Source organism: Roseivivax halotolerans (assembly GCF_900115815.1).
GTDB classification, from domain to species: domain Bacteria; phylum Pseudomonadota; class Alphaproteobacteria; order Rhodobacterales; family Rhodobacteraceae; genus Roseivivax; species Roseivivax halotolerans.
Genome location: NZ_FOXV01000002.1, coordinates 214,690 through 270,338 on the forward strand (window position 1 = coordinate 214,690; position 55,649 = coordinate 270,338).

Below are 55,649 nucleotides of genomic sequence, written 5' to 3' on the forward strand. Positions count from 1 at the left end.
CGGCTCGATGTCGTCATGGTGCCTGTGGATGGCGGCTATACGATGGCGCGCACCAACATGATCAACGTGCTGGACCGGCTGAAAAGCCGCGTCATCATCCCGATGCACTGGTTCAGCGGTCTGGCGCTCGAGAATTTCATCGAGGAGATCCGCGAGGACGTCATTGTCGAGCGGCTCGGCGTGCCGAGTCTGGAGATCTCGCTTGCCACGCTGCCCGACCGGCCGACGGTGATGGTGCTCGATCCCGAATGGCTGACCGATCCGCGCTGATGACCCCTTTCGCTGGACGGGACAGGCAGGCTAAGCCTGAGGCGTAGCGCTGCAGGACGACCCATGCCCCTGAATTCCATCGACGAGACGTTTCTTGATCGCCTCACGGCTCACTTGCCCGAGGATACGATCCGGCCCGCCGAGGCCCGCTTTGCCGAAGAGCCGCGCGGACGCTGGAAGGGCGCAGCGCGCCATGTCGCCCTGCCCCGGAGCGCCGAGGAGGTCGCGATCATCGTGCGGCACGCCGCAGAGGCGCAGGTGCCGCTTGTTCCCTATGGTGGCGGCACGGGGCTCGTAGGCGGCCAGATCGCCCCCGAGGGCGGCACGGAGCCGTTGCTCATCAGCCTCGAGCGGATGAACCGCATCCGCAGTCTCCACCCGCGCGAGAACGTCGCGATCGTCGAAGCGGGCGCGATCCTTCAGGATGTGCAGGACGCGGCGCGGGCGGCGGATCGCCTGTTTCCGCTCTCGCTTGCTTCGGAGGGATCGGCACGGATCGGTGGGCTGCTGGCGACCAATGCCGGCGGTGTGAACGTCCTGCGCTACGGCAATGCGCGCGATCTCTGCCTCGGGCTCGAAGCGGTGCTGCCGTCGGGTGAGATCTGGCACGGGCTGCGGCGGCTTCGGAAGGACAATACCGGCTACGATCTGCGCAATCTGTTGGTCGGCGCGGAAGGCACGCTTGGTATCATCACCGCGGCGTCGCTCAAACTGTCGCCGATCCCCGCAGGCACGGGCACGGCGCTGCTGGCCGTCGCCTCGCCGGCTGCGGCGCTCGATCTTCTGGCACTGGCGCGGAGCCGCCTTGGCGACGGTGTCTCCGCCTTCGAGCTGATGAGCCGGGCCGGCTACGACTTTCTTTCCGAGGTAATTCCCGAGCTGCGCCAGCCCTTCGAGACGCCGCCGGACTGGAGCGTTCTGATCGAGGTCGGTCTGCCCGAGGGCCTCGATCCTGCGGAGGCGCTCGAAGCTGTCTTTGCCGAGGCGTTCGAGGAGGGCCTCGTCCGTGACGGGCTGATCGCGCAATCGCAGGCGCAGGCCGATGATTTCTGGCAGATCCGCGAACGCATCCCCGAGGCGAACCGGAAGATCGGCGCGGTGTCCTCGCACGACATCTCCGTGCCCATCTCCGCGATCCCGGATTTCATTCCCGAGGGCATCGCGCGGCTCGCGCGGATCGACAGCTTCCGCGTCAATTGCTTCGGCCATCTGGGCGACGGCAACCTGCACTACAACGTCTTTCCCATGCCGGGCCGCAGCCGGGCCGATCACGACCATCAGCGGAGCGAGATCAAGCGCGTGATCCACGATCTGGTGCATGAGATGGAGGGGTCGATCAGCGCCGAGCACGGGATCGGGCGGCTGAAGGTCGATGATCTAGAACGCTACCAGGATCCCGCGAAGATGGCGGCGATGCGCGCGATCAAGGCGGCGCTCGATCCGCTCGGCATCATGAATCCGGGCGCGATCCTCAGGGAGAGACGTTGAACACGCAGCCATCCGACAGAAGCATCGGCGGCGTCTTGCAAAGCGCACGCGCCACCTCGAACGCCGCGAGGACCTTGGGCACGTAATCGCGCGTCTCCGCGAAATCGGGCACGCCACCGGCATCGGCAATGGCGGTCTCGCCGGCATTGTAGCCCGCAAGGACCAGGATCGGATCACCCTGGTAGGCGCGCATCAGCGCGTCGAGGAAGGCGATACCGCCCTTGATGTTCTGATCGGGATCGAAGCTGTCCTCGACATCGAACATCTCGGCGGTCTTGGGCATCAGCTGCATGAGCCCTTCGGCCCCGGTTCGGCTGACGGCGTCGGGCTTGCCGCCCGATTCCACCGACATCACCGCAAGCGCGAGCGCGGGAGAGACGTCGGTGCCGACCGAGTGTCGCAGAAGGTGCGTTCCGTAGCGGGCAGCCAGATCCTGAACATGCTGCATGCGCGGCGCGGGCACGCGTCCGGTCTCTGGCGCGGACTTGAGCACGGCGAGCGAGGGCTCGAGCCGTCCCGGCCCCGTGGCCGACGCACGATCCGGTGCGATCTCGTCCCAGAACCACGCGAAGCGGGCGGAAGGGGCCTTGGGCGCAATCGCTGCCGATGTCTCGATCACCTCGGGGGCGTCCTCGTCGCTCGGCGCTTTCTCCGGCGGTGGCAGAACGGCCGGGTTCGCCCGCGGCGCGATCTGGACGGTCACCCGGCGCGACTCGCCGGGCTTCGGCGGCTTCACGAAGCGGGCGGAAAAATCCGTGGAGGATGTCTGTGCATGAAGCGGCATCGCGATCGCAAAGGCCGCGAGCACGCTCAGGGCGCGAAATGGATACATGCTGCTCTGTCTGCCTCTGGTCTTCTTTTGCGGGAAGTCTCGCATATTCCGCGCCGCGGCCCAATACGGCGGGCCCAAACCGGGCGAAATTGACAGATTGGCGTGGCTTTCAGCCCAGAAAAACACTGGTTCCAAACTTTGTTTGTTTCAAAATCAGATACTTATAAGGAATAGCGAAGTTTTCTAAAGGTTAACGGAAATCGATCCATTGCGGTCAAAATCGTGCCCCAATCAGACAGCTATATGTGTTCATACCGAGACGGACACGGGATGGATGAGAGACCCCCGACACGGACCGGAACGGTGAAAAAGAGCAAACTTGAACCCTACGGAGACGAACATGTTTAACTTCATCAAGAACTTCCGCAACGACGAAGACGGCGCAGTCACGGTTGACTGGGTTGTGCTCACCGCAGCAGTTGTCGGCCTCGCGATCGCAGCTTACGGCACCATCTCGACCAACGCTCAGAACCTGATTGGCGATGCGGCAGCTGCTGTCGAAGACGAACGTGAAGCTTTCGAAGGAGAATAATCGCTATTGCGGTGACATTCGTGGGAGGGCCTCTCGGCCTTCCCACATACTTTCGGCCAGAACAGGCCTCGGCCCGGGTGGGGTCAGTACGGAAAACACATGCCCCATCAAACTGGAACGGCTTCTGCGCATGACGCGCGAGCGCCCAATTGATGCGAGTAGTGTGACATGATCTGTCAATTCAAGAGTTTTGCCCGAGACGAAACCGGCGCCGTTACCGTCGACTGGGTCGTCCTTACGGCAGCCGCTGTCGGGCTTGCCATCGCAGCTTTCACTGTGATCGGGACACAAACCCGAGGCTTGGCCACGACCACAGCAAATGTGATTCAAGATCGCGCGGACGACTGATCCGTAAATCGACACAAGCGCGCCCGGCCTTACCGCCAGACGCGCCTAAACCCTTTCGGAGGCCAAGCAGATGCGACTGATTTTCGGACTGGTGCTGATTGCAGGAATCGGCCTGGCAGGCTTTGCCGTTTACCTCGCGCAAAGTTACATCGGCGCGTATGAGAGCGCGCTCCAGGAGGAACGGGCGAAACAGGCCGAAGTGATCGAAACGCAGCCGATCTTCGTCTCTGCCGCCCAATTGTCTTATGGTGAGCGGATCACCGAAGACGACGTGAAGCTGGTCGACTGGCCGAAAAACGCGCTCCCCGAGAATTATTTCGACGAGGAAACGCCGCTTTTCGGTGAAGACGGTCTGACCCGCGTCGTGCTGCGCCAGATCGAGGCGAACGAGCCCTTCATGGCTGCCAAAGTGTCCGAGCCCGGCGGCGATGCCGGCATAACCTCGCGCCTTGGCCGGGGCATGCGCGCCTTCGCGATCCGTGTCGACGTGGCCTCGGGCGTCTCGGGCTTTCTGCGCCCCGGCGACCGCGTGGATGTCTATTGGACCGGCCGCGTCAGCAGCAACGATCGCTCCATGCCGAGCGGCGATGTGACCAAGCTGATCCAGACGGGCATTGAGCTCATCGCAATCGACCAATCGGCGAATGCGGACAGTGCGGACAATGCCACCATCGCGCGGACTGTCACGGTGCAAGCGACACCACAGCAGGTCGCGGCGCTCGCGCAGGCGCAATCCACCGGCGATCTGTCGCTGTCGCTGATGGCGTCGAACGATGACACGATCGCCGAAGCGATCGAAGTCGATCAGCGCTCGCTCCTCGGCCTCGAGAAGGCAGAAGCGCCGTCGATCAAGAAAGCGCGCGAGGTCTGCACGATCAAGACGCGGAAGGGCTCCGAAGTCGTCGAGATTCCTATCCCGTGCACAAACTGACCTAATTTCAGATGGTTACGAAGGGCGCCCCTGCAGGCGCCCTTTTTCGTTCGAACATCGCTTCGGACATCATGTTGCGGCATATCCACATGAACGCTGACCGCAAAGCCATTGATTCTTGCAAAAAAATGAAAACTCTCGCAGGCTTCCGCCAACACTGGGCAGAAGACCCGGGCAAAGAGGCGTGATCGGAAAGGCAGGTCACATGAAAGTCGAAGGTTTTTTGCGGGCGGCCCTCTTGGGTATCGTCCTTGGCAGCGCACCTGCCCTGACCCCGCAGGCCGATGCGGAAACGTTGCGGGTGGTGCGCGGCAGCACCAGCGCGCCCTTGTCCGTGGCGATGAACCGCGCGGTCGTGGTCGAAAGCGACATTGCTTTCGCGGAACTCTCGATCGCAAACCCGGCCATCGCCGATATCTCCTCGCTTTCGGACCGCACGATCTATGTTCTGGGCAAGGCGCCCGGCACGACGACGCTCTCGATGTTCGATGCCGAAGGACGCCTGATCACCAATGTCGACGTGCGCGTCGCGGCGGACGTGTCGGAATTCAAGGAACGTCTGCGGCAGATCCTGCCCGGCGAGCCCATCGAGGTTCGCACCGCGAATGACGGCGTGGTCATGTCCGGCACGGTCGGGTCGATCCAAGCGCTCGATCGCGCGCTGAGCCTCGCCGAACGCTATGCGCCCGGCCGCGTGTCGAACCTCATGCAGGTTGGCGGCGTCCAACAGGTCATGCTGAAAGTGCGCTTTGCGGAAATGCAGCGCTCGGTCTCGAAGGCCCTGCGCTCCTCGGTCGGGATCGCAGGCGAGCTCTTCGGCGACGAGGTCGGACTTGTGACCGAGACCGGCAGCTTCCTCGACGGCGACAATTCGATCACCGGGGCACAGATCAGCCCGGACACCGAGGGCGGCGCGCTAATCGGCTTCGATGCGGGCGGTCTCGAGGTGGGCATCCTTCTCGAGGCGCTCGAGTCGAAGGGCATGGTCCGGATGCTGGCCGAGCCGAACCTCACCGCGCTGTCGGGCCAGGAGGCATCCTTCCTCGCGGGTGGCGAATATCCCGTTCCGATCGGTGGCGGGGACGGCCAAATCACCATTGAATTCAAACCCTTCGGCATTCAGCTCGACTTCGTCCCGCGTGTTGTCGATGGCGATCTGATCAATCTCGAATTGTCGACCGAGGTCTCCTCCATCGACAGCACCTCGGGGATCGACCTCGAATTCGTGCGTGTCGACGGCTTCTCGACCCGCAGTGCGAAGACGACGGTTGAGCTGCGCGACGGCGAGAGCTTCGCCATCGCGGGCCTTCTGCAAGACGATTTCCGCGACTCGAGCAGCCAGCTTCCCTGGATCGGCGATGTGCCGGTGCTGGGCTCGCTGTTCCGCAGCGTCGACTACACACGCGAGCAATCCGAGCTTGTCATCATTGTCACCCCGCACCTCGTCACGCCGACGCGCGGCGAGGCCCTCGCCTTGCCGACCGACCGGGTGCGTCCGCCCACAGAGCGCGATCTCTTCCTCTTCGGCAAGACCCAGGCCGGGCAGCGCCCTGCACGCGGCGCGGCCGGAGAAGTGGCGACGCAGGATTTCAACGGCTCCTACGGCTACGTGATGGATTGAGGCGATGGTGATGCGAGGCTTTCCGAACCGACATAAACGACGCGCGGCGGCCTGTGCTCTTCTGGCCTCGGCCAGTATCCTGACCGCCTGTGCACGGGAAGCCGGCACCTCCCCCAACGCCACCTATTTCCACCGTGAGGCCGGCTCCGTTCTCGGAACCGGGGATTTCGGCGCCGCGACGAAGAACAATGTCGCCGTCATGTCCGGCGAGAAGCGTTACACCTTCGACCTGGCCAACCGTTTCGCCTCCGAAGTGATGACGACGGTCAACTTCGCCTTCAATTCCTCCGTTCTCGACGAGGGCGCGCGCGACACGCTCCGCGAACAGGCCGCGTGGATTCGTCAGTTCCCCGAACTGAGCTTCCGGGTCTACGGCCATACCGATCTCGTCGGGAACGATGCCTACAACAAGCGCCTTGGCCTCGCGCGGGCGCAGGCGGTCGTGCATTTCCTTGCGAGCCAGGGCGTGAATCTCAACCGGCTCGAAGCGGTGGTGTCCTACGGCGAAACGCAGCCTCTGATCGTCACCCAGGGACGCGAACGCCGCAATCGGCGCACCGTGACCGAGGTGTCAGGTTTCGTTCAGAGCCATCAGAACGTTCTCGATGGCAAATACGCACAGATCGTCTACCGCGAATACGTGAACTCCGCGTCGCCCTCGTCCAGTTTAGGCGGCGGAGGCGGTGATGGCGGCCTCGGAGCGGGCGGCGGCGGAGAGTAAAAACACCGTCAGCGAATACCGTACAATTACGGTTTTTTCGTCCAAATGTTGCCGCCTTTGGTTGCGACTTTCCCAATGTACCGAAGTGAGTATCCGGGGCTGAACGCCCCGCGGTTCTGGTGTCGGCACAGGGGGCGCATCCTTGGTAATTTTGCGTCGCCTGTCCGACCTACGACAGGCAAAGGACGCAACGCAGATGAGCACAGGGACACACGGCGAGGCAGAAGTCGCTCCGATCCGGGCCTGCACCATCAGCAGGGACGTGCAAATCTTCGATCTCCTCATCGAAGACATGGAAACCATGCTTGGTGAAGCATGGGGAGACCTCGGCTTTGCCGAGGCGCTGGCGTTTCTCGGCCAACCCGACGCGCAGAGTCTCGATTTCGTTGCGCTTGCCATCGATGAAACCGACGAGGAAGACATCGATCAGCTCTTGTCGATCATCGCCACGGCCAAGGCCCGGCGGATCAAGGTCGTTCTCATCGCCGAAGACGTCTCGCCCGCGGCATTGCACCGGCTGCTGAAAAGCGGCGCGGACGAGTTCGTCCCCTACCCGCTCCCCGAGGGTGAACTGGCCGCGGCCGTCGAAAGACTGCATCACGCGCCTGCGCCGCCAGTCGCCGAGGCGTCGTCCGAGCGCGTGAAGCTGGAAACCGGGTGCGACGGGGTGCTCATCGCAGTGCAGGGACTTGCCGGCGGGGTCGGATCGACAACGTTCGCGGTAAATCTCGCCTGGGAACTCGCGAGCCTCGGCTCCGAGAAGAAGAAAAAGGACAAAACGCCGGTCGCACCGCGCGTCTGCCTGATCGATCTCGGCCTGCAATTCGGGTCAGTTGCGACCTATCTCGACCTTCCGCGCAAGGAAACGGTGGTGGAATTCCTCGCCGACATGAGCGCCATCGACCAAGACACCTTCGCGCAGGCACTGCAAAGCTATGACGGGCGTCTCGATGTCTTCACCGCGCCGTCCGACCTGTTGCCGCTCGACATGATCTCGCAGGAAGATGTGACCAAGCTCCTCGACCTGGCGCGGGAGCACTACGATTACGTCGTTGTCGATATGCCGAACGCCGTGACGATGTGGACGGAGACGGTCCTCAACGCGGCGCAAGTCTATTTCGCGCTGACCGAGCTCGACATGCGGTCGGCCCAGAACACCCTGCGCCTGAAGCGCGCGCTGCAATCGGAGGAACTGCCCTTCGAGAAGATGCGCTTCGTGCTGAACCGCGCTCCGAAATTCACTGATCTGCAAGGCAAGGCGCGCGCGAAGCGGATGTCCGAAAGCCTCGAGATCTCGCTCGACCTGCATCTGCCCGATGGCGGCAGGCAGGTTCTCAATTGCTGCGATCACGGGGTTCCGCTGGGCTTGCAGGCTGCCAAGAACCCACTCCGCCGCGAAATCGCGAAGGTCGCCCAATCGCTTCACGCGATCGGCCAGACCGACGCAGAAGCTGCCTGAGGTCTGACCCGACATGTTCTCACGCTACAAGAAGCCCGACCCCAAATCCGCACAGGCCGAGGCCGTCGCAGCCCCGAGAGTGGACGCCGGGGCCACGTCGCGGCCAAGCGTCGCCATGCGTAAGCCGTCCAAGCGGCCGGCCGAAGCCGTGGCGTCCGACAAGGACAAGAAGCGCAAGGAACGACTCAGCGACATCAAGCTGGAGCTCCACCGCGCGCTGCTCGACAACCTCAACCTCGCGGCGCTCGACCAGGCCACGGAAGCCGACCTGCGCGCGGAGATCCAGGCGATCACCACCGAAAGCCTGCAGGAACGCTCCATCGTTCTGAACCGCGAGGAACGCCAGCAGCTCAACCAGGAACTCTATGACGAAGTGAAGGGCCTCGGCCCGCTTCAGACGCTCCTGAACGACGACTCGGTGTCGGATATCCTGGTGAACGGCCCGCAGCAGATCTTTATCGAACGCAACGGCAAGCTGCAGCTCTCGGACGTGACCTTCAAAGATGAGCGGCACCTGATGCGGATCATCGACAAGATCGTCTCGGCCGTGGGACGTCGCGTCGATGAATCGAACCCATATGTCGACGCGCGCCTTCAGGACGGCTCGCGTTTCAACGCGATGGTCCCGCCTATCGCCATCGACGGCTCCCTCGTCTCGATCCGTAAGTTCAAGAAGGACAAGCTCGGCATCGACGACCTGGTGCGGTTCGGCGCCTTTTCCGAAGAGATGGCCGTCTACTTGCAGGCCGCTGTCGCAACGCGCCTCAACGTGATCGTCTCGGGCGGCACCGGTTCGGGCAAGACCACGACCCTGAACGCGCTCTCGTCCTTCATCGATGACAGTGAGCGCATCCTGACGATCGAGGATACCGCCGAACTTCAGCTCCAGCAGAGCCATGTCGGCCGGATGGAAAGCCGCCCGCCCAACGTCGAGGGCAAGGGCGCGGTGACGCCGCGCGACTGCCTCAAGAACGCGCTGCGGATGCGCCCCGACCGCATCATCGTCGGCGAGACGCGTGGCGAAGAAGTCATCGACATGCTTCAGGCCATGAATACCGGCCATGACGGCTCGATGACTACGATCCACGCCAACTCTGCGCGCGATGGCGTGGCACGTCTCGAGAACATGATCGCGATGGCCGGGATCGAGATGCCGCTCAAGGCCATGCGCAGCCAGATTTCCTCGGCTGTGAACCTCATTGTGCAGGCCTCGCGCCTTCAGGACGGCTCACGCCGGATGACCTCGATCACCGAGGTGACCGGGATGGAAGGCGAGGTGATCTCCATGCAGGAGATCTTCCGCTTCCAGCGCGTGGGCCTCACGCCCGAGAACAAGATCATCGGCCATTTCACTGCGACCGGTGTCCGCAGCCATTTCTCGGAGCGCTTCAAGATGTGGGGCTACGATCTGCCGCCCTCGATCTACGAGCCCTTCAGACCGGAGTAAGGTCCTATGCTGAACGTCGAATTCATCATCTATGGCGCGATTTTCCTCGGCGTGGTGATCCTCGTCGAGGGCGTCTATCTCGTCGCCTTCGGCAAATCGATCCGCCTGAACAGCCGGGTCAATCGCCGGCTGCAAATGCTCGACAAGGGCCAGCGGCGCGAAGAGGTGCTCGCCAAGCTCCGCAAGGAGATGGACCAGCACATGGAAGGGGCGGGCATCCCGCTCTACTCGATGCTGGCCGACCGCGCACAGAAAGCGGCCATCGCCTTCACGCCCAACCAGCTCATCCTCTTGATGGTCGGCGTGACGATCGCAGCCTTTCTCGGACTTTCCGCGATGACGGAGACCGGCCTGCCGGTGCGGATCGTGCTCGCCGTCGGTTTCGGCGTCGGCGGTGTGTTCTTCTGGATCAACTCCAAGGCCAAGAAGCGCCTCGCCATGATCGAAGAGCAGCTTCCCGACGCGGTCGAACTGATGGTACGCAGCCTGCGCGTGGGGCATCCATTCTCGTCGGCGATCTCCATCGTCTCGAAAGAGATCCAGGATCCGCTGGCGACGGAGTTCGGCATCATCGCGGACGAGTCGGCCTATGGCCGGGAGATCGGCGAAGCGCTCAAGCACATGGCGGAACGACTCGATATGCAGGATTTGCGCTTCCTCGCGGTCGCGGTGACGATCCAGCAGCAATCGGGCGGCAACCTTGCGGAGATCCTCGAAGGTCTTGCCAAGGTGATCCGCGCACGGTTCCGGCTCTTCCGGCGCGTCAAGGCGATAACCGCCGAGGCGCAATGGTCGGGCAAGTTCCTGTCGGGCTTCCCTGTCATGGCGCTGATCTTCATCCAGGTCACCAAACCCGACTACTACGACCCGGTCATCGACCACCCGCTCTTCATTCCGGCATGTTTCGCAGTGGCGATTTTCCTCGTCTTGAACCTCTTCGTCATGCGGATGCTCGTGAACATTAAGGTCTGAGGCACAGCCAATGGAACTCTTCGAAAGCCTGAACGCGCGCGCCACCGACCTGCTCGGCCCCGCGGCACCGCTGTTCATCGTGGCGGGCCTCGGCCTTTTGCTCCTGCTCATCGCGATCCCGCTGATGCTGTCGCAAAAGCCGGACCCGATGGAAAAGCTCAAGCAGCAGGGCACGCGAAAGACAGAGAACAACGCCAAGGCGGTCCTGCGGGAGCGGGCGAAGAACGACAAGCTCAACCGCTACGCACAGTTCCTCGAGCCGCAGAACGAAAAAGAGCTCGGGACGGTCCGGCTGAAGCTGATGCAGGCGGGCTATGCCTCCAAGGAAGCGGTCCGGTACTACTATTTCCTGCAAGCCGCGCTCGGCCTTCTGGGTCTCGGCCTCGGCACGCTCTATTACTCGCTGGCTCTTGGCGACGACAAGACCACGACGGACATGCTGCTCTACGTGCTGGGCCCCGGCGCGGCGGGCTACTACTTCCCGAAATACTGGGTCACGCGCCGCGCCGAAGAGCGCAAGCAGCAGATCCAGGACGGCTTTCCCGACGCGCTCGACATGATGCTGGTCTGCGTCGAGGCCGGCCAGTCGATGGACCAGTCCATCATCCGCATCGCCAAGGAACTGCGTCCGTCTTTCCCCTTCCTCGCCGAGGAGTTCCAGATCGTGAGCCACGAGATGAAGGCGGGCAAGGACAAGGCCGCGGTGCTGTCAGACATGTCGGAGCGCTGCGACGTGCAGGACATCTCCTCTTTCGTGACGGTTTTGAACCAATCAGCCACCTTCGGCACCTCAATCGCTGATGCGCTTCGCGTCTACGCCTCCGAGATGCGTGACAAGCGCGTGATGCGCGCAGAGGAGAAGGCAAACAAGTTGCCTACCAAGATGACTTTGACCACAATGATGCTGACGGTGCCGCCGCTCCTCATCATTCTCGTGGGGCCTTCCGTGGTGGGCATCATGAACCTAGGGAACTGATCCATGCGACTTCCCCGCCGGGGAACGCCGATACTTCTGATCCTTTTCATGGCCGCCTGTTCATCGGGCGGCCAAACGCTGCCGGAGGGTCAGCTTTTCGCACCCGATATCGACCCTCGCGGGGAGGCGGTCGATGGACTTCTGGTCGGGCACCGACTGATGGACAGCGGCGAGCCGGAGCTTGCACTCGAAGCCTATATCCGCGCCGCAGCCGAGCGCGGCCTGACGATCGAGGTGCTCTCGGCCCTCGGTGCCGCCAATCTGGAACTGGGCCGCCTCAACCAGGCCGAAGACCTTCTGCGCGAAGCGGTGAAGCTCGACGGTGCCGCGCCGGAGGTCTGGAATAACCTCGGCGTCGTGCTCATGGAACTCGGCGAGACCGCGGAGGCGTCCGAAGTCTTCCGCAGGGCTTACGCACTCGATAATGGCCAGAATGACTCAATTCGCGACAATCTGCGCTTGGCGCTCGCAAAAATCGAAAATCCGTTTTATGCTGAGGCCAATGAAGAAGAATTTGAGCTCGTGCGACGGGGACAGGGCGATTATCTGATCACCGCGTCCGAGCCTTGAGGCAGAAGCAGGACAAGGACGCAGCAAATGCGCCAATTCCCCCAGGCTATCCTCTGCATTGCAGGGGCCGTCGCGCTGTCCGCATGCGATGCGGATGAAGGTCAGCGCGTCGACCGGAACTTCCAGGGCGTCAATGCCATCGACGGCACCGGGCTGAACGACGTCATGCTGACGGTGGCCGACCCCAACGAGTCGGTCGATTACTTTCGCCGCGCGCTGAAAAGCGACCCCGACAATATCGAGCATCGCCGCGGTCTCGCGAAATCCCTCGTCCGCGCCAAGCGTGCCTCCGAGGCGGTCGCCGCCTGGCAGCGCGTGGTCGCCCACGAAGAGGTCACGAATGCCGACCGGGTCGAACTTGCCGACGCGATGATCCGCACCGGCGATTGGGACCGCGCCGAAGCGACGCTCAACGAGATCCCGCCCACCTACGAGACGTTCGAGCGCTACAAGCTCGAGGCGATGGTCGCCGACGTCAACCAGGAGTGGCAGAAGGCCGACAGCTTCTACGAGATCGCGCTCGGTCTGACCACCAAACCCGCCAGCGTCATGAACAATTGGGGCTATTCCAAGCTGACGCGCGGCGAATACCGGGATGCCGAACGGCTGTTCTCCGATGCTCTCCGTCAGGACACGACCCTGTTCACGGCCAAGAACAACCTGATGTTGGCCCGCGCGGCGCAAGGCGACTACACCATCCCCGCTATCCCGATGAGCCAGATCGAACGCGCGGAGCTCCTGCACACGCTCGCGCTCGCTGCGATCAAGAAAGGCGAGATCGAGACCGGCAAATCGCTTCTGCGAGACGCGATAGAGACCCATCCGCAGCATTTCGAGGCCGCATCGTCGAGTCTCGAGGCGCTCGAACGCGGCTGACGACCGGGACAACGGCTCATGGATATTCTCTCGAGCGCCGCGTGGTGGTTTCTGCCCTTCGCGCTGCCGATCTGTCTTTATGTCTGCTACACGGACCTGTCGCGGATGAAGATCACGAACGCGGCCGTCCTCGCGCTCGCACTGGTCTTCGCGCTGGTCGGGCTCATCGCCCTGCCCTTCGAGAGCTACCTCTGGCGCTACACGCATCTTCTGTCGGTGCTTGCGGCGGGTATCGCGCTCAATGCAGCCGGGGCGCTCGGCGCGGGAGATGCGAAATTCGCAGCGGCCGCCGCGCCCTTCGTCCATATCGGCGATTTGCAGATCGTGCTGGCCATCTTCGCTGTGATGATGCTTGCCGCGTTTGTCGCCCACAGGATCGCGCGGGCGACGGCGCTGCGCCGCCTGGCCCCTCACTGGGAGAGCTGGTCCTCCGGGTCGCGCTTCCCGATGGGGCTCGCCCTCGGGCCGACGCTCGCGGTCTATCTCGGTCTCGGCGCGCTCTACGGCGCGTGAGCTCGGACCTCAAAACTCCAAGAGGCGGCCCAACACTCGCCACAAATCTCTGGTGTCCTCAGGATCGATAACCGGGGCACGAGGATCGATTTCGCGATGAACATGCAGGCCACCAACGTCATGGCGCCGCCACCGCCGAAGCAGCTCGAGGACATGAAGCTGCCGATGGTGATGATGCGCGACATCGTCATCAAGACCATGTTCCGCAAGAACGTCAGCACCGTGATGGACCTCGCGAACGCGATCTGCCTGCCGGTGCCGATCACGCAGGAGCTCGTGGATTACGCGCGCAGCCATCAGCTTCTCGAAGCGATGGGCACGATGTCGGCCTCACGCGGCAACGAGATGGGTTACCAGCTTACCGAAGCCGGCAAGGCCCGCGCCCTCGATGCGCTGGCCCAATCCGAATATTATGGCGCGATGCCGGTTCCGCTGGACGTCTACCGCGAACAGGTAAAACGACAGTCGATCCGCAACATCCAGATCACGCGCGAGCAGCTCACCAACGCGATGGGCCATCTGGTCCTGCCCGACAACCTCCTCGACAACCTTGGTCCCGCTGTGACCTCAGGCCGGTCGATCCTGATGTACGGCCCGCCGGGCAACGGCAAGTCCTCGATCTCGAACGGCATTCGCGACGCGATGGGCGACAAGATCTATGTTCCCCGCGCGATCGAATATTCGGGTTCGGTCATCACGGTCTACGATCCGATCGTGCATTCCAAGGCCGAGAGCCTCCGGGACGATCCCACGCAGCTGCGCCGCCGGATCCTCTACGACACCCGCTACGTTCTCTGCGAGCGGCCCACGGTCATCACCGGCGGCGAATTGTCCCTCAACATGCTGGACCTGGTCTTCAACCCGACCGCGCGCACCTACCAGGCGCCGCTGCAGCTCAAATCCACGGGCGGCATCTTCATCGTCGACGACCTTGGCCGCCAGGCCGAGCCACCCCAGAAGCTGGTGAACCGCTGGATCGTGCCGCTCGAGGAGAGCAAGGACATTCTCGCCCTGCAATCGGGCGAAAAGTTTGAAGTCCCCTTCGACACGCTGGTGATCTTCTCCACCAATTTTCACCCGAACGAGATCTTCGACCAGGCCGCGCTCCGGCGGATCTTCTTCAAGATCAAGATCGACGGGCCCAACCAGGAAGACTTCCTCAAGATCTTCGCGCTGGTGGCCCGGAAGAAGCGGATGCAGCTTTGCGAGAAGAGCCTCGTGCACCTGCTCAAGACCAAGTATCCGACGATCGACAACATCTACGCGAACTACCAGCCGGTCTACCTGATCGACCAGATGATCTCGGTCTGCGACTTCGAGGGCCTGCCCTACAAGATGACGCCGGAGCTCGTGGATCGGGCCTGGGCGAACATGTTCGTGAAGGACGAGAAGATCGTGAAATAGGCCGCGCATTGGGCCGGTTTTTTCCGCCAAAACCGGCTTGACCCGCCGAGGGGCCTCCTCTAATCAGCGCGCACTCTGGCGGAGTAGCTCAGTTGGTTAGAGCAGTGGAATCATAATCCATGTGTCGGGGGTTCAAGTCCCTCCTCCGCTACCAGAGGCCCTTGGCGGGCGCCTCCCGGATCTCAGAAAATTCAGAGCCTTTTGCGTTTCGACACCGGATCGCGCCACTGAACTGCGTCTCGCGTCTCGGCAAGGCTCCGCTGAAATCATGCAAACTGCAGGAACATTATCCCGGCCTCGTGCCGTTGGGCACGCGAATGTCCGCAGACGGGCATTGCAGTTCAACGTGACAAAAGGATCAGAGATGACCCATTCCAAGCTCACCGCGACGACCGCAGCGATTGCCATGATGATGGCCGGAGCCGTTTCCGCTCAGACGACCGAGGACGACGACAATGTCGCCGCGCAAGCGGGCGATGTCGCCGAGGAAGTCGGCGAGACGATCTATGCCGTCGGCGAGACCGCGACCGATACCGCCCAGGCGGGCGTCGATGCGGTTGGCGATGTCGCACAAGAGCCCTATGGCGGCGCGGCCAACATCTCGGCCCAGCTCGATGCGGCGATCACCGGCGATGCGGTGGTGCGCTCCAGCGACGGCGAGATTCTCGGCACCGTGTACCGCACCATCAACGATGGCGCGCGCGTGCTGATCGACCTCGACGGCGAGATGGAAGGCGCAGACGAGCGCGCCATCGAGAACGCGGCTGTCCGCGTCAGCTCGCTCTCCGCGACCGAGAACGGCCTCGTTCTCGACATGACGCGCGCCGAGTTCTCGACCGCGCTGCAGACCGCCCAGCAGCAATCGCTGCAAGAGCAGATGTAAGCGCGACCTCTGAACCGATCACGAGAAACGGCCGCCTGCGGGCGGCCGTTTTGCGTTCGGCGGCATCGCACCCGGGCCTTCCCGCGCTCCCGGCAATGGGATAGACCCGGCGCAAGACCGGAAACGGCAGCGCAGGCAGGCCCCAGACATGAAACCGATCCGCCTTCTCTCCGGCATGATGACCGTGGGCTTCTGGACCCTGGCGAGCCGGGTTCTGGGCGTCGTGCGCGAGGTGGTAATCCTGGCACTGATCGGGCCGGGGCCGGTGCTCGATGCGTTCGTCGCGGCGTTTCGCCTGCCCAACATGTTCCGCCGCTTCTTTGCAGAGGGCGCGTTCAACGCGGCCTTCGTGCCGATGTTCTCCAAGCGGCTGGAGGCGGGGGACGATCCGCTCGACTTCGCCCGCGACGCGCTGTCGGGTCTTGCCACGGTGCTCGTGGTCCTGAGCGCGCTCGCCATGATCTTCATGCCCGCGCTCGTGGTCGCGACAGCGGGCGGCTTCGTCGGCGACGAGCGTTTCGACATGACGGTCGCATATGGACGGATCTGCTTTCCCTATATCCTGTTGATCTCGCTGGCCGCGCTCTTTTCGGGCGCGCTCAACGCGGGCGGGCACTTCGCTGCCGCCGCAGCCGCGCCGGTCTTTCTCAACATCACCGTGGTCGCCGCGATGCTGGTCGGCCAGCAGATGGGCGGCGACATCGTGCTGTGGCTCGTCTGGGCGGTGCCCGTCGCGGGCGTCATCCAGCTTGCGCTCGTCTGGATCGCGGCGGAACGGTCTGGCCTGAAGGTCCGTCCCGGACGTCCGGTCTGGAACGACGAGATGAAAACGCTCGTCCGCGTCGCCGTGCCCGCGGCGCTTGCGGGGGGTGTCATGCAGATCAACCTTCTGGTCGGGCAGCAGGTCGCGTCCCAGTTCGAGAACGCGGTCGGCTGGCTCTACGCGGCCGACAGGCTCTACCAGCTGCCGCTTGGCGTGGTCGGCATCGCCGTGGGTATCGTGCTTCTGCCCGACCTCTCGCGACGTCTGAAGGCCGGGGACGAGACCGGCGGACGCGATGCGCTGAGCCGCGCCGGGGAATACGCACTCGCGCTCACCCTGCCCTCGGCCGTGGCGCTTCTGGTGATCCCGCTGCCGCTCGTCTCCGTGCTGTTCCAGCGCGGAGCGACGGGTGCAGACGATGCTGCCGCCATCGCGGTCGCCGTCGCCATCTATGGGCTCGGCCTACCGGCCTTCGTGCTGCAAAAGGTTCTGCAGCCTTTGTTCTTTGCACGGGAGAACACGAAAGCGCCGTTCCACTACGCGCTCATCTCAATGGTCGTGAATGCGGTCATCGCCATTGGGTTTGCGCCGTTCATCGGCTGGATCGCACCGGCAATCGCAACCAGCGCGGCTGCATGGTCGATGGTCTGGTTCCTGTCGCGCGGCACGCGCGGGATGGGCGAGGTTGCCTCGTTCGATGCGCGGTTCAAGACGCGGATCTGGCGGATCGCGGTCGCCTCGATCCTGATGGGTGTCGTGCTCTGGGGAACCCAAGTGGTCATCGGACCGTTTCTCGCCAGTCCGGGATGGAGGTATCTGGCACTTCTGGTTCTGATTCTTGTGGGTATGATGTCATACGGCATTCTGGGACAATTGCTGGGCGCGTTCCGTCTCAGTGAATTCGTCGGCGCATTTCGCCGCAGAAAGGACCGCTGAGCCATGACGCCAAAGCCGCTGATCACCGCGAAGGAAATCTTCCCCGCGCTGGAACGCATGGTGGCGGCCGCCGAAGAAGAGGTCTTCCTCTCTTTCCGCATCCTCGACCCCGACACGCGCCTGCGCGCGCCCGAGCTGACCGAACGCGGCCTCGAAACCTGGGCCGATCTGCTGGCTTGGCTGTCTGGCAAGGGAATCTCGATCCGCCTTATCCTGACCGATTTCGACCCGCTCTTCGCCGAGAGCCTGCATCGCGGTGCCTGGGCTTCGGGCTCTAAATTCGCGGATCGGCTGGAAGGCGACACTCAGATCCTCGTCGCGCCCCACGCTCAGGAGGTGGGCTGGCTCTGGCGCTCGATCCTCTGGCGCAAGATCGCTCAGAAGCTCCAGGGGTTGCGGAACCAGGAGGCGGAAAAACTCACCCCGGTGCAGCGCGCCTTCCTCAAGCTGCGCCCGAAGCTGCGGCCCGTCTCGATCCACCAGAAAGTGGCCGTGGTGGACAATCGCCACTGCATCATCGGCGGTCTCGACGTGAACGAGCGGCGCTGGGATACGAACGCGCATCGCGGTGAGGGCGACAAGACCTGGCACGACGTCTCGGTCGAGATCGAAGGCGATTTCGCCGAGCAGGCCCGCGCGCACCTGGTCGAGACCTGGAATGCCTCGCTCGAATACGGCGCGGCCGATGTCGGCACCAAGGCGATGCCGATGAAGGTGGGCCCCCGCCCGCAAGGCACTTCTGACCTGCGGCTGGTGCGGACCGTTTCTGCCCCGCTGCGCGGTCCGTTTGCCTTCGGCCCCTATCCGCGTCATCCGGAGCACGAGAAGACGCTGAAGCATGCTTTCGCTTCGGCCAAGCGGCACATCTACCTTGAATCGCAGTTTCTGCGGCATCGTCCGTTGGTCCGCGTGCTCATCGACGCGAAGAAGGCTCGCCCCGACCTGCAACTCGTCATCCTGCTCCCGACAGAGCCCGAGCGGGTGCTCTATGATGGCGACCGCTCGCTCAACGCGCGTCACGCCCATGCTCTGCAGACCAACGCGCTCAACGATCTCGTCAAAGCCTACGGCGACGACATCGCGGTCGTTGCACCGGCGCAGAAGATCGCGACCGATGCGGAGCCGCCCGAGAGCCTGCACGGCGCGGCCCCGATCTACGTGCACGCGAAGGTGGTCATCATCGACGGCGATTTCGGGCTCGTGGGCTCGGCCAACCTCAACGGGCGCTCGCTGAGATGGGATACCGAAGCCTCGATCCTGTTCCGCGACAAAGCGGTGGTCCGCGATCTCCACGAACGGCTGGCGAAGAAATGGCTGGGGCCGATTGGGGAGGACCGCGACATCAGCGATGCGCGCGTCTGGAACGAGATCGCCAAGTCGAACCGCAAGCTGGAGCCGACCGAGCGCTCCGGCTTCGTGCTGCCCTACCCGCTCGGCCGCGCGCGGCGGTTCGCGCGGTATCTGCCGCTTTTGCCCGCCGACATGTTCTGAACGTCAGCGTTCGCGCAGACGCTCCACCAGCCGCGCAAACCCGCCCGGCACCAGAACGATCGTCGCGGCGAACCCCACGACGAAGCCCGCGATCTCCGCGATCCAGTACGGCCCTCCGCCGAACAAAAGCCCGAAGACGAGCTGCAGGCCGAGCAGAACGCCAATCAGCGTGAACGCCCGGATCTGCGCCTCGCCCATCTCGCCAAGCTTGGTCCAAAGCAGGTAGGTGAACGCCCCGATCAACCCGTAGATCGCGGGAAACGCGCCATAGAGCGGCACGTTCGGCACGATCAGACCGTAGACGAGCGCCCCCAGAACGGAGCTTGCCACGAAGACCGCCAGCATCCGCACCGGCCCCATCGCCTCGCCGACGATCTTCCCGAGCGCCAGAAGCATCACGCAGGCAAAGAGCCCCATCGTGAAACTGCCGTGCACGAAGGGGTAGCTCAGGAAGCGCAGAAGATGCTCGGCCGGCCAGCGCCCGCTCTCGGCCATCCAGTAGGTGATTTCTCCGAGGTAGCCGTAGGTCTCGATCCCCCCGATCCGCCACCCCACGGCCCCGGGCCCACCGAGAATACCCCGCGCGCCGAGAGAGAAGGCGATCTCGATCCCGGCCATGAGAAGCACCAGCGCCGTCGTCACCGGCGGAATGGCGTTGAACGGGCTTTCGTTGTGATCGGAATGCATGGGCCAGCCTGCTCTTCTTGACGCCTCTTGGGGGCATGGGTAAGCCACCGGGACGCGAATTTCCACATGCGAGTGCCTTCATGACAGAGCCCGTCTCCAACCTCGACAAGTTCGCCCCGCGGGTCTTTTCGGGGATCCAGCCCTCGGGCGGACTGACGCTCGGCAATTATCTGGGCGCGATCAAACGCTTCGTGGACATGCAGGGCGAGGATTACGAGACGATCTACTGCATGGTCGACATGCACGCGATCACCGTATGGCAGGAGCCGGAGGCGCTTCGCCGCAACACCCGCGAGCTCTGCGCGGGTTTCATCGCCAGCGGCATCGATCCTGAACGCTCGATCCTCTTCAACCAGTCGCAGGTGCCCGAGCACGCCCAGCTCGGCTGGATCTTCAACTGCGTCGCACGCATGGGCTGGATGAAGCGCATGACCCAGTTCAAGGACAAGGCCGGCAAGAACGCGGAAGCGGCCTCACTTGGCCTCTTCGGCTATCCCGCGCTGATGGCGGCCGATATCCTTGTCTATCATGCAACGCATGTGCCCGTCGGCGAGGACCAGAAGCAGCATCTGGAGTTGACGCGCGACATCGCGGCGAAATTCAACCATGACTACGAGGTCGACTTCTTCCCGCTCACCGAGCCGGTGATCGAAGGCGCGGCAACCCGCGTGATGAGCCTCCGCGACGGATCGAAGAAAATGTCCAAGAGCGATCCTTCGGACATGAGCCGGATCAACATGACCGACGATGCCGACGCGATCGCCTCCAAGATCCGCAAAGCGCGCACCGATCCCGAGGCGCTCCCCTCCGAAGCGGCGGGCCTCAGCGACCGGCCCGAGGCGCGCAACCTCGTCAACATCTACGCCGCGCTCGCGGATACGAGCGTGGACGGCGTCTTGTCGGAGATGGGCGGCAAGCAATTCTCCGAGTTCAAGCCCGCCCTCGCCGAGCTTGCGGTCGAGAAGATGGCCCCGATCTCCACCGAGATGGCGCGGCTGATGCAGGAGCCCGCAGAGATCGACGCAATCCTGGCGCGCGGGGCCGAACGCGCGCGCGAATTGGCCGAGCCGATCCTGAAGCGGACCTACGAGATCGTCGGGATGGTGCGCTGACGCGCCGTTCCCCCCTCGCTCTGCCGCCCTATCTTCGGGCGCATGAGTGACGACGAGAACCGCTACGCCCCCGTTCCCACGGGCCGCGCCGCCCGCATCGGGAGGATGGGCCGCTTTGGCACCGGCCTTCTTGGCCGCGCGGCGCTCGACGGCGCGCGTGCGGTCGCAAGCGGAAAACGCCCCCGTCTCAATGATCTGGTGATGACCCCCGCCAATGCCGCCCGCTTCGCCGAGGAGCTGTCGCAGATGCGCGGCGCGGCGATGAAGATGGGCCAGCTCATCTCGATGGAGGCTGGAGAGGTCATGCCGGCCGAACTCGCCCGGATCATGGAGCGGCTGCGCTCCGAGGCGCATTACATGCCGCCCGGCCAGCTCAAGGGCGTGCTCGAGGCAAATTGGGGCAAAGGTTTCCAACGCCGCTTCAAAAGCTTCGACGTGCGGCCCATCGCGGCGGCCTCCATCGGGCAGGTGCACCGCGCTGTCACGAAGGAGGGCCGCGCGCTCGCGATCAAGGTGCAATATCCCGGCATCCGCGCCTCCATCGACAGCGATATCCGCAATCTCGGAGGGCTTTTGCGCTGGTCGGGTCTTCTGCCGCGCAGGCTCGATCTCGGACCGCTGCTCGAGGAGGCCCGCCAGCAGCTCCACGAGGAAGCCGATTACGAGCGCGAGGCGACCGCGCTCAGGCGGTTCAGCGACTGGCTGGCGGATGATCCCGATTTCCTCGTGCCCGGCGTCGCGGAGGACTTCACCACGCGCGACATCCTGGCGATGGATTTCATAGATGGCCGCCCGATTGAGAGCGCCGAGGCCGAGGATCAGGTCACGCGCGACGATATCGCGGCGCGGCTCATCACGCTCGTCTTGCGCGAACTCTTCGATCTCGGTGCGATGCAGACCGACCCGAACTTCGCCAATTTTCGCTGGCAGCCCGAGACCGGGCGGATCGTGCTTCTGGATTTCGGCGCGGTGCGGGACTTCGCACCGGATCGCGTGGCGATATTCCGCGATCTCCTCGGAGCGACGCTTTCAGGAGACCGCGCGTGGATGCACCGCGCGGCTATCGCGGTCGGCTACATGACCCGGGACACGGAGCCGCGTCACGCAGAGGCGATCCTCGACATGATGGAGATCGCAGCCAGCCCGCTCAGGTCAGACGCGCCCTTCGATTTCCGCGCCGAACGGCTGGCGACACGGTTCGCCGAAGCCGGTCAGCATTTCGCCGAAGAGCGTGACTTCGCCGTGATCCCGCCCGTCGATGCCCTTTTCCTGCAGCGCAAGATCGGCGGTCTCTACCTTCTCTGCGCGCGGCTCGGCGCGCGGGTCGAAGTCCGGCCGCTGCTGGAGCCCTTTGCCCGGACTGCAAATTCGCACAATTCCCCTGCTTGATGCGATCTTTTCGCACATAAGCGATGGCGATAGATTGCGCTCATCACCGCAGGAGAGCGATCATGTCCAAAGCACCCGACGCCATGACCATCGGCCATGTCCATCTGAGAGTCTCCGATCTCGAACGGTCGGTCGCGTTCTATCGTGATGTGATCGGGCTGACCGTCACCCAGCACTATGGCACGGACGCCGCGTTCCTCTCCGCGGGCGGCTACCACCATCACGTCGGCCTCAATACCTGGATGAGCAAGGGCGCAGCGCCAGGGCCGAAACGCCAGCCGGGGCTTTTTCATACCGCGTTTCTGTTCCCGGACCGCGCCAGTCTCGGTGCGGCGCTGAAGCGCGCGATCTCGCTCGGCGTCGAGATCGAAGGCGCGGCCGATCACGGCGTCTCCGAAGCCATCTACTTCTCGGACCCGGACGGAAACGGGATCGAGATCTACCGCGACCGTGCGGAACAGGACTGGCCGCGGAACGCCGAAGGCGGGCTCGATATGGTCAATGCGCCGCTCGATCTCGACGCGCTTCTGGCCGAGGCCGAATGAGAAGATCGCGCGTCTAGCCTTTCCTCGCCCACGGCGTTATCCTGCACGCGAAGCGACGAGAGGGACAGCGCCATGGCGACGGGACGCAATATCCGCACCTATTTCAACGGCACCTGGCATGAAGGCGACGTGCCGGTCATGCGCGCGGCCGATCACGGCTCCTGGCTCGGCTCCACGGTCTTTGATGGCGCACGGTTCGTCGACGGCATGGCTCCCGATCTCGATCTGCATTGCGCGCGGGTGAACCATTCGGCGCGCGCGTTGATGATCGAGCCCACGCATTCCGATGCCGAGATCCTCGATATCGCCCGCGAAGGTCTCGCCGCCTACCCCAAGGACGCGCAGGTTTATATCCGCCCGATGTATTGGGCGCTCAATTCCGAGCCTTCCGCGATCATGCCGAAGATCGGCCCATCCGAGACCGGCTTCGCGATCTGCCTCGAGGAATTCCCGATGCTCGCAGCCGATGACACCGTCACGCTCGGCCGGACGCGGTTCCGCCGCCCGGTGCTCGAGGACAACGTGGTCAACGCCAAGGCAGGCTGCCTTTACGCCAACAATTCGCGGATGCTGGCCGAGGTGAACGCGCGCGGCTTCGGCAATGCGCTCGTCGCCGATGCGATGGGAAATGTCGCCGAAACCGCGACCTCGAACGTGTTCATGGTCAAGGATGGCGTCGTGTTCACGCCGATCCCGAACGGCACGTTTCTTGCCGGGATCACCCGCGCGCGTCATATCGCGAACCTGCGCGCGGACGGGTTCGACGTGGTCGAGGCGGTTCTGTCCTTCGCCGATTTCGAAGCGGCCGACGAGATCTTCCTGACCGGCAACCTCAACAAGGTGACGCCCGTCTCCGCCTTCGAGGACGTGAGCTACGCCACCGGCCCCGTCACCCGCCGCGCCCGCGAGATCTACTGGGACTGGGCAGCTTCGACCGGCTGAGCTTGCCCTGCCTCTGCCCCGCTGCCATGATCCGGCGCTATAGGAGGCGGGGATCATGCGTAAGTTCTTGGTCGTGCTCGACGACAGCCGCGAATGTCTGAACGCGATGCGCTTTGCCGCAATGCGCGCGGCGAAGACCGGCGGAGGCGTGACGATCCTTTCGGTGATCCGTCCCGAGGAATTCTCGCATTGGGTCGGTGTCGGGGACATCATGCGCGAGGAGGCCCGCGAGCGGATCGAGGCGCATTACGAGGTCTTCGCCAAGTGGATGCGTGACCGGCAGGGGGTGAACCCCGAACTTGTCATCCGCGAAGGCGAGCCGGTGCCCCAGATCATCGAACAGGTGAAAGACGATCCCGAGATTGGCGTTCTCGTCCTTGGCGCGGGCGCGGAGAAGGGCGGGCCCGGCCCTCTCGTCACGCAATTGACGAAGAACGCGGGCAGCCTTCCCGTGCCGATCACCATTGTGCCCGGCGAGCTCTCCAAGGAAGAGCTCGAAGGAATCACCTGATCCTCAGATCGCGCCCATCGCACTGATCGCGCGCGCCACCTTGCGGTAGCCCGCGACATTGGCTCCGCGGCGGTAGTCGATCCACTCGCCCTTGCCAGCCTCTTCGACGACGCGCCCGTGGATGCCGGTCATGATGTCCCGCAGCGCCTCGTCGACCGTGCCCGGATCGAGCTGACGGCCATGCGCGTTCTGGCTCATCTCGAGCCCCGAGATCGCAACGCCGCCAGCATTGGCCGCCTTGCCCGGTGCGTGAAGAAGGCGCTTCTTGCGGGCAACCTCCACCGCATCGGCGGTCAGCGGCATGTTCGCGCCCTCCGCCACAAGCCGGGCGCCGGCATCGATTGCCGCCCTCATCGCATCCGCGTCCATTTCGTTCTGCGTGGCGCATGGCAGCAGCACATCCGCCTCGACATTGCCCCAGGGGGCCGCACCCTCGCGGTAGTCGAGACCGAGCTTGGCTGGCGGACCGGACAGGTTGCCGCCCTTCCCCTTGACCTCGCGCACCCAGTCGATCGCCTCCTGTCCGAGGCCATCCTTGGCAATGAGCGCGCCGGAACTGTCCGACAGGCTCACCACCGTCGCGCCGTTCTGGAGCGCCTTTTCGGCTGCATGCGTTGCCACGTTCCCCGCGCCCGAGATCGCGACGCGCGCGCCGCCGATCTCGCGGTTCTGCGTCGCGAGCATGCACATGACGAAATACACAACGCCGTAGCCCGTGGCCTCGACCCGCATCGCTGAGCCACCGAAGCTCTCGCCTTTGCCGGTGATCGAGCCGTGAAACTGGCCGCGATGCTTCTTGTACGCACCGAAGAGCCAGCCGATCTCGCGCTGGCCGACATTGATGTCCCCGGCGGGCACGTCGTGATCGGGGCCGATATACTTGCAGAGCTCGGCCATGAAGGCCTGGCAGAAGCGCATGACCTCCGCCTCGCTGCGGCCTTTCGGGTCGAAATCGGCACCGCCCTTGCCACCGCCCAGCGGAAGCCCCGTGAGCGCGTTCTTCAACACCTGCTCAAAACCGAGAAACTTGAGAACCGACTGCGAGACGGTGGGATGAAAGCGCAAGCCCCCCTTGTAGGGGCCGATCGCGTTCGACGTCTGAACACGCCAGCCACGATTGATCTCGATCCCGCCATCGTCGCGCTGCCAGACGACCCGGAAGCTGACGATCCGATCCGGTTCGGACAGCTGCTCCAGAACGCGGGCCTGCGTGAACGCGGCCGAATCCTTCTCGATGGTGATCACATCGTGCACGACCTCTTCCACCGCCTGATGGAAGTCGTCTTCGCCGGGGCTGCGCGCGCGAAGGTGCTGCATGAAGCTTTCGGTCAGATCGGCACGATCGGGCATGAGAGGCGGTCCTTTGCATTACATCCCCTTATGAACAACGCCGGGGCGGATACGTTCCTCGCCGTCGCGCATCACACTTAGAACGGTTCCAAACCTTGACCCGCAGCGGCGCAATCCGCATATAGGGAGAAACCCGAACGAAAGGCTCAGGTCCGCCATGTTCATCCAGACCGAATCGACTCCGAATCCCGCGACGCTCAAGTTTCTGCCCGGTCAGACCGTGCTCGAAGCGGGCACCGCCGACTTTCCCTCGCCCGAGGGCGCAGGCGACAGCCCGCTCGCAACGCGACTTTTCGAAGTCGAGGGTGTGAAGGGCGTCTTCTTCGGCAATGACTTCGTGACGGTCACCAAGGCCGACGCGACCGAATGGGACCATGTGAAGCCCGCCATCCTCGGCGCGATCATGGAACATTACCAATCCGGTCAGCCGGTCATGCGCGATGAGGCGATGCAGGCCGGATCGGGCCATGCGGAGCATACCGGCGAAGATGGCGAGATCGTCGGCCAGATCAAGGAACTGCTCGACACCCGCGTGCGCCCTGCCGTGGCTCAGGACGGTGGCGATATCACCTTCCATGGCTTTGAACGCGGTGTCGTCTACCTGCATATGCAAGGCGCCTGTGCAGGCTGCCCGTCTTCGACGCTGACGCTGAAGATGGGGATCGAGAACCTCTTGCGGCATTACATTCCCGAGGTGACCGAGGTGCGTCCGGTTGGCATCTGAGCCGCTCATCCTCGCATTTGACACATCGGCCGCGCATTGCGCGGCCGCTTTGCTATCGGGAGACCGGGTTCTGGCGATGCGCGGCGAAGAGATGTCGCGCGGCCAGGCTGAACGGCTGATGCCGCTCCTCGAAGAGCTTCTCGCCGAGACTGGCGCCGAGTGGGCGGATCTGAGCCGCATCGGCGTCGGCACCGGCCCCGGCAATTTTACCGGAATTCGCATTTCGGTCTCCGCCGCGCGCGGCCTTGCGCTGGCGCTTGAAATTCCAGCCATCGGCGTGACGAGCTTCGAGGCAACGCCTGTTTCTGCGGGTCATCTCCCAGCCGTCCGCGCGCCCCGCGATCAAGTCTATCTCGCCCGCCCCGGTGAAGCGCCGGCGCTCTTCGCCGCGGCCTCGGTGGCAGAGCCGCTGACCTTTCCGCCCGATCCTGCCGATTTCGCCGTGGAGATCGCGCGTGTCGCAGCGCGCAAAGCGCCCGGTGACGCGCCTGCGCCCCTTTATATCAGGCCCGCAGATGCTGCCCCCTCGCGGGAGGCGGCACCGAGGATTCTGTCGTGACCCCCGACGAGATCGCACGCATCCTCGAGGCCGCCTATCGCCATCAGCGCCCCTGGAGCGCGAAGGATATCGCCGAGACTCTCGAAAGCCCCGGCGCGCGGCTCTTCGCACGAGAGGGCGGCGTCCTGATCGCGCGGCTTTCGGAAGGCGAAGCCGAGATCCTCGCCCTTGCCACCCGGCCCGGTGAACAGCGACGGGGCATTGCCCGCCGGCTGATCGAGGATCTGCACGAGACCGCGTCCCGTGCGGGCTGCGAGCGCATCTTTCTGGAAGTCGCAGACACCAACGCCCCGGCCCGCGCATTCTACGACAGCGAGGGCTATCGGGAGGCCGGACGCCGCCGGGGGTATTACCGGCAGGAAGATGGCAGCCGAGACGACGCATTGATCCTGTCGCTCAGCCTTTCGGCATCGTGATGGCTGACGTTGCGAACTGCAGGCCCTGACAGCCGGAAAACCGGTTGACGCCCGTTCCGACGTTGGGCCTACTTGCTGCGATCATCTCGATCCAAGCGGAGGGCGGCATGACGATATGCCGGAACCCGCACCGCATCACAGCTGGGAGACCCAAATGACCCTGATGAAATCCTTCCTCGGCAGCGCCGCCGCACTGGCTCTGTCCGCGGGTGCCGCGCTCGCCGATCCGGCGCTGATCTACGATCTCGGCGGCAAGTTCGACAAGAGCTTCAACGAAGCGGCATTCAACGGTGCGGAGCGTTGGGCCGAAGAGACCGGCGGCTCCTACCGCGATATCGAGCTGCAATCCGAGGCCCAGCGCGAACAGGCGCTGCGCCGCTTTGCCGAAAACGGCTTCAACCCGATCATCACCACCGGCTTCTCGATGTCGACGCCGATCTCGAACGTCGCGGGCGACTATCCCGACACCAAGTTCGTGACCATCGACGGCTTCGTGGACCCCGAAGAGTTTCCGAACGTCAAATCCATCCTCTTCGCCGAGCACCAGGGCTCCTATCTCGTCGGCATGATGGCTGCGATGGCCTCCGAGACGGGCACTGTCAGCTTCGTGGGCGGGATGGACATTCCGCTCATCCGCACCTTCGCTTGCGGCTACGCGCAGGGCGCCAAGGCGGTGAATTCCGACATCGAGGTCATCGCCAACATGACCGGCACGACGCCGGCGGCATGGAACGACCCGGTGAAGGGGTCCGAGCTGACGCAGGCGCAGATCAGCCAGGGCTCCGACGTTGTGTTCGCGGCAGCGGGCGGCACCGGCATCGGCGTTCTGCAGACCGCCGCCGACGAGGGCATCCTGTCCATCGGCGTCGACAGCAACCAGAACTACCTGCATCCAGGCCAAGTCCTGACTTCGATGCTCAAGCGCGTGGACGTAGCCGTATACGATGCCATGACGGCCGGCGAAGACCTCGAGACCGGCGTCTCGACCCTCACGCTCGAAGACAACGGCGTCGGCTACGCGCTCGACGAGAACAACGAGGAACTCGTTTCCGAAGAGATGAAGACCGCCGTCGACCAGGCACGCGAGGAGATCATCGCGGGCAATACCGAGGTCCACGATTACCGCGAAGACGACAGCTGCCCGGTGCTCGACTTCTGATCGACCCGGCATCCGATCTTCCGGGCAGCCCGCGCGCTGCCCGCGACCAGGGGCCGCCCCGCGCGGCCCCTGCCCCGTCCTAGACAAGCGTCAGGCCAGACATTCATGACCGACACCGCCCCCGCCATCGAGCTGAAAGGCATCTCCAAGGCCTTCGGACCCGTCCAGGCCAACAAGGATATTTCGATCCGCGTGATGCCCGGCACGATCCACGGCATCATCGGCGAGAACGGCGCGGGCAAATCGACCCTGATGTCGATCCTCTACGGCTTCTACAAGGCCGATAGGGGAGAGATCTACGTCAAGGGACAACGAACCGAGATCCCCGACAGCCAGGCCGCCATCGCCGCCGGTATCGGCATGGTCTTCCAGCACTTCAAGCTGGTGCAGAATTTCACCGTCCTCGAGAACGTGATCCTCGGGGCGGAAGATGGCGGGCTGCTGAAGCCCTCGCTCGCCAAGGCACGGGGCGTTCTCAAGCAGCTCTCGGAGGAATACGGCCTCTCGGTCGATCCCGACACGCCCGTCGAGGCGCTATCGGTCGGGCACCAGCAGCGGGTCGAGATCCTGAAGGCGCTCTACCGGCAGGCTGATATCCTCATTCTCGACGAGCCGACCGGCGTTCTGACGCCGGCAGAGGCCGACCACCTCTTTCGTATCCTCGACAACCTGAGGGCCGAGGGAAAGACCATCATCCTCATCACCCACAAGCTCCGCGAGATCATGGACATCACCGACACGGTGAGCGTGATGCGCCGCGGAGAGATGACAGCGACCGTCAAGACCGCCGAGACGAGTCCGCAGGAGCTGGCCGAACTCATGGTCGGGCGCAAGGTGCTGCTGCGCGTCGACAAGGAGCCCGCGAAGCCGAAGGACGCGGTGTTGTCGGTACGCAATCTGCGCCACGTGGACGGTGACGGGGTCGAACGGCTGCGCGGCATCTCCTTCGATCTGCGCGCGGGCGAGATCCTCGGGCTCGCGGGCGTCGCGGGCAACGGACAATCCGAACTTCTGGAGGTCCTGGGCGGCTACCGCGACGGCGAGGGCGAAGTCTTGCTGAACGGCGCACCGCTGCCGCTCTCCGGTCCCGGCTCCGACGGGCAGGCCCGCCGCACGGCCGGCATCGGCCACGTGCCCGAGGATCGCCAGCGCGAGGGCCTCATCATGCCCTATACCGCGTGGGAGAATACGGTCTTCGGCTATCACCACGACCCCGCGATCCAGCGTGGCGCGTTCATGAACAACGCCGCGATCAAGACCGAAGCAGCCGCGAAGATGGAGCGGTTCGACGTCCGCCCCCCCGATCCGAACCTCGCGGCTAAGAATTTCTCCGGCGGCAACCAGCAAAAGATCGTTCTGGCCCGCGAGATCGAGCGGAACCCCGATGTCCTTCTGATCGGCCAGCCCACGCGCGGCGTCGATATCGGCGCGATCGAGTTCATCCACCAGGAGATCGTGCGGCTGCGCGATCTCGGCAAGGCGATCCTGTTGGTCTCGGTCGAGCTCGACGAGATCTTCGCCCTGTCGGACCGCATCGCCGTGATGTTCGACGGCCGTATCATGGGCGAGCGCGACCCGAATGAAACCGACCAGCGCGAACTTGGTCTCTTGATGGCCGGCGTGACCGGCGACGCAGGCGAGGATCCGATCAAGACGGTGGATCAGAGCCTCGACGAGAAAGAACATCGCGCGGCGGGAAGGTAAGCCCGGCCGGCGAGGTTTAATTGAGTGGTGATGGCAATGACCTTAAATTTATGTCCAGAGACCCGAATGCAGGCCATTCAGGATGACCGATCTGGAACGCGAACAACATCATCGCCGGATCGACGCGGAGATCGTGAAGCTTTTCGCCGAAACATCGAAGCCGAACGCCGAAACCGCGAAACTGACGAGCGCAAACCGCTTGTACCTTCTCGTTGTGGGCTCCGGCTCGACGCTCGCAATTGCGGCCTTCGCGACGCTCTTCCTCTGATCCAAACGGGCGGGGTCGCCGCTCATGGATAAGATGCCTGCCTGGGCCGACGCGGTCCTCGTTCCCCTGATCTCCCTCCTCCTGGCCGCCATCCTCTCGGCGCTGGTCATCCTTGCCATTGGTGAGAACCCGATCGAGGCATTCAACCTCATGGTCGAAGGTGCGCTGATGCGCTCTGCCGGTTGGGGCTACACGCTCTACTATGCGACCAATTTCATCTTCACTGGCCTCGCGGTCTCCGTCGCTTTCCACGCCAAGCTTTTCAACATCGGCGGTGAAGGCCAGGCGACCATTGGCGGCCTCGGCGTTGCGCTCATCTGCCTCTACATCCCCTGGCCTCATTGGTCGCTGGCCCTCATTGGCGCGGCGCTCGGCGCGGCGGCCTTCGGTGCGCTCTGGGCGCTGATCCCGGCCTATCTGCAGGCCAAGCGCGGCAGCCATATCGTCATCACGACGATCATGTTCAACTTCATCGCGGCGGCGCTTCTGAATTACGTCCTCGTGAATCTTCTGAAGCCCGCGGGCCAGATGGACCCGGCCTCGCCGATCTTCCCCGCCGCGACGCACCTGCCGACCTTCCAGGACATGTTCGCCACGGATGCCATGCCTCTCTTCCGCGGCTCGCCCGGCAACGTGACCTTCTTCCTCGCGATTCTCGCCTGCTTCGCGGTCTGGCTGCTGATCTGGCGCACCCGGCTCGGCTACGAGATCCGCGCGCTCGGCCATTCCGAAAGCGCCGCTCGTTATGCAGGGATCTCACCGGTCCGCACCATCGTGATCGCCATGCTGATCTCGGGCGGCCTTGCCGGCCTCATGGCGACCAATACCGCGATGGGAGAGGCCGAGCGTCTCGTGATGAATGCGACCGAAGGCGCGGGCTTCATCGGCATCGCCGTGGCGCTGATGGGCCGCAATCACCCGATTGGCGTGTTCCTCGCCGCGATCCTCTTCGGCTTTCTTTACCAGGGCGGCGCTGAGCTCGCGCTATGGACCAATATCCCGCGCGAGCTGATCGTGGTGATCCAGGCGCTCGTGATCCTCTTCACCGGCGCGCTCGACAACATGGTCCGCACGCCTCTGGAACGGGTCTTCGTCGCCATGCGAAAGGAGCGTGCCTGATGGATTTCGCAACTCTCCTGCAGGTGCTCGACTCCACTGTCCGCCTCGCAACGCCGCTGCTGCTTGCGTGCCTCGCAGGTCTCTTCTCGGAACGCTCCGGCGTGATCGACATCGGGCTCGAAGGCAAGATGCTGATCGCGGCCTTCTTCTCGGCGGCGATCGCGGCGCTCACGGGCTCGGTCTGGTTGGGACTGCTCTCGGGTATCGTCTCGGCGATGCTGCTCTCCGGGCTGCACGGCCTCGCCTCGATCACCTTCCGAGGCAACCAGCTCATTTCGGGCGTCGCGCTCAACTTCCTCGCGGCGGGCCTGACCGTGCTCATCGCGCAGGACTGGTTCAGCCAGGGGGGCCGCACGCCGTCCCTTCTCGAAGGCGGGCGCTGGGCCGCGCTCACGCTGCCGCTGGCCGAGACCCTGCGCCCCGTGCCGATACTGGGCCCGATCTATTACGAGCTGATCTCCGGCCACTCGATCCTCGTCTACGTCGCCTTCCTGTGCGTGCCCGCGACCTGGTGGATCCTCTTCCGCACTCGGTTCGGCCTGCGCCTCCGCGCCGTGGGTGAAGCACCCGAAGCGGTCGACACGGCCGGTGTCTCGGTCGTGGCGCTGCGCTACGCCGCCATCGCCATCTGCGGTCTTCTGTGCGGTCTTGCAGGATCTTACCTTGCTACGGGCCTGCAGGCGGGCTTCGTGAAGGACATGACGGCGGGCCGGGGGTACATCGCCCTCGCCGCGCTGATCTTCGCCAAGTGGCGGCCGTGGTACGCGCTCTGGGCGTGCCTTCTCTTCGGGCTTCTGCAGGCGGTGGCGCTGCGCTACCAGAATATCGACCTCGGCGGCTTCACCATCCCGGTGCAGTTCATGGACGCGCTGCCCTACATCCTGACCGTCGTGATCCTCGCGGGCTTCGTAGGCCGCGCGATCCCGCCGCGCGCGGGCGGCCAGCCTTACGTAAAGGAGCGGTGAGCGCCGCCCCCTCTTTGGATTGGTAAAAATGCCTCGGCGAGCGCGAGGGGCTGGCCCCTCGCTCCCCCGGCCCGTGTCACGAAAAGGCCGGGCCAATAAGACCGCCCTTCGCTTCCATCCCCGTTGCCTTTCGCCGCAACGCCGCACATGCTGAACCCATGCAACTCTACCTCCCCATCGCCGAGGTCTCGGTCAACCTGATCCTGCTTCTGGGCGTGGGCACGATTGTCGGTATCCTTTCGGGCATGTTCGGCGTGGGTGGCGGGTTCCTGATCACACCGCTTCTGTTCTTCATGGGCATCCCGCCGGCCGTGGCGGTCGCGACCGGCGCGAACCAGATCGTCGCCTCCTCGGTTTCGGGTGTGATGGCGCATCTCAAGCGCCGCACCGTGGATCTGAAAATGGGAACGGTGCTGCTCGCGGGCGGGCTCGTGGGCTCGGCGCTGGGTGTCTGGCTCTTCAATTATCTCAAGGAGCAAGGCCAGGTCGATCTGCTCGTCCGCCTCGCATACGTGATCTTCCTCGGCATTATTGGCGGGCTGATGTTTTTCGAGAGCCTCCGCGCGCTCCGCCGGTCCAAATCCGGCGCGCGGCCGAAGCGGCGCGCGCATGTCTGGGTGCACGGTCTGCCCTTCAAGATGCGCTTCCGCGCCTCGGGTCTCTACATCTCGGCGATCCCGCCGCTGCTCGTCGGGGCCTCGGTCGGGGTGCTGGCGGCGATCATGGGCGTTGGCGGCGGGTTCATCATGGTCCCGGCGATGATCTACCTCCTGGGCATGCCCACCAAGGTCGTTGTCGGCACGTCGCTCTTCCAGATCATCTTCGTCACCGGCTTCACCACGGTTCTGCACGCCACGACCACGCGCACGGTCGATATCGTCCTGGCACTCGCGCTCATCCTCGGCGGCGTGGTCGGAGCGCAGATCGGCGCGACGCTCGGATCGCGGCTCAAGGCAGAGCAACTCAGGATCCTGCTGGCGAGCCTCGTCCTCGCGGTCTGTTTCAAGCTGGCGCTCGATTTGCTTCTGACACCGGACGAGCTGTTCGTGATCGAGCAGACCTCATGATCCGCCGTCTCGCAGCCCTTCTCCTCGCTTTGCTTGGCGCAACACCGCTTGCGGCCCAGGAAGACGTCGTTCTCGGCCTCAGCCGCAACGTGATCTCGATCTCGGCGAATTTCGACGGATCGGATATCCTGATCTACGGCGCGGTGAAGCGCGAGACGCCGATCCCGCCAGAGACGGAGCTCGGTGTCGTCATCACCGTCGAAGGACCATACGTGCCGCTCACCGTCTGGCGAAAGGAGCGCCGCTTCGGGATCTGGGTAAATACCGAGGCCGTCGAGGTGGATCTCGCGCCATCCTTCTACGCGGTGGCGACCTCGGCTCCGTTCACCAGCGTCATGAGCCATGTCGAGGATCTGCGCCACCGGGTCTCGGTCCCGCGCGCGATCAGGTCGGTGGGCGCGCCGATCTCGGTCGAGGACACGCAGGCGTTTTCCGAGGCGGTAATCCGCATCCGGGATGCGGATGGGCGCTACCAGCTTCTCGAGGATTCAGTGGCGGTTCGTGAACAGACCCTCTTTTCGACCTCTGTCCGCCTGCCCGCGAACCTGACCGAAGGCACCTATCGCACCCGCATCTTCCTCACGCGCGACGGCAGCGTCGTCAGCGAGTATGATCGCGATATCGAGGTCCAGAAGGTCGGCATCGAGCGTTGGCTCTACAACCTTTCTCAGAGCCAGCCCTTCCTCTACGGGCTGCTCGCGCTGGTCCTCGCCTTGGCCGCCGGCTGGACAGCATCTGCCGTAACACGTCTGATAAGGTCCTGATGTCCCGAACACCGCCTCCCCTTCGTGCCGATTTCCCCGCCTTCCTGCCGATGCAGACCCGCTGGAACGACAATGACGAATACGGCCATCTGAACAACGCGACGTACCTGGAGCTTTTCGACACCGCCATCACCTATTGGCAGATGGAGAACGGGATCGATGTGCGCGGCCCCGATGCCTGGCGCTTCGTCGTGGTCGAGAACGGCTGTATCTATTTCCGCGAAGTAGGTTTTCCGGACAAGCTCGAGGCGGGCCTTCGTATCACGCGCATGGGCTCGTCCTCCTACCGGATCGAGGTCGCTCTGTTCCGCGACGGAGAGGACGAGGCGGCAAGCCTCGGCTTCTTCGTGAACGTCCTCACAGGCAATGATGCCCGTCCGCGCCCCATGCCCGGTGACCTGCGCGGGCGCCTCGCCCGGATCTCTGTGACATGATTCAAGTCAAATCGCCGTTGCGATTCTCTGGTATGGTCGTCTCCTGACCTTTCAGGAGAAAACCCATGCGGAAGATCGCTCTGTTGCTTGCGGTGTTGGCAAGCCCCGCCTTCGCCCAGACCACGTCGGATGTGCGCTTTGAGCCCGGAAACTTCGGCACAATGGTGTCCGGCACTGTCGTCGGAGACGAATATATCGATTATCGCCTTGGCGCGCAGGCCGGGCAAGAGATGTTCACCGAACTCACCGTGACGGACAGCAATGGCAGCGGCACCGTCTACTTCAACATCCTGCCTCCAGGCAGCGATAACGTCGCAATCTACAACAGCTCGACCTACGGCAACGCGACGACTGTGGAATTGCCCGAGGACGGCACCTACACGATCCGGGTCTATCAGATGGGCAACGACCGGGACTCGGAAAGGACGTCGGGGTTCAATATCGACCTGCCGATCCAGTAAATCGGCCGCCCTACCCTTTCTCGTGGAAATGGCCGTAGATCTTTTCGGCCAGGGCCTCGCTCACGCCCTCGACGGCCTTCAGGTCGGCGAGGTTCGCGCGGCTGACTGCCTTGGCCGAGCCGAAATGTGACAGCAGCGCCCGCTTGCGGGAGGCGCCGACACCGGCAATCTCGTCCAGTGGGTTCTTCCCCATCGACTTGGCGCGCTTGGCGCGATGCGTGCCGATGGCAAAGCGGTGCGCCTCATCGCGCATCCGCTGCACGAAATAGAGCACCGGATCGTTGTGCCTGAGCGCGAAAGGCCGCTGTCCGACGCGGTGGAACTCCTCCTTGCCGGCGTCCCGGTCGATGCCCTTGGCAACGCCGACCATCGGAATGTCCTCGACCCCGTATTCAGCCATGATCTCGTGCACGGCCGAGACCTGGCCCGCGCCGCCGTCGATCAGTAAGAGGTCCGGCCACATGCCCTTCTCGCGGTTCGGATCTTCCTTCTGGAGCCGCTTGAACCGCCGAGTGAGCACCTCTTTCATCATGCCGAAATCGTCGCCCGGCACGAGCTCTTCGCCCTTGATGTTGAACTTGCGATACTGGCTCTTGAGGAACCCCTCCGCCCCCGCGACGATCATCGCGCCGACGGCGTTCGTCCCCTGGATGTGAGAGTTGTCGTAGACCTCGATCCGCTCTGGCACGGTCTCGAGCCCCAGCGCTTCGGCAAGCCCGGTCAAAAGCTTCGTCTGCGTCGCGGTCTCGGACATCTTGCGCGCAAGGCTCTCGCGCGCGTTGCGGGTCGCGCCCTCGATCAGCTCCGCCTTCTCGCCACGGCGTGGCACCACGATCTCGACCTTGCGGCCAAGCTTGCCCGTCAGCAGCTCCTGCATGAGGTCCGGGCTTTCGATGTCATGCGACAGAAGGATGAGGCGTGGTGGCTCTTTCGTATCGTAGAACTGGCCGAGAAAGGCTTCGAGCACCTCTGCCTCGTCCACGTCCTCGCCCACGCGCGGATAAAAATCCCGGTTCCCCCAGTTCTGGTTCGCGCGGATGAAAAAGACCTGCACGCAGGCCTGCCCATGCTCCATGTGCAATGCGATGATGTCGGCTTCGGTCACGCCCTTTGGATTGATGCCCTGCACCGACTGAACCTGTGTCAGCGCCCGGATCCGGTCGCGGAGCGCGGCGGCGCGCTCGAATTCCATCGCCTCGGAGGCTTCCTGCATCTCGGATGCCAGCGTCTCCTGGATCTGGGTCGTCCGGCCCGAGAGGAACCTCTCCGCGTCGCGCACGCTCTCGGCATAATCCGTCTCCGAGATCCGCCCGACGCACGGCGCGCTGCATCGTTTGATCTGGTACAAGAGGCACGGCCGGGTGCGCGTCTCGAACACCGAGTCCGAACAATTTCGCAGAAGAAAGACCTTCTGGAGCTGGTTCAGCGTGCGGTTCACCGCGCCTGCGCTCGCGAATGGGCCATAGTATGAGCCCTTTTCGCGCTTCGCCCCACGATGTTTCTTGATCATCGGATAGGGATGATCGCCGGTCACCAGGATGTTCGGAAACGACTTGTCATCGCGCAGGAGCACGTTGAACTTCGGCTTGAGCTGCTTGATCAGGTTCTGCTCGAGCAGCAGCGCCTCGGTCTCGGTCCGGGTCGTGAGGAACATCATCGACGCGGTCTCGGAGATCATCCGGGCAATCCGCCGCGAATGCCCCGAAGGCCGCGCGTAGTTCGACACCCGCGCCTTCAGGTTCCGCGCCTTGCCGACGTAAAGGACACGGCTCTGGTCATCGAGCATCCGGTAAACGCCGGGCGAAGAATCCAACGTCTTCAAGTAGCTCTGTATGCAATCGTGCCCGGTGAGGCCCTGGTTCGTGGTCTGCTCGTTTTCCGACATCGTTTACCGATTCTTAACTCGATTCGGATCTGCGTCGAATCGCCGTTTCCGGCAGGCATTGTAACAGCATTGTTTCAAGGTTTTTTGCATCCACGGAACCTGTGGACAACACGCGGGACAAATCTTGGGCCACCGGGAATTTTCCTTTGTTTATGAAGACTTCGTTAAAGCGCCCAATTTTTAATCACAAATTTAACCACCTGATAACAAACGAAACTTTTCTTAACACGCGTCAAATGCCTGCAATGTGGCGTGTTTTCAGAACACTCGTCCAATTCATGACCCGCCGGTGCACAACTGGCTTTGCGACTATGCCACCCTACTCCGTTCCGACCACGTCCGGGGTCTTCCAGGCAAGGTGTTGTCCGCCGTCGATGCACAGAAGCTGGCCCGTCACCGCGGGCGCATTCATGAAATATCCCAGCGCGCCGGTGATGTCCGACGGGTTGGAACCGCGCTCCATGATCGTCGCGGCGCGCTGCTTGGCGAAATGCTCGTCGCTCTGCCGCCCGCCCTTCAGCGTCGGCCCGGGACCGATCGCGTTGACGCGCACGCGCGGGGCGAGCGCCATCGCCGCCGTCTGCGTGAAGGTCCACAGGCCCATCTTCGCCAGCGTGTAGGTCATGAATTCCGGTGTCAGCTTGCGAACGCGCTGATCGACCATGTTGATTACAAGGCCCTGCGCCTGCGGTTCACCGTTCTCGTCCTCGAGCGGGTCCGGCACTTGGGCTGCCAGCGCTTGCGTCAGCGCGAAGGGCGCGCGCAGGTTGCTCTCCATGTGGCGGTCCCAACTCTCGCGGGTCGCGCTGTCGATATCGTCATGCTCGAAGATCGAGGCGTTGTTCACCAGAATGGTGATTGGGCCGCCAAGCGCTTCGGCCGCCTTGGGAAGAAGCTCCTGCACCTCGTCTTCGTTCAGAAGGTCCGCCTGCACGGAAGCGGCGCTTCGGCCCATCTTGCGGATCTCGCCGGCGACCTCGTCGGCGGCATCGGAGGATGAATTGTAATGCACCGCCACGTCGACGCCCTGCTCCGCAAGATAAAGCGCCATCGCGCGTCCAAGGCGATGTCCGGCTCCGGTGACAAGGGCGCGGGGCTGGTCGGTCATGGGGTCTCCTTCGGTGTCAGATCAGCACGTAGGCCACATAGCCCACATAGAGCGCCGACAAGATCACGCCCCAGGTCCGCGTGAGATCGCGTCCGAAAAGAACGAAGGGCATGAGCAGGAGCGACGCACCCAGCATCACCCACAGATCGAAGGTCAGGAATTCGCGGTCCACCTCCATCGGCGCGATCAGGCTCGCGATGCCGATAATGGCGAGGAGGTTGAACATGTTCGAGCCGATGACGTTGCCAATCGCCACATCCGCCTGCTTGCGGATGGCGGCCGAGACGGTCGTCGCAAGCTCCGGCAGCGACGTGCCGAGCGCGACGAGCGTCAGGCCGATCACCGTATCGGAAACGCCGAACCGCGTCGCGATCACCCTTGCGCTGTCGACCAAAAGGTCCGCGCCCAGCGGCAGACCGATGAGGCCGAGCGCCAGGTAGAGGATGATCTTCCACCAGGGCATATCGGGATCGGCGCCCTCGACATCTTCTTCCGGATCTTCGGCTTTCATCGAATTGCGATGCTTGAGGCTGTCGCGAAGATTGTCACCGAGGATCACCGCGAGCACTGCCAGCAACACCAGGCCCGAGATCCAATCGAAGACGCCTCGGAACGCCAGCGCGATGAAGATCACTGTCGCGCCCAGCATGATCACGTAGCTTTTGCGGCTGTCGCATTGCGACGTGTGCATCACGGCGATAATCGCCGGGATGCCGAGCACAAGCAGGATATTCGCCGTGTTCGACCCCACGACGTTGCCCAGGGCGATGCCGGGCACCCCGTCGAGCGCAGCGTTGATCGAAATGAGAAGCTCGGGCGCCGAGGTTCCGAAAGCGACGATGGTCAGGCTGACGATCAGAGCCGGAATCCCGACGCGCAACGCGAGGTTCACAGCACCTTTCACCAGCGCGTCGCCCGCCAGAAGCAGGATCGCAAGACCCAAGATCGCGGTAAGATAGACCATGCGTTAGCCCCGCTTTTCGCCACCGCAGGGACATGGCCCCTTGCCGATGCGATACCGCCCGCAATCTCGGCATTTGCGGTTGCTCAATGTTTTCATGCCCGGCACGCGCAGCTTGCCGAACATCGCCATCACGCCCATGGCGATCAGGAAGAGAAAGACGATCTTGACGATCACGTCACAGGCCAAAGCGCGCGTAGGCGGCACGCTCCTCGATCTGGGTGAAGGCCTGGTCGGTCATCTCGGCACCGAAGCGGCTCAGAAGACCTTTCTTCTGACCGTAACGGCGGAAATTCACGTCATCACCGAACCGCTCTTTCATGACCTTTTCAAGATGCCCGATCCCGTCTGCAAGGCCGACATCCACCGCGCTCTGACCGAGCCAGACCTCGCCGGTGAAGAGATCGGGATCGTCGGCGAGCTTGTCGCCGCGCCGTGTCTTGACCTGGTCGATGAAATTGCCGTGCAGCTGCTCCAGCAGGCGGTTCAGCCGTTCGACATCCTCTTCCTGCTCGGGCCGGAAGGGATCGAGCATGCTCTTGGACTTGCCCGCCGTATAGACCCGGCGCTCGAAGCCTTGGCGCTGCAGGAAGACATGTGCGCCGAACCCAGCGGAGATGACGCCGATGGAGCCGAGGATCGAGCTCGGGTCGGCGAAGATCTCGTCGGCGGCGCTGGCGATCCAGTAGCCGCCAGACGCGGCCACGTCCTCGACGAATGCGATGACCGGCACGTCCTTCTCTTCGGAGAGCCGCCGGATGCGCGCGCCTATGAGCGAGGATTGCACCGGTGAGCCGCCGGGAGAGTTGATCTCGAGCGCGACGGCCTTGGGCTTGCCGCGCTTGAACGCCTTGTTCAGCATGTCAGTGACGTTTCGATCAGAGATGCCCGACCGGCCCATACCGATCGCGCCTTGCAGACGCACAACCGATACGGTCGGCTTGCGTTTGAAAACGGTAGACAACTTGCTCATGCCTCTGGACTTAGAGGCGGTGTCACTTACAAACAAGAGCCGCTCCCGCAGGATCGCCCCTTTCCTTCGACCAGAGTGGTCGGCCCGCCGCGCGGGCAAGGAAAAACCCCGCCGAAGCGGGGTTCCTCAACGCTTGGAAAGGCGGCTGCCTCACTCTTTCGCGCGGGCCTTGATCGGCTTCCAGATGCGCTTGTTGGTGAGATAGAGCAGTACCGACAGAATGGTGAGGAACACCACACCCACGAAGCCCGCCTGCTTGCGCGCCATCATCTTGGGCTCGGCCGTCCACATCAGGAAAGCCGCAACGTCTTTCGATTGCTGTTCGATCGTCGTCTCGATGTCGGGGTTGGCGTATTCGACATCATCACCGTAAAGCGGCGGCGCCATCGAGATATAGCCGCCCGGGAAGGCGGTATTCTCGTAAAGGATCGTGCCCGCCTGCTCGATCTGCTCGCCCGTGTAGCCGGTCAGGAGCGAGGCGATGTATTCCGCGCCGCCCATGCCCTTCACGAGCTGGTTGATGCCCGTGCCGTAGGGGCCGTGAAAGCCTGCACGCGCCTTGGCCATGAGAGACAGGTCGGGTGCGCCGACGGCGTTGTTCTCGGGGAAGTGGTCGGTCGGCCGTGCGGGACGGTAGTCGTCGAGTTCCTCGTCGAAGACCTCGAAGTTCTGTTCCGCATAGGCACGCACCTCGGCCTCGGAATAGCCCGGGCCGCTCTCATCCTGAAGCGAGCGGATCGGGACGTATTTCAGGCCGTGGCAGGCCGCGCAGACCTGCGTGTAGACCTGCAGGCCCCGCTGGAGCTGCGCCTGGTCATAGGTGCCGAAGGGACCCTCGAAGGAGAAGTCGTAGTCTTCGACATGTCCCTCGGAGCCGGCGGCGAATGCGCCGCCGACGGGAAGAGCCAGTGCCAGGAGGGCGGTGATGGCGAGTTTCTTGATCATCACTTTGTCCGATCCTTTCTTATTCGGCCGGAGCGACGTTGGGTTCGGTCTTGGTACCGCCCGTCGCCGAGGCGTGCGCCTCGAAATCAGCTTCGATCGTGTCGGGCCGCTTGAGCGGCTTCTCGATCACGCCGAGCAGCGGCAGGATCACCAGGAAGTAGGCGAACCAGTAGGCCGACGCGATCAGCGACAGCGAGGAATAGGGCTCCTCGGCGGGCATTGCCCCGAGCCACATCAGCGCGAAGAAGTCGACGATCAGCAGCGCGAACCACCACTTGAACTGCGGACGGTAGCGGCCCGAGCGAACGCTCGACGTGTCGAGCCAGGGCGCCAGCGCCATGACCGCGATCGCGCCGAACATCGCAAGCACACCGAAGAACTTCGCATCGATGATGCCGCCGGTCACGAAGGAGGCGATCTGAACGACCCACACCTCGGAAGTGAACGCGCGAAGGATCGCGTAGAACGGCAGGAAGTACCATTCGGGAACGATGTGCGCGGGCGTCGCGAGCGGGTTCGCCTCGATGTAGTTGTCCGGGTGGCCGAGATAGTTCGGCATGAACCCGACAATCGCGAAGAACACCGCGAGGATGATCGCCAGCGCGAAGAGGTCCTTGATCACGTAGTAGGGCCAGAACGGAACCGTGTCCTTCTCGGCCTCGGCCTTGGAGCCGCGACGAACCTCGACACCCGTGGGGTTGTTGTTGCCCGTGGAGTGGAAGGCCCAGATGTGCACGATCACGAGGCCCGCGATGACGAACGGGAAGAGATAGTGCAGCGAGAAGAAGCGCGTCAGCGTGTAGTTGCCAACCGCGGGTCCGCCAAGAAGCCAGGTCTGCAGCGTCTCGCCAATGAACGGGATCGCGCCGAAGAGGCCGGTGATCACGGTCGCGCCCCAGAAGGACATCTGACCCCAGGGCAGAACGTAGCCCATGAAGGCGGTGCCCATCATCAGAAGGTAGATCAGGATACCGATGATCCAGGTGACCTCGCGCGGCGCCTTGTAGGAGCCGTAATAGAGGCCGCGGAAGATATGTGCGTAGACCGCAACGAAGAACAGCGACGCGCCGTTCTGGTGCATGTAGCGCAGCGCCCAGCCACCATTCACGTCACGCATGATATGCTCGACGCTGGCGAACGCCATATCCGCGTCCGGCGTGTAGTGCATGACCAGCGTGATGCCGGTGATGATCTGCAGCGCAAGGGTGAAGGTCAGGACGATGCCCCAGATCCACATCCAGTTGAGGTTCTTGGGGGTGGGGATCATCAGCGTGTCGTAGAGAAGCCCGACGATCGGAAGGCGCTTGTGCAGCCACTTCTCGCCCGAGGACTTCGGTTCGTAATGGTCGTGCGGGATACCAGCCATGTCTCTCTCCCTTAACCCAGAAGGATCGTCGTTTCGTCGACGAACTCAGCCAGCGGAACCGGCAGGTTGGTCGGCGCGGGGCCGCGGCGGATGCGGCCGGCCGTGTCGTAGTGCGAGCCGTGGCAGGGGCAGAACCAGCCGTTGTAATCGCCCGCACCGTTGCCGAGCGGCACGCAGCCGAGATGCGTACAGACGCCCATCATCACGAGCCAGCGACCCTCCTCGTCGAGGGCGCGGTTCTCGTCCGTGGCGGGCTGCTCGCCCTGAAGATTCTCGTTGCGCGCGATCGGGTCGACCAGTTCGGACACGTCGACCGAGCGGGCCTCTTCGATCTCGGCCTGGCCGCGGTTGCGGATGAAGACCGGCTTGCCGAGCCATTGCACGGTGATCTGCGAACCCTCGTTGACGCCGCCGACATCGACCCGGATGGTCGAGAGCGCGCGCACATCCGCGGAGGGGTTCATTTGATTGATAAGCGGCCAGACGGCTGCGCCCGCCGCGACCGCACCCGCGCCTGCCGTGGCGTAGTAGAGAAAGTCTCTCCGGGTGCCTGTGTGATCTTCTGCGTTCGACACGAGGTTGTCTCCGTTCCCTGCACCGGCATACCGGCAAATCTCGGAATGCGCCGCGGACGGATCCGCAGCGTTCTGCGGGGCTAATTAGCGAACAGAGTTTAAGGCGTCCAGAACACAAAGACAGGAGAATCGAAAAAGCGCCGTTGTGTCGCGGTTGGAACCAAACCGCTCAGATGCCACTTAGCCCTCATGGGTAGCTAGAAACGGCAGACAATTATGAATTTGAACCTTTGTTGTGTCCCGCTGACGGTTTTGGCCGTCTCGGTGGCCAGTGCGGCAACGGCCGAAGTCGAACTTTCCATTTATTCAGGCAAGCAAGGCGCTCCCGACAGCCAGTTCGAGGGGGATTATCCCGGCGGCGGCTCGTTCGATCGTGACGTGTCCTGGAACGGCAAATCGTTCTCCGCGCCGCCTTATTATGGCGTGCGTGGCACTTGGTGGCAGGACAGCGGCCTCGGCTTCGGCGCAGAGTTCACGCACAGCAAGGTCTATCTCGACGGCTCCGACCAGGACGCGCTCGGCTTCGACGATTTCCAGCTGACCGACGGTCTCAACGTCATCACGGCGAACGCGATGTATCGCTGGCAGAACGCGGCGGGGCCCGTGACACCCTATGTCGGTGCGGGTCTCGGCTTCACCTTGCCCCATGTCGATGCCGAGGTCGGCGGCGAGAAAACCTACGGATACCAGTTCGGCGGCCCGGCCATGCGCCTGATGGCAGGGGCCAGCTACGACGTGACCGAGCGGGTGGCCGTGTTCGGGGAATATCAGTTCACCGCGTCTCGGAACGATCTCGACCTCGATGGCGGCGGCGATGTGCAGACCGACATCACCACCAACGCGGTCAATGTCGGCGTCTCCCTCAAGTTTTAGGGAGCCGCCGCCTCAGCGTCATCAGCTTGAACGCGACGATCACGACATAGGCGATGCACAGCACGACAAGACTGATCCAGGCGTAGATGAACAGCAGCGCCCCAACGGTCACGAAAGCCACCAGGAAAACCTTGGCGTTCCGGCGCGGCACCTTCGTCGTCTTGAAGGACCAGGTCGGAACGCGGCTGACCATCATCAGCCCCACCCCCATCACGTAAAGCGCCAGCAAAAGATCCGGCAGCACCGGCTGCAGGCCGAAGGCGAAGGACACGAACATCGGCAGCATCGCAAGCATGGCCCCCGCCGGTGACGGAACGCCCGTGAAGTAGGCCTCCTCTCCGCCTTTGCCGCCTGCCTCTTCCTTCCGCGCCACGTTGAACCGCGCAAGGCGCATCACGCAGCAGATCGCGTAGACGACCACCGCCAGCCAGCCGAAACCGCGCAAATCCTCGAGCGCCCAGAGATAGAGCAGGAAGCCCGGCGCGACCCCGAAATTGAGAAAATCGGCGAGACTGTCGAGTTCCGCCCCCATCTTGCTATCCGAGCCCAGCGCCCGCGCCAGCCGTCCGTCGAGCCCGTCGAGCACGGCCGCGAGCAAGATCATCTGCACCGCGAGTTCCCAGCGCGCATCGAGCCCGTAGCGCAGCGATGTCAGCCCGAGCCCGATCGCCGTCAGCGTCAGCATGTTCGGAATGAGCTGAACGAGCGTCAGCTTGTCGCTGCGGGGAGGCTCGGCATCTTTCATGACGCGGGACCGTCCAGCCGGGCGATCACGCTCTCGCCCGCGATCATCGTCTGACCGAGGGCGACCTCTGGCTCCACGCCTTCGGGCAGGTAGACATCGAGCCGCGAGCCAAAGCGAATGAGACCGAACCGCTCGCCCCGGCGCAGCGGCGCGCCTTCCTCGGTGAAGCAGAGAATGCGCCGCGCCACGAGGCCCGCAATCTGCGTGACGCCAAGCGTGCGCCCGTCCCCCATCTCGAGGATCAGCGAATTGCGCTCATTGTCGTCTGAGGCCTTGTCGAGCGAGGCGTTCAGGAACTTGCCCGGCTTGTAGGCGACGCGAGTCACGCGGCCTGCGACCGGCGCGCGGTTGATGTGGCAGTTGAACACCGACATGAAGACCGACACACGCATGAGCGGCGTGTCGGACAGGCCAAGCTCGGGCGGCGGCACGGCGCGCTCGATCAGCGAGACCACGCCATCGGCGGGAGATACGACAAGGCCCGGCGCATCCGGCACGACCCGTTCGGGGTCGCGGAAGAAATAGTAGCACCAGATCGTAAGACCGACGCCGATCCAGCCCAGCGGCTCCCAGATGACGAAGAGGATGAGCGCGACCACCGCGAAGACCGCGACGAAGCGCTTCCCTTCGGGGTGCATGGGCTTGATGAAGGTATCGCGCATCCGCATGAGTGCAGGCCTTTGGCAAGTGAAACTCTGCGCGGGTCGGTACTCTTGACCGCTTGAACGCGCAAGGGCGCGGCGTCTGCCTCAGCCTTGCGGCGCGGTCTCCTGCATCGACGCGCGATCGGCGAACCGCGCATACCAGGCGGACAGTTCGGGATGGCCGTTCCGCCAGCCACGCGCCTCGTGCCTGAGGTCGAGATAGCCAAGCGCGCAGCCAAGCGCGATCTGCCCGGCATCGACCGGCCCGGCGAGATGGCTCATCCAGCGCGCCTCGAGCGCATCGAGCGCGCGGGCCACTTTCAGCCATTGCGCCTCGACCCAGTCCTCCGATTGTTTCTCGGGCTCGCGGAAGCGTCCTTCATAGACCATGGTAAGTGCTGCATCGAGCATCCCGTCCGCCGTCGCCTCCAGCGTCAGAACCTCCCAGATCCGGCTTTCAGGGTAGAAGCCGGCGCCGGCCTTGGCGTCGAGATAGCGGCAGATGACCCGGCTGTCATAGAGCGTCCCGCCATCGTCCCGCACGAGCGCAGGTATCTTGCCGAGCGGATTGAGCGCGGTCAGCTCGGGATCGGGGTCCATCGGCGAATTCGCACCGGAGATCAGCTCGACCCCGTCGATCAGACCGGTCTCGATCAGCATGACGTGGACCTTGCGGACGTAGGGCGACGGGCTGAGCTTGTAGAGTTTCATCGGGCGGCCTCCTCTGGCTGACGCCCGGACTATCGAAGCTTGCCGCGGCAAGCACAAGCCTAGCGCGCCTTCGGGTGCGCCGCCTCGTAAACCTTCATCAAGTGCACCTCGTCGACCGAGGTATAGGCCTGTGTCGTCGAAAGCGAAGCGTGGCCCAGAAGCTCCTGGATCGCCCGCAGATCGCCGCCTGCAGCCAGAAGATGCGTCGCGAAGGAATGCCGCATCGCGTGCGGTGTCGCGGTCGCGGGCAGCCCGAGCTGCATGCGCGCGGCCTCCGTCACCTTCTGCACCGCGCGCGGCGACAGCGCTCCGCCCCGGAGGCCGCGAAAGACCGGCGCATCCGCCGTCATCTCGTGCGGGCAGAGCCGGATATACCGCTCCACCGCATCCCGCGCGACTGGCAACACCGGCACCACGCGCTCTTTCCCGCCCTTGCCGAGGATACGCAGGCTGGCCCCGAGCGGCAGATCTGTGCCGGTCAGCCCAAGCGCCTCGGAGATCCGCAGTCCCGAGCCGTAAAGCAGCGTCACCACCGCCGCGTCCCGCGCGCCGATCCAGCCCGCGCGGCCCTGATCTCCGACGCTATCGATCATCGCGCGCGCGGCGTCCTCGTTGAGGGGACGGGGCAGCTTCTTCTCGAATTTCGGGGCACGGGCCGACAGGACGGCTGTCGGCTCAAACCCTTCACGCTCGGAAAGCCAGCGATAGAATGACTTCACCGACGAGAGTTTGCGCGCCATGCTCCGGGGGCTGGCCCCGCCCTGGCGCAAGGACGCCATCCAGGCGCGCATATCCGTCACGCTGATCCGGGACAGCGCGCCAAGGCCCTTGGGCTCGCCGTGATATGTCACCATGAAGGCGATGAACTCGATGACGTCGGCGCGATAGGCTTTCTCGGTATTCTCGGACTGCCCTTTCAACGCGCGGGCAGTCTCGAGCCAGGCCCCGAGCGCGTCGCGCGCTTGCGGCGAGAGCGCGAGGCTCACTGCAACCAGCGCCGCATCGACCGTTCAAACACTCCGGCGAAGAAGGCCAGAAGGTCGGTGCCGTGCTGCGGCGTGAACTGGTGGGGGTCTTCGGCGCCCATGACGAGCATGCCCGGCAGGCGCCCCTCGCCGAAATCGAGCTTGAGGCACGCTTCCGAACGCACCCAATCGGCGATCTCACCATAGAATTCGGGATCTCCGCCTTCCATCTGGCGCAGTGTGACCTGACGGATCGGGGCGGAACGGCCGTTCGCGATATAGCTGTCGATGAAGCCGGGGCGCACGACGCTCAGCACGCCGCCAAGCCGCGCGACCGCCGGATCGTCCTGAGCGGAATCGGTGCTCTCCAGCACGAGTTTCACGCAATCGACGCGCAGGATATCCGCAACTTCACCACCGAGATCGCGCAGGAACGGCTCGAATTCGGTCGGGTCGAGAAGCCGCAGGATCGCGCGGTGAATCTGGTTGGTGCCGGCGAGGTTTTCATAGGCGGCCGCGATGACCGAACGGTGCGTTTCCTCGAGCCGGTCGAGCCGCGCCTCGAGACGCTCCATCGCGATGCCGCGCAGATCGACGATGTTCGAGCCCATCGATCGCTCGTTCGCCGCCACGAGCGCGCGCATCAGATCCTGATCTTCGAGAAGAAGGTCCGGCCGTTCCATCAACGCGCTACGCAGGGACGGATCGATCTTGGGCTGGCTGGTCATCGTGCCTCATCCATGTTGGAGCTCCTTGTGCCCGGAGCTTGGACCGATCTTTTCCCGTCTGGGCCACGTTCTGTCAACGCGCACGCAATGCAAGAGCGGGCTTCGACAATCGGGGTGCCTTTGAGGTCACGCCTGGCCGAGATAGGCACGCAGGCTGTCGGGCGGGTCGGAAAAGAGCGCCTCCGTCTCCCGCGGCGGCTCCGCGACGCCGTCCGCCACGAGCACCGTCTGGCTGGCAAAGCGGCGCGCATCGGCGGGATCGTGGCTGACCATCAGCGCCAGCGCGCCGAGCTTGTCCGCAAGCTCGGCCACGCGGCTCAGCATCTCGGCCTTGAGCGCCGGACCAAGCGCCGCGAAGGGCTCGTCGAGCAGGATCACCGGCCGATTCTGCAGCAGCACCCGCGCCAGCGCCGCCCGGCTCGCCTGCCCGCCCGACAACTCCGCCGGTTTGCGTGCGCCGAACCCGGCGAGCCCGACCTCGGCCAGCGCCTCTTCGATCTGCTGGTTCTCGTGGGCACTCACCCGCCCGCCACCCAGCCGCAACGCAAGTCCGAGATTCCGCGCAAGGCTCAGGTGCGGAAAGAGGTTTTGGTCCTGGAACAGCGAGGCGACCGGCCTCGTGCCAGGGGCATCGGCGGTAATGTCCCGTCCTTGCCAGAGAATCCGCCCCGCCTCGGGCCGCCGAAATCCAGCAATCGCATCGAGGAGCGTCGACTTGCCTGCCCCCGATGGTCCGACCACCGCAACGCGGCTCCGAGGCTCCAGCGTCATCTCGGCGCGCAGCGTGAAATCGCCCGCGCGCATCACGAGCCCATCAAGTTCAAGCACCGACGCGCCCTCCCCTGTCGAAGAGCCAGAACAGCGCCAAGCTCGCCATCAGGAGAAGCAGCGCCGCGCCCTGCGCCGCCTCCATCTGGTAGCTTCCCATCAAGCGATAAACCTGCAGCGGCAAGGTCGCGCGGTCGGGATCGGCGAAGAGTGCGATGACGCCCAGATCGCCCATCGACAGCGCCGCCGTCAGCCCCGCCGCGAAGCCCAAGGGCCGCTTCAGGCGCGGCAGCAGCACCCAGCGCGTCCAGGCCCACCCGCTAAGGCCGAGCGATCCGGCGAGCCGGCCGAAATCTTCCCGGATCGCCTCGGCCTCGGGCCGGAGGATACGCAGCGCGAAGGGCAGGCTCACCAGCGCGTTCACGAGCGCCGTGACCGGCAGCGCCAGCGCGAACGGGTTCATGACGGGCCGGACCAGCAGGAACAGCCCGGTGCCAAGGACGAGCGGCGAGATGGCGATGCCGAGAAGGCCCAGAAGCTCTCCGCGCCGGGTCGCGAGCGGCAGCGCCCAGAGAAGGCATAGCGCGGTCGAGGCGAGCGCGACGCTCAGCGAGTGCCAGGCGGCCTCCAGCGTTCCGGCACCGAGCTGCAAGAGCCCCGGCGCGCCGCGCAAGGCCACGAGCGTCAGCGGCGTCAGCAGGAAGAGCGCAACGATCAGGATCGCGCCTCCATCGAGAAGGCGTGCCCCGAAGCCCCGCCCGTCCCAGCGCGCCACGCGCCGATCGAGCCCCGCGCCGAAGCTCGCCCCGCCCGAGAGCCGCAGCGCCACGAGCCCCGCCACGACGGCAAGCGCCAGTTGCAGAAGCGAGAGCGAGGCCGCGCGCCCGAGGTCGAAGTCGAACCGCATCGCCTGGTAGATGGCGAGCTCCACCGTCGTGGCGCGCGGGCCGCCCCCGAGCGTCAGCGCGACGGCAAAGGACGACAGGCATATCACGAAGATCACTGCGAAAGCCCCCGGCAGGATGCGCGCCAGCATCGGCGCTTCGAGCGTGCGGAACATCGCCCAGGGGCTGAGCCCGAGCGACGCCGCAAGCCGCAACCGCTCCCCCGGCATGGCAAGCCAGCCTTGCAGGACGAGCCGCGTGGCCAGCGGCAGGTTGAAGAAGACATGCGCGATGACCACCCCGTGCAATCCGTAGATCGTCATTTCCGGCAGGCCCAGCGCAGCGAGGCCCCGGTTGACGATGCCATTCGATCCGAACGTCGCGATCAGCCCCAGAACGGCCACGATCACGGGGAGAATGAACGGCGCGCCCAGAAGCGCAACGAGGAGCCCGCGCCCCGGAAAGTTGCGCCGGGCGAGCGCCCGCGCGACGGGCACGGCGAAAAGCACGCTGAACCCCGCCGATAGCGTCGCCTGAACAAGCGTGAAGCGCAGCGCCTGCCCGTCACCGGGCGCGAAGGCCGACAGCCCTCCCGCCCGGATCAGCACCGCGGCGACCGGCACCAGCGTCAGCGCCAGCACCGCCGCGGCCGCGATCAGCGCGAGAGACCGGCGCGCCATGCCTCGATCGCCTGATCCTTGAGTTCAGCTGCCTCGTCCTCGGAGTAGAACAGCACTTCATCCGGCAAGTCGAGTTGCCGGAACCCGTCCGGCCAGCGCTCCTGCGGCAATGCCGCCGGGAACGACCAGTTGCCCGTCGCGATCATCTCCTGGAACTCCTCCGACAGGATGAAGGCCATGAAGTCCTGCGCAAGCTCCGGCACATCTGTCGTCGATGTCACCGCGGCCAGCTCGACCATGAAGTAATGCCCCTCGGGGAAGATCGCCGCCTTCACCGTGTCGTCGTCCTCGGCGATGATGTGGTAGGCGGGCGAGGTTGTGTAGGACAGAACCATGTCCGCCTCGCCATCGGTGAAGAGCCCGTAGCTCTCGGACCAGCCCTTGGTCACGGTCAGCACGTTGTCCGAGAGGTCCGCCCAGGCGGCCTCTGCCTCCTCGCCATAGACCGACTGCACCCAGAGCGCGAGCGCGAGGCCCGAGATCGATGTGCGCGGATCCTGGATGACGAGTCTCAGATCATCGCCCGCCTCACGAAGCGCGTCGAAGCTCTGCGGCGGCTCTGCCAAACGCTCGGTGTCGTAGACGAAGGCGGTATGCCCGTAATTGAAGGGCAGGAAGATATCGTCGGTCCAGTCGATCGGCAGCGTCAGCGCATCCGTGTCCTGCCCGTGGGGCGCGAAGAGACCGCTTTCGCGGGCGCGCTTGGTCACGTCGGTGTTGAGCCCGAACACCACGTCCGCCTCGGTCGCCTGCCCTTCGAGCAGAAGCCGCGGCAAGAGATCGCCCGGCTTGAACTGAAGATCGCAGTCGCAGCGCGCCTCGAACAGCTCTTCGATCTTGGGGCCCGGCCCCCATTCGGAGACGATGTAATCGCCAGCATAGACAGTGAGCACGTTCTCCTGGGCGAGCGCGGTGCCCGCGGTGAGCGTGGCCGCTGCAAAAGTCGTGAGGGCTTTCATGGTGCCATCCTTCCATTTGCGGCGGATGGGCAAGATACTGCGGGCGCTGCCGGCAAACCTTCCCTCCGCCGGTGTTAACCGGTTCAGGTTCAACGGGTTCGCGGCATCACCGCATCTCAGCCTTCCGGCACCCCGAGGTACACAGAGACGTAATCCTGCCCGCTGCCGCTGACAAGGCGAAACGGCTTGAGGGGGGCGCGGGCCTTCTTTAGGACAAGCGCGACCAGCTATTTCGGAGCGGCGAGATGAGTTTCAACACGTTCGGCCACCTGTTTCGCGTGACGACCTGGGGCGAAAGCCACGGTCCCGCGCTCGGCTGCACGGTGGATGGCTGCCCGCCCGGGATCGCCATCGACGAGGCCGCGATCCAGCACTGGCTCGATCGCCGCAAGCCGGGGCAGAACAAGTTCACGACCCAGCGGCGCGAGGCCGACGCGGTTCGCATCCTCTCGGGCGTCTACGAAGGCCGCACCACAGGGACGCCGGTGCAGCTGATGATCGAGAACACCGATCAGCGCTCCAAGGATTACGGCGATATCGCGGAGACCTTCCGCCCTGGCCATGCGGACATCACCTATTGGCAGAAATACGGTCATCGCGATCCGCGGGGCGGCGGGCGTTCCTCGGCGCGTGAGACCGCGGCGCGGGTGGCTGCCGGAGGATTGGCGCGTGCGGTTCTCGCCGAGCTGGCCCCCGGCCTCGCGATCACCGGCTACATGGTGCAGATGGGTCCGCATTCCATCGGCGAGACCCGCGAGATGGACGAGATCGAGAAGAACCCGTTCTGGGTGCCCTCGGCAAAAGCCGCCGAGGACTGGGCCGCCTATCTCGACGGCCTGCGCAAATCCGGCACTTCCTGCGGCGCGATGATCGAGGTTGCCGCCTCGGGCGTGCCCGCCGGTCTCGGCGCCCCGGTTTACGCCAAGCTCGACACGGAGATCGCCGCCGCGATGATGTCGATCAACGCGGTGAAAGGCGTGGAGATCGGCGAGGGCATGGCAGCGGCCGCGCTCACCGGCGAGGCCAATGCCGACGAGATCTTCCTCGGCAACGACGGCGCGCCGAGCTATTCCTCGAACCACGCAGGCGGCATCCTCGGAGGCATCTCCACCGGCCAGGACATCGTCGCGCGATTCGCGGTCAAGCCGACCTCCTCGATCCTCAAGTCCCGCGCCTCGATCACCAAGTCGGGCCAACCGACCGAGGTCGTCACGAAAGGCCGCCACGATCCTTGCGTCGGCATCCGCGCGGTGCCGGTGGGCGAAGCCATGATGGCTTGCGTGCTGCTCGACCACCTGCTTCTCGATCGCGCCCAGACCGGCGGCGCGCGCGGCCGGATCGGGGCGTAAGGGGGCTTGCTGCCCCCTCTTCGGGGCGTGCCGCCCCGAATTCACCCCCGCCGGTATTTGGGCCAACCCAAAGACAAGGGCGCGCGCTTTTGGTTTTGGGTTGGTGAAAATACCGAAACGCGCCCTCTCCGCATGCGCGGCGGCCGGGCGGAGACGCTACTCCGCCGCCTGCGCGGCAAGGTCCAGACCACCTATCTCGGACAAGGCGGCAATGACCGCCTCCGCCCCTTCGCCCTTGCGGAGTGCGGTAAAGAAGAAGGGTCGCCCGGCGCGCATGCGGGCCGCGTCCCGCTCCATCACCTCGAGCGACGCACCTACATGCGGGGCGAGATCGGTCTTGTTGATGACAAGGATGTCCGAACGGCAGATCGCGGGGCCACCTTTCCGCGGTATTTCTTCTCCCGCCGCGACATCGATCACATAGATCGTCACGTCGGCAAGCTCGGGCGAGAAGGTCGCCGAGAGGTTGTCGCCACCGGACTCGATCAGGATGAGATCGAGATCCGGGATCGCCACGTTGAGCTCGGCGATGGCGGCGAGGTTGATCGAGGCGTCCTCGCGAATCGCGGTATGCGGGCAGCCGCCCGTCTCGACGCCGCGAATGCGTTCGAGGGGCAAGACCTGCCGGCGCATCAGCTCCTCGGCATCCTCCTGCGTATAGATGTCATTCGTGATCACGGCCATCGAGAGGCGCGGGCCGAGCGCGGCGCAGAGCGCGGCAGTCAGCGTCGTCTTGCCGGCGCCGACCGGGCCACCGATGCCGACGCGCAAGGGACCGTTGGGAGAGGACATTGGGCGGGCTCCTTTCAGGATCGGAAGAGTTTCGTCTGCAGCGTCTCGTGGCGCATCGCCGCGATGTCCATCAGTGGCGAGAAGGTGCCGAGATCATCGAGTTCGGCGCGCATCGCGTCATCCGACACCTCGGCCACGACCGGCACCAGTGACGCGATCGCGCGCTGCCCGTCGCTCTGGCCGAGCGGCACGAGGCGCATCGCCGCGCCCGCATAGGTCGACACCGCGTTCAGCAGGAATGTCTCGAGCGCCGCACGAGGCTCGAGCGACAACAGATGCACCCCGCGGCCTGCGGCGACCGGATAGGCCATGTCTGGCAGATCGAGCCCCCAGACGGCGCGGACCGTGGCCGCGAAGGCCGCGCCCGTAAGCGCCGTCTCGCGCCGCCGATGCGCGGCGCCAGAAAGCGCGGAGGCCAATTCGTCGAGCGCCGCGACGTCGTCACCGCGCGCGGCATGGGCGAAAAGAACCGCGTCCTGCCAGCCCGCGCCGTGTCGTGCCCAGGTCTCGAGCCATGCCTCCAGATCCTCGCCGGTCGCAAGGCCACCCTCGGCGACCAGCGTCTCGATCCCGTGCGAATAAGCGAAGCCGCCTGTCGGAAAGGCGGGTGAGAAGAGCTGATGAAGGGTCAGCCCGGCCTCAGCCATGGCTATGCTCATGCGGGCCGTGGCCGTGCGAATGGTCGTGACCGTGAGTGCGGCCGTGGCCGTAGGCCCCTCCCTCTGGAGTGAAGGGCTCCACCACCTCGCGCGTCTCGGCGCCGAGCCTGCCCAGAAGATCGGCCATGACGTGATCGCGCTGGATCAGAAGGCGAGATGCCTCGATTTGGCAGGGGGTGTGGCGGTTGCCGATATGCCAGGCGAGACGCACGAGATCGCCGCCCCTTATCTCAAGCAGCTCCTCGGGCGCGGCGGCGATGGCGATCTCGCCCGCCTCGGTGACCAGCACCCCGCCAGGATCGAGCGAGGTGGTCTGCGGCAGATCCACGAGGCAGCGCCGTCCGTCCTCGAGCGCGATCACCCGGCGGCGCAGGAAGCGGCCTTCGTAATCCAGCACCGCGCATCCGATCGGCGCGGCATGGGCGTGTCCGTGATAGGTGCGTGCGATAAAATCGGTCATGTCTCAGAACAGGAAATAGCGCTGCGCCATCGGCAGCTCGGTTGCAGGTTCGCAAGTCAGAAGCTCGCCATCGGCGCGCACTTCGTAGGTCTCGGGATCGACCTCCATCTTCGGCGTCGCATTGTTGAGCTTGAGGTCGCGCTTGCCGATGCCGCGCGTGCCGCGCACGGCGATCGTCTCTTTCGCGAGACCCAGCTCCGCACCGATGCCGGCCGCCTGCGCGGCTTCCGACACGAAGGTCACGGCAGAGCGTTCCACGGACCGCCCGTAGGCTCCGAACATGGGGCGCGAATAGACCGGCTGCGGCGTCGGAATGGAGGCGTTGGGGTCGCCCATCTGCGCCATCGCGATGGTGCCGCCCAGAAGCACCATGTCCGGCTTCACCCCGAAGAAGGCGGGCGACCAGAGGCAGAGATCGGCGCGCTTGCCCACCTCGATCGAGCCGATCTCATGCGCGAGTCCATGCGCGATGGCCGGGTTGATCGTGTATTTCGCGATGTAGCGGCGCACGCGCATGTTGTCGTTCTCGCCGGCCTCCTCGGGCAGGCGTCCGCGTTGCTTCTTCATCTTGTCGGCGGTCTGCCAGGTGCGGATCAGCACCTCGCCGACGCGGCCCATCGCCTGGCTGTCGGAGGCGATGATCGAGAACGCGCCCATGTCGTGCAGGATGTCCTCGGCGGCGATGGTCTCGCGCCGGATGCGGCTTTCGGCAAAGGCCACGTCCTCGGGCACGCGCTTGTCGAGGTGATGGCAGACCATGAGCATGTCGAGATGCTCTTCCAGCGTGTTCACGGTGAAGGGCCGCGTCGGGTTCGTGGAGGAGGGCAAAACGAACTCCTCCCCGCAGATCTTGATGATGTCGGGCGCATGGCCCCCGCCCGCCCCCTCGGTGTGGAAGGCGTGGATCGTGCGGCCCTTCATGGCCGCGACCGTGTTCTCCACGAAGCCGCTCTCGTTCAGCGTGTCGGTGTGGATCATCACCTGCACGTCGTAATCGTCCGCGACCGACAGGCAATTGTCTATGGATCCGGGCGTCGTGCCCCAATCCTCGTGCAGCTTGAGCGCGCAGGCCCCCGCGCGCACCTGCTCCTCGAGCGCGCCGGGCAGAGAGGCATTGCCCTTGCCAGCGAAGGCAAGGTTCATCGGAAACGCATCGGCCGCCTGAAGCATACGCCCGATATGCCAGGGCCCGGGCGTGCAGGTCGTCGCCAGCGTGCCATGCGCGGGGCCTGTGCCGCCGCCGAGCATCGTCGTCAGCCCCGAATGCAGCGCGTCCTCGATCTGCTGGGGGCAGATGAAATGGATATGCGAATCGAACCCGCCCGCTGTCAGGATACGGCCCTCGCCCGCGATGGCTTCTGTGCCGGGGCCGACGATGATATCGACGCCGGGCTGCGTGTCGGGGTTGCC

60 protein-coding genes, 1 tRNA gene and 1 riboswitch (2 of these 62 only partly in view) are annotated in these 55,649 nt (G+C 64.4%); of the genes, 38 read left to right on the plus strand and 23 right to left on the minus strand.

Features of this window, described 5'->3' with window-relative positions; translation table 11 throughout:
- A protein-coding gene (locus BM171_RS03945) for an MBL fold metallo-hydrolase (RefSeq protein WP_093009519.1) crosses the window boundary here: on the plus strand, positions 1-270 show its final stretch. The gene continues 570 nt to the left of window position 1, outside the view; the window shows 270 of its 840 coding nt (coding positions 571-840); its start codon lies beyond the left edge, outside the window; its stop codon occupies positions 268-270.
- Positions 271-333: 63 nt separating this feature from the next.
- Positions 334-1,758 carry an FAD-binding oxidoreductase gene (locus tag BM171_RS03950; protein WP_093009520.1) on the plus strand — a complete coding sequence of 475 codons (1,425 nt, stop codon included), beginning with the start codon at positions 334-336 and terminating at the stop codon, positions 1,756-1,758.
- Here BM171_RS03950 and BM171_RS03955 read toward each other — a convergent pair.
- Positions 1,742-2,590 (minus strand): lytic transglycosylase domain-containing protein, encoded by an 849-nt coding sequence (locus tag BM171_RS03955; RefSeq protein WP_093009521.1) that lies wholly within the window; start codon positions 2,588-2,590, stop codon positions 1,742-1,744. The genes BM171_RS03950 and BM171_RS03955 overlap by 17 nt on opposite strands.
- A gap of 340 nt (positions 2,591-2,930) precedes the next feature.
- On the opposite strand from BM171_RS03955, the gene BM171_RS03960 reads away from it, so the two are divergent.
- The 17 genes from BM171_RS03960 to BM171_RS04040 all read left to right on the plus strand — a co-directional run bounded on the left by BM171_RS03960 (position 2,931) and on the right by BM171_RS04040 (position 19,033).
- Complete coding sequence (locus tag BM171_RS03960; protein ID WP_093009522.1) at positions 2,931-3,122, plus strand: Flp family type IVb pilin; 192 nt, start codon at positions 2,931-2,933, stop codon at positions 3,120-3,122.
- Between the two features lie 168 nt (positions 3,123-3,290).
- Positions 3,291-3,470, plus strand: coding sequence for a hypothetical protein (locus BM171_RS19155; protein ID WP_093009523.1), 180 nt, complete (start codon positions 3,291-3,293; stop codon positions 3,468-3,470).
- 70 nt (positions 3,471-3,540) lie between these two features.
- A complete protein-coding gene (cpaB, locus tag BM171_RS03970) occupies positions 3,541-4,401 on the plus strand; it encodes a Flp pilus assembly protein CpaB (protein ID WP_093009524.1) in 861 nt (286 codons plus the stop codon).
- 205 nt (positions 4,402-4,606) lie between these two features.
- The gene (locus tag BM171_RS03975) at positions 4,607-6,022 is read left to right on the plus strand and encodes a type II and III secretion system protein family protein (protein WP_175497482.1); all 1,416 of its coding nucleotides are present in this window, start codon (positions 4,607-4,609) and stop codon (positions 6,020-6,022) included.
- A 10-nt stretch (positions 6,023-6,032) separates the two neighbouring features.
- Positions 6,033-6,743: an OmpA family protein gene (locus BM171_RS03980; RefSeq protein ID WP_175497483.1), complete on the plus strand. Its 711-nt coding sequence runs from the start codon at positions 6,033-6,035 to the stop codon at positions 6,741-6,743.
- 196 nt (positions 6,744-6,939) lie between these two features.
- Entirely contained in the window at positions 6,940-8,202 is a 1,263-nt protein-coding gene (locus BM171_RS03985) for a CpaE/TadZ family protein (protein ID WP_093009526.1), read from the plus strand.
- A gap of 13 nt (positions 8,203-8,215) precedes the next feature.
- The gene (locus tag BM171_RS03990; protein WP_093009527.1) at positions 8,216-9,649 is read left to right on the plus strand and encodes a TadA family conjugal transfer-associated ATPase; all 1,434 of its coding nucleotides are present in this window, start codon (positions 8,216-8,218) and stop codon (positions 9,647-9,649) included.
- Positions 9,650-9,655: 6 nt separating this feature from the next.
- Complete coding sequence (locus BM171_RS03995) at positions 9,656-10,621, plus strand: type II secretion system F family protein (protein WP_093009528.1); 966 nt, start codon at positions 9,656-9,658, stop codon at positions 10,619-10,621.
- Positions 10,622-10,631: 10 nt separating this feature from the next.
- Entirely contained in the window at positions 10,632-11,597 is a 966-nt protein-coding gene (locus tag BM171_RS04000; RefSeq protein ID WP_093009529.1) for a type II secretion system F family protein, read from the plus strand.
- A gap of 3 nt (positions 11,598-11,600) precedes the next feature.
- Positions 11,601-12,167 (plus strand): tetratricopeptide repeat protein, encoded by a 567-nt coding sequence (locus BM171_RS04005; protein WP_093009530.1) that lies wholly within the window; start codon positions 11,601-11,603, stop codon positions 12,165-12,167.
- 27 nt (positions 12,168-12,194) lie between these two features.
- A complete protein-coding gene (locus BM171_RS04010; RefSeq protein WP_093009531.1) occupies positions 12,195-13,043 on the plus strand; it encodes a tetratricopeptide repeat protein in 849 nt (282 codons plus the stop codon).
- Between the two features lie 18 nt (positions 13,044-13,061).
- Entirely contained in the window at positions 13,062-13,556 is a 495-nt protein-coding gene (locus tag BM171_RS04015) for a prepilin peptidase (RefSeq protein WP_093009532.1), read from the plus strand.
- A gap of 96 nt (positions 13,557-13,652) precedes the next feature.
- The gene (locus BM171_RS04020) at positions 13,653-14,960 is read left to right on the plus strand and encodes an ATPase (protein WP_093009533.1); all 1,308 of its coding nucleotides are present in this window, start codon (positions 13,653-13,655) and stop codon (positions 14,958-14,960) included.
- Positions 14,961-15,037: 77 nt separating this feature from the next.
- Positions 15,038-15,114: transfer RNA gene (locus tag BM171_RS04025), tRNA-Met, on the plus strand.
- 210 nt (positions 15,115-15,324) lie between these two features.
- Positions 15,325-15,843 (plus strand): hypothetical protein, encoded by a 519-nt coding sequence (locus BM171_RS04030; RefSeq protein WP_093009534.1) that lies wholly within the window; start codon positions 15,325-15,327, stop codon positions 15,841-15,843.
- A gap of 148 nt (positions 15,844-15,991) precedes the next feature.
- On the plus strand, positions 15,992-17,542 hold the full coding sequence (gene murJ / locus BM171_RS04035; RefSeq protein ID WP_093009535.1) for a murein biosynthesis integral membrane protein MurJ: 1,551 nt from the start codon (positions 15,992-15,994) through the stop codon (positions 17,540-17,542).
- A gap of 3 nt (positions 17,543-17,545) precedes the next feature.
- Positions 17,546-19,033 carry a phospholipase D family protein gene (locus BM171_RS04040; RefSeq protein WP_093009536.1) on the plus strand — a complete coding sequence of 496 codons (1,488 nt, stop codon included), beginning with the start codon at positions 17,546-17,548 and terminating at the stop codon, positions 19,031-19,033.
- 3 nt (positions 19,034-19,036) lie between these two features.
- Here BM171_RS04040 and BM171_RS04045 read toward each other — a convergent pair whose 3' ends face one another.
- Positions 19,037-19,720, minus strand: a complete 684-nt coding sequence (locus BM171_RS04045; protein WP_093009537.1) for a rhomboid family intramembrane serine protease — start codon at positions 19,718-19,720, stop codon at positions 19,037-19,039.
- An 80-nt stretch (positions 19,721-19,800) separates the two neighbouring features.
- Here BM171_RS04045 and trpS point away from each other — a divergent pair, with 80 nt between their 5' ends.
- The 5 genes from trpS (at position 19,801) to BM171_RS04070 (ending at position 24,219) form a co-directional block, all read left to right on the plus strand.
- Positions 19,801-20,832, plus strand: coding sequence for a tryptophan--tRNA ligase (gene trpS / locus BM171_RS04050; protein WP_093009538.1), 1,032 nt, complete (start codon positions 19,801-19,803; stop codon positions 20,830-20,832).
- A 42-nt stretch (positions 20,833-20,874) separates the two neighbouring features.
- On the plus strand, positions 20,875-22,221 hold the full coding sequence (locus BM171_RS04055) for an ABC1 kinase family protein (RefSeq protein WP_093009539.1): 1,347 nt from the start codon (positions 20,875-20,877) through the stop codon (positions 22,219-22,221).
- A gap of 62 nt (positions 22,222-22,283) precedes the next feature.
- Positions 22,284-22,766, plus strand: coding sequence for a VOC family protein (locus tag BM171_RS04060; protein ID WP_093009540.1), 483 nt, complete (start codon positions 22,284-22,286; stop codon positions 22,764-22,766).
- 72 nt (positions 22,767-22,838) lie between these two features.
- Entirely contained in the window at positions 22,839-23,708 is an 870-nt protein-coding gene (locus BM171_RS04065) for a branched-chain amino acid aminotransferase (protein ID WP_093009541.1), read from the plus strand.
- Positions 23,709-23,763: 55 nt separating this feature from the next.
- Positions 23,764-24,219, plus strand: a complete 456-nt coding sequence (locus tag BM171_RS04070; RefSeq protein WP_093009542.1) for a universal stress protein — start codon at positions 23,764-23,766, stop codon at positions 24,217-24,219.
- A 3-nt stretch (positions 24,220-24,222) separates the two neighbouring features.
- Here the strand turns inward: BM171_RS04070 and gdhA are convergent, their stop codons facing one another.
- Positions 24,223-25,569 carry an NADP-specific glutamate dehydrogenase gene (gdhA, locus tag BM171_RS04075; RefSeq protein ID WP_093009543.1) on the minus strand — a complete coding sequence of 449 codons (1,347 nt, stop codon included), beginning with the start codon at positions 25,567-25,569 and terminating at the stop codon, positions 24,223-24,225.
- Between the two features lie 157 nt (positions 25,570-25,726).
- Here gdhA and BM171_RS04080 point away from each other — a divergent pair, with 157 nt between their 5' ends.
- The 12 genes from BM171_RS04080 (at position 25,727) to BM171_RS04135 (ending at position 35,209) form a co-directional block, all read left to right on the plus strand.
- Positions 25,727-26,293: a NifU family protein gene (locus tag BM171_RS04080; RefSeq protein WP_093009544.1), complete on the plus strand. Its 567-nt coding sequence runs from the start codon at positions 25,727-25,729 to the stop codon at positions 26,291-26,293.
- Positions 26,283-26,852, plus strand: a complete 570-nt coding sequence (gene tsaB / locus BM171_RS04085) for a tRNA (adenosine(37)-N6)-threonylcarbamoyltransferase complex dimerization subunit type 1 TsaB (RefSeq protein WP_093009545.1) — start codon at positions 26,283-26,285, stop codon at positions 26,850-26,852. The genes BM171_RS04080 and tsaB overlap by 11 nt, the downstream gene beginning before the upstream one ends.
- Positions 26,849-27,268, plus strand: a complete 420-nt coding sequence (locus BM171_RS04090) for a GNAT family N-acetyltransferase (RefSeq protein WP_093009546.1) — start codon at positions 26,849-26,851, stop codon at positions 27,266-27,268. Before tsaB ends, BM171_RS04090 begins: the two co-directional genes overlap by 4 nt.
- 154 nt (positions 27,269-27,422) lie before the next feature.
- A complete protein-coding gene (locus tag BM171_RS04095; RefSeq protein WP_093009728.1) occupies positions 27,423-28,427 on the plus strand; it encodes a BMP family lipoprotein in 1,005 nt (334 codons plus the stop codon).
- Between the two features lie 105 nt (positions 28,428-28,532).
- Positions 28,533-30,131 (plus strand): ABC transporter ATP-binding protein, encoded by a 1,599-nt coding sequence (locus tag BM171_RS04100; RefSeq protein WP_093009547.1) that lies wholly within the window; start codon positions 28,533-28,535, stop codon positions 30,129-30,131.
- Positions 30,132-30,213: 82 nt separating this feature from the next.
- The gene (locus BM171_RS04105) at positions 30,214-30,399 is read left to right on the plus strand and encodes a hypothetical protein (protein ID WP_093009548.1); all 186 of its coding nucleotides are present in this window, start codon (positions 30,214-30,216) and stop codon (positions 30,397-30,399) included.
- Between the two features lie 24 nt (positions 30,400-30,423).
- The gene (locus tag BM171_RS04110) at positions 30,424-31,518 is read left to right on the plus strand and encodes an ABC transporter permease (protein ID WP_093009549.1); all 1,095 of its coding nucleotides are present in this window, start codon (positions 30,424-30,426) and stop codon (positions 31,516-31,518) included.
- A complete protein-coding gene (locus BM171_RS04115) occupies positions 31,518-32,483 on the plus strand; it encodes an ABC transporter permease (RefSeq protein ID WP_093009550.1) in 966 nt (321 codons plus the stop codon). The genes BM171_RS04110 and BM171_RS04115 overlap by 1 nt, the downstream gene beginning before the upstream one ends.
- A gap of 158 nt (positions 32,484-32,641) precedes the next feature.
- On the plus strand, positions 32,642-33,550 hold the full coding sequence (locus BM171_RS04120; RefSeq protein WP_093009551.1) for a sulfite exporter TauE/SafE family protein: 909 nt from the start codon (positions 32,642-32,644) through the stop codon (positions 33,548-33,550).
- Positions 33,547-34,314, plus strand: coding sequence for a TIGR02186 family protein (locus BM171_RS04125; protein ID WP_093009552.1), 768 nt, complete (start codon positions 33,547-33,549; stop codon positions 34,312-34,314). The genes BM171_RS04120 and BM171_RS04125 overlap by 4 nt, the downstream gene beginning before the upstream one ends.
- A complete protein-coding gene (locus BM171_RS04130; protein ID WP_093009553.1) occupies positions 34,314-34,748 on the plus strand; it encodes an acyl-CoA thioesterase in 435 nt (144 codons plus the stop codon). Before BM171_RS04125 ends, BM171_RS04130 begins: the two co-directional genes overlap by 1 nt.
- Before the next feature lie 65 nt (positions 34,749-34,813).
- Positions 34,814-35,209 carry a hypothetical protein gene (locus BM171_RS04135; RefSeq protein WP_093009554.1) on the plus strand — a complete coding sequence of 132 codons (396 nt, stop codon included), beginning with the start codon at positions 34,814-34,816 and terminating at the stop codon, positions 35,207-35,209.
- Positions 35,210-35,219: 10 nt separating this feature from the next.
- On the opposite strand, the gene uvrC is transcribed toward BM171_RS04135, so the two are convergent.
- From uvrC to petA, 8 genes are all read right to left on the minus strand, one after another.
- Positions 35,220-37,094, minus strand: a complete 1,875-nt coding sequence (gene uvrC, locus BM171_RS04140) for an excinuclease ABC subunit UvrC (protein WP_093009555.1) — start codon at positions 37,092-37,094, stop codon at positions 35,220-35,222.
- A gap of 319 nt (positions 37,095-37,413) precedes the next feature.
- The gene (locus tag BM171_RS04145) at positions 37,414-38,202 is read right to left on the minus strand and encodes an SDR family oxidoreductase (protein ID WP_093009556.1); all 789 of its coding nucleotides are present in this window, start codon (positions 38,200-38,202) and stop codon (positions 37,414-37,416) included.
- Positions 38,203-38,218: 16 nt separating this feature from the next.
- The gene (locus BM171_RS04150) at positions 38,219-39,166 is read right to left on the minus strand and encodes a calcium/sodium antiporter (RefSeq protein ID WP_093009557.1); all 948 of its coding nucleotides are present in this window, start codon (positions 39,164-39,166) and stop codon (positions 38,219-38,221) included.
- A 3-nt stretch (positions 39,167-39,169) separates the two neighbouring features.
- Positions 39,170-39,340, minus strand: a complete 171-nt coding sequence (locus tag BM171_RS18845; protein ID WP_175497484.1) for a hypothetical protein — start codon at positions 39,338-39,340, stop codon at positions 39,170-39,172.
- Position 39,341: 1 nt separating this feature from the next.
- Positions 39,342-40,136 (minus strand): S49 family peptidase, encoded by a 795-nt coding sequence (locus BM171_RS04155; RefSeq protein ID WP_093009558.1) that lies wholly within the window; start codon positions 40,134-40,136, stop codon positions 39,342-39,344.
- 150 nt (positions 40,137-40,286) lie between these two features.
- Positions 40,287-41,081, minus strand: a complete 795-nt coding sequence (locus tag BM171_RS04160) for a cytochrome c1 (RefSeq protein ID WP_093009559.1) — start codon at positions 41,079-41,081, stop codon at positions 40,287-40,289.
- A 19-nt stretch (positions 41,082-41,100) separates the two neighbouring features.
- Entirely contained in the window at positions 41,101-42,447 is a 1,347-nt protein-coding gene (gene petB / locus BM171_RS04165; protein WP_093009560.1) for a cytochrome b, read from the minus strand.
- 11 nt (positions 42,448-42,458) lie between these two features.
- Positions 42,459-43,022 carry a ubiquinol-cytochrome c reductase iron-sulfur subunit gene (gene petA / locus BM171_RS04170; protein ID WP_093009561.1) on the minus strand — a complete coding sequence of 188 codons (564 nt, stop codon included), beginning with the start codon at positions 43,020-43,022 and terminating at the stop codon, positions 42,459-42,461.
- A 216-nt stretch (positions 43,023-43,238) separates the two neighbouring features.
- On the opposite strand from petA, the gene BM171_RS04175 reads away from it, so the two are divergent.
- The gene (locus BM171_RS04175; protein WP_093009562.1) at positions 43,239-43,895 is read left to right on the plus strand and encodes an outer membrane protein; all 657 of its coding nucleotides are present in this window, start codon (positions 43,239-43,241) and stop codon (positions 43,893-43,895) included.
- Here the strand turns inward: BM171_RS04175 and pssA are convergent.
- The 8 genes from pssA to BM171_RS04215 all read right to left on the minus strand — a co-directional run bounded on the left by pssA (position 43,885) and on the right by BM171_RS04215 (position 50,979).
- A complete protein-coding gene (pssA, locus tag BM171_RS04180) occupies positions 43,885-44,640 on the minus strand; it encodes a CDP-diacylglycerol--serine O-phosphatidyltransferase (protein WP_093009563.1) in 756 nt (251 codons plus the stop codon). The genes BM171_RS04175 and pssA overlap by 11 nt on opposite strands.
- Complete coding sequence (locus tag BM171_RS04185; RefSeq protein ID WP_093009564.1) at positions 44,637-45,308, minus strand: phosphatidylserine decarboxylase; 672 nt, start codon at positions 45,306-45,308, stop codon at positions 44,637-44,639. The genes pssA and BM171_RS04185 overlap by 4 nt, the downstream gene beginning before the upstream one ends.
- An 81-nt stretch (positions 45,309-45,389) precedes the next feature.
- A complete protein-coding gene (locus BM171_RS04190; RefSeq protein ID WP_093009565.1) occupies positions 45,390-45,995 on the minus strand; it encodes a glutathione S-transferase in 606 nt (201 codons plus the stop codon).
- A 59-nt stretch (positions 45,996-46,054) separates the two neighbouring features.
- On the minus strand, positions 46,055-46,981 hold the full coding sequence (locus tag BM171_RS04195; RefSeq protein ID WP_093009566.1) for a tyrosine recombinase XerC: 927 nt from the start codon (positions 46,979-46,981) through the stop codon (positions 46,055-46,057).
- Positions 46,978-47,688 carry a DUF484 family protein gene (locus tag BM171_RS04200; protein WP_093009567.1) on the minus strand — a complete coding sequence of 237 codons (711 nt, stop codon included), beginning with the start codon at positions 47,686-47,688 and terminating at the stop codon, positions 46,978-46,980. The genes BM171_RS04195 and BM171_RS04200 overlap by 4 nt, the downstream gene beginning before the upstream one ends.
- A 126-nt stretch (positions 47,689-47,814) precedes the next feature.
- Positions 47,815-48,516, minus strand: a complete 702-nt coding sequence (locus BM171_RS04205; RefSeq protein ID WP_093009568.1) for a thiamine ABC transporter ATP-binding protein — start codon at positions 48,514-48,516, stop codon at positions 47,815-47,817.
- Entirely contained in the window at positions 48,509-50,020 is a 1,512-nt protein-coding gene (locus BM171_RS04210; RefSeq protein WP_093009569.1) for a thiamine/thiamine pyrophosphate ABC transporter permease ThiP, read from the minus strand. The genes BM171_RS04205 and BM171_RS04210 overlap by 8 nt, the downstream gene beginning before the upstream one ends.
- Positions 49,996-50,979 (minus strand): thiamine ABC transporter substrate-binding protein, encoded by a 984-nt coding sequence (locus BM171_RS04215; protein WP_093009570.1) that lies wholly within the window; start codon positions 50,977-50,979, stop codon positions 49,996-49,998. Before BM171_RS04215 ends, BM171_RS04210 begins: the two co-directional genes overlap by 25 nt.
- A 43-nt stretch (positions 50,980-51,022) precedes the next feature.
- Positions 51,023-51,124, minus strand: a riboswitch (TPP riboswitch).
- A gap of 100 nt (positions 51,125-51,224) precedes the next feature.
- Between BM171_RS04215 and aroC the strand changes: the two genes are divergently transcribed.
- On the plus strand, positions 51,225-52,328 hold the full coding sequence (gene aroC / locus BM171_RS04220; protein ID WP_093009571.1) for a chorismate synthase: 1,104 nt from the start codon (positions 51,225-51,227) through the stop codon (positions 52,326-52,328).
- 156 nt (positions 52,329-52,484) lie between these two features.
- Here the strand turns inward: aroC and ureG are convergent, their stop codons facing one another.
- The 4 genes in view from ureG to ureC are tightly spaced (at most 14 nt apart) and all read right to left on the minus strand, a layout consistent with a single transcriptional unit that may run on beyond the window.
- On the minus strand, positions 52,485-53,120 hold the full coding sequence (ureG, locus tag BM171_RS04225) for an urease accessory protein UreG (RefSeq protein WP_093009572.1): 636 nt from the start codon (positions 53,118-53,120) through the stop codon (positions 52,485-52,487).
- A 14-nt stretch (positions 53,121-53,134) separates the two neighbouring features.
- A complete protein-coding gene (locus tag BM171_RS04230; RefSeq protein WP_093009573.1) occupies positions 53,135-53,767 on the minus strand; it encodes an urease accessory protein UreF in 633 nt (210 codons plus the stop codon).
- A complete protein-coding gene (locus BM171_RS04235) occupies positions 53,760-54,239 on the minus strand; it encodes an urease accessory protein UreE (protein WP_093009574.1) in 480 nt (159 codons plus the stop codon). The genes BM171_RS04230 and BM171_RS04235 overlap by 8 nt, the downstream gene beginning before the upstream one ends.
- A gap of 3 nt (positions 54,240-54,242) precedes the next feature.
- Positions 54,243-55,649, minus strand: partial view of an urease subunit alpha gene (gene ureC, locus BM171_RS04240; RefSeq protein ID WP_093009575.1) — the 3' portion only. The gene runs 333 nt beyond the window's last position; only the last 1,407 of its 1,740 coding nucleotides appear in the window; its start codon lies off the right edge, out of view — the gene reads right to left on this strand; the stop codon is at positions 54,243-54,245.

Bases quoted from the DNA above. Each gene is read 5' to 3' on its own strand.
- BM171_RS03950 (WP_093009520.1), top strand. From the start codon at position 334: ATGCCCCTGAATTCCATCGACGAGACGTTTCTTGATCGCCTCACGGCT.
- BM171_RS03955 (WP_093009521.1), bottom strand. From the start codon at position 2,590: ATGTATCCATTTCGCGCCCTGAGCGTGCTCGCGGCCTTTGCGATCGCG.
- BM171_RS03960 (WP_093009522.1), top strand. From the start codon at position 2,931: ATGTTTAACTTCATCAAGAACTTCCGCAACGACGAAGACGGCGCAGTC.
- BM171_RS19155 (WP_093009523.1), top strand. From the start codon at position 3,291: ATGATCTGTCAATTCAAGAGTTTTGCCCGAGACGAAACCGGCGCCGTT.
- cpaB (WP_093009524.1), top strand. From the start codon at position 3,541: ATGCGACTGATTTTCGGACTGGTGCTGATTGCAGGAATCGGCCTGGCA.
- BM171_RS03975 (WP_175497482.1), top strand. From the start codon at position 4,607: ATGAAAGTCGAAGGTTTTTTGCGGGCGGCCCTCTTGGGTATCGTCCTT.
- BM171_RS03980 (WP_175497483.1), top strand. From the start codon at position 6,033: ATGCGAGGCTTTCCGAACCGACATAAACGACGCGCGGCGGCCTGTGCT.
- BM171_RS03985 (WP_093009526.1), top strand. From the start codon at position 6,940: ATGAGCACAGGGACACACGGCGAGGCAGAAGTCGCTCCGATCCGGGCC.
- BM171_RS03990 (WP_093009527.1), top strand. From the start codon at position 8,216: ATGTTCTCACGCTACAAGAAGCCCGACCCCAAATCCGCACAGGCCGAG.
- BM171_RS03995 (WP_093009528.1), top strand. From the start codon at position 9,656: ATGCTGAACGTCGAATTCATCATCTATGGCGCGATTTTCCTCGGCGTG.
- BM171_RS04000 (WP_093009529.1), top strand. From the start codon at position 10,632: ATGGAACTCTTCGAAAGCCTGAACGCGCGCGCCACCGACCTGCTCGGC.
- BM171_RS04005 (WP_093009530.1), top strand. From the start codon at position 11,601: ATGCGACTTCCCCGCCGGGGAACGCCGATACTTCTGATCCTTTTCATG.
- BM171_RS04010 (WP_093009531.1), top strand. From the start codon at position 12,195: ATGCGCCAATTCCCCCAGGCTATCCTCTGCATTGCAGGGGCCGTCGCG.
- BM171_RS04015 (WP_093009532.1), top strand. From the start codon at position 13,062: ATGGATATTCTCTCGAGCGCCGCGTGGTGGTTTCTGCCCTTCGCGCTG.
- BM171_RS04020 (WP_093009533.1), top strand. From the start codon at position 13,653: ATGAACATGCAGGCCACCAACGTCATGGCGCCGCCACCGCCGAAGCAG.
- BM171_RS04030 (WP_093009534.1), top strand. From the start codon at position 15,325: ATGACCCATTCCAAGCTCACCGCGACGACCGCAGCGATTGCCATGATG.
- murJ (WP_093009535.1), top strand. From the start codon at position 15,992: ATGAAACCGATCCGCCTTCTCTCCGGCATGATGACCGTGGGCTTCTGG.
- BM171_RS04040 (WP_093009536.1), top strand. From the start codon at position 17,546: ATGACGCCAAAGCCGCTGATCACCGCGAAGGAAATCTTCCCCGCGCTG.
- BM171_RS04045 (WP_093009537.1), bottom strand. From the start codon at position 19,720: ATGCATTCCGATCACAACGAAAGCCCGTTCAACGCCATTCCGCCGGTG.
- trpS (WP_093009538.1), top strand. From the start codon at position 19,801: ATGACAGAGCCCGTCTCCAACCTCGACAAGTTCGCCCCGCGGGTCTTT.
- BM171_RS04055 (WP_093009539.1), top strand. From the start codon at position 20,875: ATGAGTGACGACGAGAACCGCTACGCCCCCGTTCCCACGGGCCGCGCC.
- BM171_RS04060 (WP_093009540.1), top strand. From the start codon at position 22,284: ATGTCCAAAGCACCCGACGCCATGACCATCGGCCATGTCCATCTGAGA.
- BM171_RS04065 (WP_093009541.1), top strand. From the start codon at position 22,839: ATGGCGACGGGACGCAATATCCGCACCTATTTCAACGGCACCTGGCAT.
- BM171_RS04070 (WP_093009542.1), top strand. From the start codon at position 23,764: ATGCGTAAGTTCTTGGTCGTGCTCGACGACAGCCGCGAATGTCTGAAC.
- gdhA (WP_093009543.1), bottom strand. From the start codon at position 25,569: ATGCCCGATCGTGCCGATCTGACCGAAAGCTTCATGCAGCACCTTCGC.
- BM171_RS04080 (WP_093009544.1), top strand. From the start codon at position 25,727: ATGTTCATCCAGACCGAATCGACTCCGAATCCCGCGACGCTCAAGTTT.
- BM171_RS04095 (WP_093009728.1), top strand. From the start codon at position 27,423: ATGACCCTGATGAAATCCTTCCTCGGCAGCGCCGCCGCACTGGCTCTG.
- BM171_RS04100 (WP_093009547.1), top strand. From the start codon at position 28,533: ATGACCGACACCGCCCCCGCCATCGAGCTGAAAGGCATCTCCAAGGCC.
- BM171_RS04105 (WP_093009548.1), top strand. From the start codon at position 30,214: ATGACCGATCTGGAACGCGAACAACATCATCGCCGGATCGACGCGGAG.
- BM171_RS04110 (WP_093009549.1), top strand. From the start codon at position 30,424: ATGGATAAGATGCCTGCCTGGGCCGACGCGGTCCTCGTTCCCCTGATC.
- BM171_RS04115 (WP_093009550.1), top strand. From the start codon at position 31,518: ATGGATTTCGCAACTCTCCTGCAGGTGCTCGACTCCACTGTCCGCCTC.
- BM171_RS04120 (WP_093009551.1), top strand. From the start codon at position 32,642: ATGCAACTCTACCTCCCCATCGCCGAGGTCTCGGTCAACCTGATCCTG.
- BM171_RS04125 (WP_093009552.1), top strand. From the start codon at position 33,547: ATGATCCGCCGTCTCGCAGCCCTTCTCCTCGCTTTGCTTGGCGCAACA.
- BM171_RS04130 (WP_093009553.1), top strand. From the start codon at position 34,314: ATGTCCCGAACACCGCCTCCCCTTCGTGCCGATTTCCCCGCCTTCCTG.
- BM171_RS04135 (WP_093009554.1), top strand. From the start codon at position 34,814: ATGCGGAAGATCGCTCTGTTGCTTGCGGTGTTGGCAAGCCCCGCCTTC.
- uvrC (WP_093009555.1), bottom strand. From the start codon at position 37,094: ATGTCGGAAAACGAGCAGACCACGAACCAGGGCCTCACCGGGCACGAT.
- BM171_RS04145 (WP_093009556.1), bottom strand. From the start codon at position 38,202: ATGACCGACCAGCCCCGCGCCCTTGTCACCGGAGCCGGACATCGCCTT.
- BM171_RS04150 (WP_093009557.1), bottom strand. From the start codon at position 39,166: ATGGTCTATCTTACCGCGATCTTGGGTCTTGCGATCCTGCTTCTGGCG.
- BM171_RS04155 (WP_093009558.1), bottom strand. From the start codon at position 40,136: ATGAGCAAGTTGTCTACCGTTTTCAAACGCAAGCCGACCGTATCGGTT.
- BM171_RS04160 (WP_093009559.1), bottom strand. From the start codon at position 41,081: ATGATCAAGAAACTCGCCATCACCGCCCTCCTGGCACTGGCTCTTCCC.
- petB (WP_093009560.1), bottom strand. From the start codon at position 42,447: ATGGCTGGTATCCCGCACGACCATTACGAACCGAAGTCCTCGGGCGAG.
- BM171_RS04175 (WP_093009562.1), top strand. From the start codon at position 43,239: ATGAATTTGAACCTTTGTTGTGTCCCGCTGACGGTTTTGGCCGTCTCG.
- pssA (WP_093009563.1), bottom strand. From the start codon at position 44,640: ATGAAAGATGCCGAGCCTCCCCGCAGCGACAAGCTGACGCTCGTTCAG.
- BM171_RS04185 (WP_093009564.1), bottom strand. From the start codon at position 45,308: ATGCGGATGCGCGATACCTTCATCAAGCCCATGCACCCCGAAGGGAAG.
- BM171_RS04190 (WP_093009565.1), bottom strand. From the start codon at position 45,995: ATGAAACTCTACAAGCTCAGCCCGTCGCCCTACGTCCGCAAGGTCCAC.
- BM171_RS04200 (WP_093009567.1), bottom strand. From the start codon at position 47,688: ATGACCAGCCAGCCCAAGATCGATCCGTCCCTGCGTAGCGCGTTGATG.
- BM171_RS04210 (WP_093009569.1), bottom strand. From the start codon at position 50,020: ATGGCGCGCCGGTCTCTCGCGCTGATCGCGGCCGCGGCGGTGCTGGCG.
- BM171_RS04215 (WP_093009570.1), bottom strand. From the start codon at position 50,979: ATGAAAGCCCTCACGACTTTTGCAGCGGCCACGCTCACCGCGGGCACC.
- aroC (WP_093009571.1), top strand. From the start codon at position 51,225: ATGAGTTTCAACACGTTCGGCCACCTGTTTCGCGTGACGACCTGGGGC.
- ureG (WP_093009572.1), bottom strand. From the start codon at position 53,120: ATGTCCTCTCCCAACGGTCCCTTGCGCGTCGGCATCGGTGGCCCGGTC.
- BM171_RS04230 (WP_093009573.1), bottom strand. From the start codon at position 53,767: ATGGCTGAGGCCGGGCTGACCCTTCATCAGCTCTTCTCACCCGCCTTT.
- BM171_RS04235 (WP_093009574.1), bottom strand. From the start codon at position 54,239: ATGACCGATTTTATCGCACGCACCTATCACGGACACGCCCATGCCGCG.